The organism is Bartonella krasnovii, from assembly GCF_003606345.3.
Taxonomy (GTDB): domain Bacteria; phylum Pseudomonadota; class Alphaproteobacteria; order Rhizobiales; family Rhizobiaceae; genus Bartonella; species Bartonella krasnovii.
Genome location: NZ_CP031844.2, coordinates 920,093 through 977,763 on the forward strand (window position 1 = coordinate 920,093; position 57,671 = coordinate 977,763).

The 57,671-nt window shown below is 38.0% G+C and carries 49 protein-coding genes and 3 tRNA genes (2 of these 52 running past the window's edge); 46 read left to right on the plus strand and 6 right to left on the minus strand.

The annotated features are described in order from the left end of the window. The 15 genes from D1092_RS03870 to D1092_RS03945 form a co-directional block, all read left to right on the plus strand. On the plus strand, positions 1-709 hold the 3' portion of the coding sequence (locus D1092_RS03870) for a hypothetical protein (RefSeq protein WP_120122266.1). Its footprint begins 749 nt before the window's first position; only the last 709 of its 1,458 coding nucleotides appear in the window; the start codon falls outside the window, past its left edge; the stop codon is at positions 707-709. 41 nt (positions 710-750) lie between these two features. Beyond that, on the plus strand, positions 751-1,134 hold the full coding sequence (locus tag D1092_RS03875) for a hypothetical protein (protein ID WP_120122782.1): 384 nt from the start codon (positions 751-753) through the stop codon (positions 1,132-1,134). Between the two features lies 1 nt (position 1,135). Beyond that, positions 1,136-2,191 (plus strand): tail fiber domain-containing protein, encoded by a 1,056-nt coding sequence (locus D1092_RS03880; protein ID WP_120122267.1) that lies wholly within the window; start codon positions 1,136-1,138, stop codon positions 2,189-2,191. Next, complete coding sequence (locus D1092_RS09800) at positions 2,191-4,086, plus strand: hypothetical protein (protein WP_241440072.1); 1,896 nt, start codon at positions 2,191-2,193, stop codon at positions 4,084-4,086. The genes D1092_RS03880 and D1092_RS09800 overlap by 1 nt, the downstream gene beginning before the upstream one ends. Next, on the plus strand, positions 4,064-6,397 hold the full coding sequence (locus D1092_RS03890) for a hypothetical protein (RefSeq protein ID WP_241440232.1): 2,334 nt from the start codon (positions 4,064-4,066) through the stop codon (positions 6,395-6,397). Before D1092_RS09800 ends, D1092_RS03890 begins: the two co-directional genes overlap by 23 nt. Continuing rightward, positions 6,397-7,320, plus strand: a complete 924-nt coding sequence (locus D1092_RS03895) for a transglycosylase SLT domain-containing protein (RefSeq protein WP_120122268.1) — start codon at positions 6,397-6,399, stop codon at positions 7,318-7,320. The genes D1092_RS03890 and D1092_RS03895 overlap by 1 nt, the downstream gene beginning before the upstream one ends. Continuing rightward, the gene (locus D1092_RS03900; RefSeq protein WP_120122269.1) at positions 7,313-8,290 is read left to right on the plus strand and encodes a tail fiber protein; all 978 of its coding nucleotides are present in this window, start codon (positions 7,313-7,315) and stop codon (positions 8,288-8,290) included. Before D1092_RS03895 ends, D1092_RS03900 begins: the two co-directional genes overlap by 8 nt. 9 nt (positions 8,291-8,299) lie before the next feature. Beyond that, positions 8,300-8,551 (plus strand): hypothetical protein, encoded by a 252-nt coding sequence (locus D1092_RS03905; RefSeq protein WP_120122270.1) that lies wholly within the window; start codon positions 8,300-8,302, stop codon positions 8,549-8,551. Positions 8,552-8,568: 17 nt separating this feature from the next. Further along, complete coding sequence (locus D1092_RS03910; RefSeq protein WP_120122271.1) at positions 8,569-10,173, plus strand: glycine-rich domain-containing protein; 1,605 nt, start codon at positions 8,569-8,571, stop codon at positions 10,171-10,173. Positions 10,174-10,186: 13 nt separating this feature from the next. Then, entirely contained in the window at positions 10,187-10,852 is a 666-nt protein-coding gene (locus tag D1092_RS03915; protein WP_120122272.1) for a lysozyme, read from the plus strand. Next, positions 10,849-11,076: a hypothetical protein gene (locus D1092_RS03920; protein WP_120122273.1), complete on the plus strand. Its 228-nt coding sequence runs from the start codon at positions 10,849-10,851 to the stop codon at positions 11,074-11,076. The genes D1092_RS03915 and D1092_RS03920 overlap by 4 nt, the downstream gene beginning before the upstream one ends. Positions 11,077-11,207: 131 nt before the next feature. Further along, a complete protein-coding gene (locus tag D1092_RS03930; RefSeq protein ID WP_174767358.1) occupies positions 11,208-11,426 on the plus strand; it encodes a hypothetical protein in 219 nt (72 codons plus the stop codon). Between the two features lie 9 nt (positions 11,427-11,435). After that, the gene (locus D1092_RS03935; protein ID WP_120122276.1) at positions 11,436-11,858 is read left to right on the plus strand and encodes a hypothetical protein; all 423 of its coding nucleotides are present in this window, start codon (positions 11,436-11,438) and stop codon (positions 11,856-11,858) included. 16 nt (positions 11,859-11,874) lie between these two features. Then, positions 11,875-12,660, plus strand: a complete 786-nt coding sequence (locus tag D1092_RS03940; protein ID WP_120122277.1) for a DNA adenine methylase — start codon at positions 11,875-11,877, stop codon at positions 12,658-12,660. 65 nt (positions 12,661-12,725) lie between these two features. Then, entirely contained in the window at positions 12,726-13,094 is a 369-nt protein-coding gene (locus tag D1092_RS03945; protein ID WP_120122278.1) for a helix-turn-helix domain-containing protein, read from the plus strand. A 101-nt stretch (positions 13,095-13,195) separates the two neighbouring features. Here D1092_RS03945 and D1092_RS03950 read toward each other — a convergent pair. After that, positions 13,196-13,285: transfer RNA gene (locus D1092_RS03950), tRNA-Ser, on the minus strand. 811 nt (positions 13,286-14,096) lie between these two features. After that, positions 14,097-14,172, minus strand: a tRNA-Val gene (locus D1092_RS03955). Positions 14,173-14,346: 174 nt separating this feature from the next. Between D1092_RS03955 and D1092_RS03960 the strand changes: the two genes are divergently transcribed. From D1092_RS03960 to D1092_RS04070, 23 genes are all read left to right on the plus strand, one after another. Then, positions 14,347-14,423, plus strand: a tRNA-Asp gene (locus D1092_RS03960). Positions 14,424-14,720: 297 nt separating this feature from the next. Beyond that, on the plus strand, positions 14,721-15,086 hold the full coding sequence (locus D1092_RS03965; protein ID WP_120122279.1) for an NADH-quinone oxidoreductase subunit A: 366 nt from the start codon (positions 14,721-14,723) through the stop codon (positions 15,084-15,086). Then, positions 15,077-15,658, plus strand: a complete 582-nt coding sequence (locus tag D1092_RS03970; RefSeq protein WP_120122280.1) for a NuoB/complex I 20 kDa subunit family protein — start codon at positions 15,077-15,079, stop codon at positions 15,656-15,658. Before D1092_RS03965 ends, D1092_RS03970 begins: the two co-directional genes overlap by 10 nt. A gap of 16 nt (positions 15,659-15,674) precedes the next feature. Continuing rightward, positions 15,675-16,283 carry an NADH-quinone oxidoreductase subunit C gene (locus D1092_RS03975; RefSeq protein ID WP_120122783.1) on the plus strand — a complete coding sequence of 203 codons (609 nt, stop codon included), beginning with the start codon at positions 15,675-15,677 and terminating at the stop codon, positions 16,281-16,283. Between the two features lie 118 nt (positions 16,284-16,401). After that, positions 16,402-17,592, plus strand: coding sequence for an NADH-quinone oxidoreductase subunit D (locus D1092_RS03980; RefSeq protein ID WP_120122281.1), 1,191 nt, complete (start codon positions 16,402-16,404; stop codon positions 17,590-17,592). Next, on the plus strand, positions 17,592-18,266 hold the full coding sequence (gene nuoE, locus D1092_RS03985; protein ID WP_120122282.1) for an NADH-quinone oxidoreductase subunit NuoE: 675 nt from the start codon (positions 17,592-17,594) through the stop codon (positions 18,264-18,266). The genes D1092_RS03980 and nuoE overlap by 1 nt, the downstream gene beginning before the upstream one ends. A 144-nt stretch (positions 18,267-18,410) precedes the next feature. Next, positions 18,411-19,718, plus strand: coding sequence for an NADH-quinone oxidoreductase subunit NuoF (gene nuoF / locus D1092_RS03990; protein WP_120122283.1), 1,308 nt, complete (start codon positions 18,411-18,413; stop codon positions 19,716-19,718). Between the two features lie 64 nt (positions 19,719-19,782). Further along, positions 19,783-21,852: an NADH-quinone oxidoreductase subunit NuoG gene (gene nuoG, locus D1092_RS03995; RefSeq protein ID WP_120122284.1), complete on the plus strand. Its 2,070-nt coding sequence runs from the start codon at positions 19,783-19,785 to the stop codon at positions 21,850-21,852. A 22-nt stretch (positions 21,853-21,874) separates the two neighbouring features. After that, on the plus strand, positions 21,875-22,921 hold the full coding sequence (gene nuoH / locus D1092_RS04000; protein WP_120122285.1) for an NADH-quinone oxidoreductase subunit NuoH: 1,047 nt from the start codon (positions 21,875-21,877) through the stop codon (positions 22,919-22,921). Positions 22,922-22,934: 13 nt separating this feature from the next. Next, positions 22,935-23,426: an NADH-quinone oxidoreductase subunit NuoI gene (gene nuoI, locus D1092_RS04005; protein WP_120122286.1), complete on the plus strand. Its 492-nt coding sequence runs from the start codon at positions 22,935-22,937 to the stop codon at positions 23,424-23,426. 92 nt (positions 23,427-23,518) lie between these two features. After that, complete coding sequence (locus tag D1092_RS04010) at positions 23,519-24,139, plus strand: NADH-quinone oxidoreductase subunit J (RefSeq protein WP_120122287.1); 621 nt, start codon at positions 23,519-23,521, stop codon at positions 24,137-24,139. A 15-nt stretch (positions 24,140-24,154) separates the two neighbouring features. After that, positions 24,155-24,463 (plus strand): NADH-quinone oxidoreductase subunit NuoK, encoded by a 309-nt coding sequence (gene nuoK / locus D1092_RS04015; protein ID WP_120102367.1) that lies wholly within the window; start codon positions 24,155-24,157, stop codon positions 24,461-24,463. 6 nt (positions 24,464-24,469) lie between these two features. Further along, complete coding sequence (gene nuoL, locus D1092_RS04020) at positions 24,470-26,434, plus strand: NADH-quinone oxidoreductase subunit L (RefSeq protein ID WP_120122288.1); 1,965 nt, start codon at positions 24,470-24,472, stop codon at positions 26,432-26,434. Then, complete coding sequence (locus tag D1092_RS04025; protein WP_120122289.1) at positions 26,434-27,903, plus strand: NADH-quinone oxidoreductase subunit M; 1,470 nt, start codon at positions 26,434-26,436, stop codon at positions 27,901-27,903. Before nuoL ends, D1092_RS04025 begins: the two co-directional genes overlap by 1 nt. Positions 27,904-27,920: 17 nt before the next feature. After that, positions 27,921-29,375 (plus strand): NADH-quinone oxidoreductase subunit NuoN, encoded by a 1,455-nt coding sequence (gene nuoN / locus D1092_RS04030; protein WP_120122290.1) that lies wholly within the window; start codon positions 27,921-27,923, stop codon positions 29,373-29,375. Next, positions 29,375-30,184: a biotin--[acetyl-CoA-carboxylase] ligase gene (locus tag D1092_RS04035; protein ID WP_174767359.1), complete on the plus strand. Its 810-nt coding sequence runs from the start codon at positions 29,375-29,377 to the stop codon at positions 30,182-30,184. The genes nuoN and D1092_RS04035 overlap by 1 nt, the downstream gene beginning before the upstream one ends. A 53-nt stretch (positions 30,185-30,237) precedes the next feature. Beyond that, positions 30,238-31,914 (plus strand): ribonuclease J, encoded by a 1,677-nt coding sequence (locus D1092_RS04040; protein WP_120122291.1) that lies wholly within the window; start codon positions 30,238-30,240, stop codon positions 31,912-31,914. A 202-nt stretch (positions 31,915-32,116) separates the two neighbouring features. Next, the gene (gene proS, locus D1092_RS04045; RefSeq protein WP_120122292.1) at positions 32,117-33,442 is read left to right on the plus strand and encodes a proline--tRNA ligase; all 1,326 of its coding nucleotides are present in this window, start codon (positions 32,117-32,119) and stop codon (positions 33,440-33,442) included. An 11-nt stretch (positions 33,443-33,453) separates the two neighbouring features. Continuing rightward, positions 33,454-34,722: a lipoprotein-releasing ABC transporter permease subunit gene (locus tag D1092_RS04050; protein WP_120122293.1), complete on the plus strand. Its 1,269-nt coding sequence runs from the start codon at positions 33,454-33,456 to the stop codon at positions 34,720-34,722. Next, positions 34,722-35,402: an ABC transporter ATP-binding protein gene (locus tag D1092_RS04055; protein ID WP_120122294.1), complete on the plus strand. Its 681-nt coding sequence runs from the start codon at positions 34,722-34,724 to the stop codon at positions 35,400-35,402. The genes D1092_RS04050 and D1092_RS04055 overlap by 1 nt, the downstream gene beginning before the upstream one ends. A gap of 66 nt (positions 35,403-35,468) precedes the next feature. Then, on the plus strand, positions 35,469-35,756 hold the full coding sequence (locus tag D1092_RS04060) for an FAD assembly factor SdhE (protein WP_120122295.1): 288 nt from the start codon (positions 35,469-35,471) through the stop codon (positions 35,754-35,756). Positions 35,757-35,761: 5 nt separating this feature from the next. Continuing rightward, on the plus strand, positions 35,762-39,262 hold the full coding sequence (gene mfd, locus D1092_RS04065) for a transcription-repair coupling factor (protein WP_120122296.1): 3,501 nt from the start codon (positions 35,762-35,764) through the stop codon (positions 39,260-39,262). Positions 39,263-40,043: 781 nt separating this feature from the next. Further along, entirely contained in the window at positions 40,044-40,655 is a 612-nt protein-coding gene (locus D1092_RS04070; RefSeq protein WP_120122297.1) for an invasion associated locus B family protein, read from the plus strand. 88 nt (positions 40,656-40,743) lie between these two features. Here the strand turns inward: D1092_RS04070 and D1092_RS04075 are convergent, their stop codons facing one another. Continuing rightward, complete coding sequence (locus D1092_RS04075; protein ID WP_120122298.1) at positions 40,744-43,377, minus strand: Rne/Rng family ribonuclease; 2,634 nt, start codon at positions 43,375-43,377, stop codon at positions 40,744-40,746. Positions 43,378-43,957: 580 nt separating this feature from the next. On the opposite strand from D1092_RS04075, the gene D1092_RS04085 reads away from it, so the two are divergent. The 3 genes from D1092_RS04085 to prfB all read left to right on the plus strand — a co-directional run bounded on the left by D1092_RS04085 (position 43,958) and on the right by prfB (position 49,123). Continuing rightward, positions 43,958-45,187, plus strand: coding sequence for an N-acetylmuramoyl-L-alanine amidase (locus tag D1092_RS04085; RefSeq protein ID WP_120122299.1), 1,230 nt, complete (start codon positions 43,958-43,960; stop codon positions 45,185-45,187). 172 nt (positions 45,188-45,359) lie between these two features. Continuing rightward, the gene (locus D1092_RS04090; protein ID WP_120122300.1) at positions 45,360-47,828 is read left to right on the plus strand and encodes a penicillin-binding protein 1A; all 2,469 of its coding nucleotides are present in this window, start codon (positions 45,360-45,362) and stop codon (positions 47,826-47,828) included. Positions 47,829-47,994: 166 nt separating this feature from the next. Beyond that, positions 47,995-49,123, plus strand: a protein-coding gene (gene prfB, locus D1092_RS04095) for a peptide chain release factor 2 (RefSeq protein ID WP_120122301.1) whose coding sequence is annotated in 2 segments (ribosomal slippage) — positions 47,995-48,063 and positions 48,065-49,123 — 1,128 coding nt in all. Because the reading frame shifts where the segments join, the coding sequence is not laid out codon by codon here. Between the two features lie 369 nt (positions 49,124-49,492). Here the strand turns inward: prfB and D1092_RS04105 are convergent. From D1092_RS04105 to D1092_RS04115, 3 genes are all read right to left on the minus strand, one after another. After that, the gene (locus tag D1092_RS04105; RefSeq protein WP_120122302.1) at positions 49,493-49,969 is read right to left on the minus strand and encodes a peroxiredoxin; all 477 of its coding nucleotides are present in this window, start codon (positions 49,967-49,969) and stop codon (positions 49,493-49,495) included. Positions 49,970-50,185: 216 nt separating this feature from the next. Then, positions 50,186-51,439: a tyrosine--tRNA ligase gene (tyrS, locus tag D1092_RS04110; RefSeq protein ID WP_120122303.1), complete on the minus strand. Its 1,254-nt coding sequence runs from the start codon at positions 51,437-51,439 to the stop codon at positions 50,186-50,188. A 326-nt stretch (positions 51,440-51,765) separates the two neighbouring features. Continuing rightward, positions 51,766-52,446, minus strand: coding sequence for an alpha/beta hydrolase (locus D1092_RS04115; protein ID WP_120122304.1), 681 nt, complete (start codon positions 52,444-52,446; stop codon positions 51,766-51,768). Positions 52,447-52,607: 161 nt separating this feature from the next. On the opposite strand from D1092_RS04115, the gene D1092_RS04120 reads away from it, so the two are divergent. The 5 genes from D1092_RS04120 to D1092_RS04140 form a co-directional block, all read left to right on the plus strand. Continuing rightward, the gene (locus tag D1092_RS04120) at positions 52,608-53,753 is read left to right on the plus strand and encodes a cysteine desulfurase family protein (protein ID WP_120122305.1); all 1,146 of its coding nucleotides are present in this window, start codon (positions 52,608-52,610) and stop codon (positions 53,751-53,753) included. Between the two features lie 146 nt (positions 53,754-53,899). Continuing rightward, complete coding sequence (gene sufB / locus D1092_RS04125; protein ID WP_120122306.1) at positions 53,900-55,411, plus strand: Fe-S cluster assembly protein SufB; 1,512 nt, start codon at positions 53,900-53,902, stop codon at positions 55,409-55,411. 149 nt (positions 55,412-55,560) lie between these two features. Continuing rightward, entirely contained in the window at positions 55,561-56,316 is a 756-nt protein-coding gene (gene sufC / locus D1092_RS04130; protein WP_120122307.1) for a Fe-S cluster assembly ATPase SufC, read from the plus strand. Between the two features lie 7 nt (positions 56,317-56,323). Then, positions 56,324-57,586 (plus strand): Fe-S cluster assembly protein SufD, encoded by a 1,263-nt coding sequence (gene sufD, locus D1092_RS04135; protein WP_120122308.1) that lies wholly within the window; start codon positions 56,324-56,326, stop codon positions 57,584-57,586. A 10-nt stretch (positions 57,587-57,596) separates the two neighbouring features. Continuing rightward, on the plus strand, positions 57,597-57,671 hold the beginning of the coding sequence (locus tag D1092_RS04140) for a cysteine desulfurase (protein WP_120122309.1). 1,170 nt of this gene lie beyond the right edge of the window; 75 of the gene's 1,245 nt are visible here — the first part of the coding sequence; it begins with the start codon at positions 57,597-57,599; its stop codon lies beyond the right edge, outside the window.

Genomic DNA, 57,671 nt, shown 5'->3' on the forward strand with positions numbered 1-57,671 from the left:
TGATGGGTTTTATCAAATCAATAATGCAGGTGAGATGTTACCTATTGGTTTTGGCAAAGTCGATAAAACTATCTTTACGCTTTACAGTAACTTTGCCATTGATGAGATGAAAGCTTGTATTGATCCGGTCTATTCGCGTGTTTATTTTTCTATAAATGACGATATTATGGGGATGAATATCTATGTTTATGATTGGCTTTTGCAAATATGGAGTGTCATTAAAGGAGAGACACTTCTCTTATTTCCCCTCTTTGCGGCAGGTTATACCTTAGAAGGCTTAGACGAAGTACAAGCATGCTTGAAAGATTTACACGCTTCGCTTGATAGTAAAATGTGGCAAAATGGCGCGCCAATGTTGGGAGCATTTACACCAAACAATAGATTTGGTTTTTTTGCTGGTCCTCCTATGGAAGCGGTCATTGCTTCACAAACTGTAGGCGATACAGGAAGACAGATTAATCTGATGAGTGAGGCTTTTGTTCAAGCAGATACGACAAATGGTCTTTTAAGCGTTGGAGCTGCTTTTATCATTGATGATAGAAATCAATTAAATTGGGCAAAAGAACGTTACGCGGGCTATAGCAGTGGGATGTACAATATTCGCTCACGCGCACGTTATCATGCTTTGCGCCTGAGAATACCAGAAGGTACACCATGGTCTCATATAACAGGCTTTGATGTGACACTAAAACCTGCAGGTATAAGATGAGTTTTAGAATTTATAACACGCAAAAATGGACTGCTGAACAAATGGCGCCCTATTTGGATAAGGTTATAAAATCAATATCTTATTTTCATAAAAAATTCCCTGATGATTATACGCCACAGACTATTTTAAATGATATTTTGAAGGGAGATAAGCTTCTCTGGATTATTGTAGATGAACAGGAAAACTTTATGGCGCACGTCACAACAGAATTACAAGAACTCATTACTGGAGTCTTGCGGGCGGTTATTGTCACGCTTGGGGGAAAAGGAGGAGCGCACCTCACAAAGCTTATTCCCCAAATTGAAGCCTATTACAAAGGAAAAGGGGCGAAAGAACTTATCATTATCGGTCGGCGTGGGTGGGAAAAATCCCTTAAATCGCATGGCTATTTCGTGAATCTTTTAGAATATAGAAAGCAGCTTTAACATGGGAAAAAGTTCAAAACCAATTCAGACGACGCAAAATACTACGCAAACAAATGCACCACCTGAATGGGCAAAAGGCATCTTTGAACGTGCTGCTAAAGATGCCATGAGTTTTTATAATCAAGGCAGCGGAAAAGCCGTTTATGAAGGGCAGCGTGTAGCAGCTTTAAGTGATCAAACAAAGAATGCGATTAATGGGCTTAGCAATAATACGCATAACTATGATAACAATTACTTAAATGGATTAGCCACAGGGCAAAATTCAACCAGCCAAAATTTAAAAAACATGGCTTCAGGGCAGCAAATAGGCAACAACCCTTACTTTGATGAAGCACTTCAAAACACGTTAAATAAAGCTTCAGACACAATTAACAGTTCATTGGCAGGCGCGGGGCGTTATGGTTCTGGTGCACATACGGGTGTTTTAGCAGATGAGTTGGGCGGTATAGCAACCCAAGCTCTCTCACAGCAATATAACCAAGACGTCAACAATATGATGCAAGCCAATGGAATGATTGATCAAGCCAATCAAAATCAGTTGGCGGGCGCTAATAACTTTTTTCAAGGTAAAAGTCAGGCTAATATCAACGCATTAGCGGGAGGTGGTTTGCTTGATGCCAATCATCAACAACAATTAGATGCAGAACGGCAAAAATGGGAACAGCAGAATAATCTTGATTGGGAGCAGTTAAGTAAGTTGCTTGCAGCTGGTACGGCTTCTGCTGGAAATTACGGCATGCAAACGGGACAAGGGACACAGTTTACACCGCGAGCAAAACCAAATCCATGGGAAATTGTTGGGAATGTTGGAACTATACTTGGTACGTTTGCTGGGCTTAGCGATATCAGAGCAAAAGAAAACATCAGAGAAGTTGGGCAAAGAAATGGCTATACACTCTATGAATACAACTACAAGGGTTATCCAGAGCGCTATCGCGGGGTGATGGCACAAGATGTTTTGAAGTTAAAGCCCGAAGCCGTTTTTTTACATAATACCACAGGCTTTTTGCATGTGGATTATGGCAAGCTTGGATTTGAAATGGAAAGGGTGCAGTGATGTTTGGGCAAGAAGAATTAAATGCACTAGAGCGTGAAGAAGCTTATAGAAAACGCAAAGCATTGGAACGTGCTGCTTTTAGTACAAATCCTTTTGTGGGAGTTGAAGGGGGAAATAATCCACAAAAACTGAATCTTACAGAGCTTATTCGCGGCTCTTATGGGGGAATAGGAGAAGCTGGGGAAAAAACGCCAGCAGAATTAATTATGTCTATGGATGATTTAAAACGCCAAATACCCCCTATGCCGGATGTTTCAAAGGATACTGTTAAAATACAAGAGGCACCAGAGCAGGGAAAATATGACCTCTCAGAACAGAGAGGTATTGCCTCAATGATTCCGCAATCTCCACTTGTTGCAAATACTGATAAACCGAATGAAGATGAAGCAGGGCGACAGCAAAAAGAGGCGATGGATTATATTGCTCAATTTAATGAGAAGTCTATGGCAGAAAAACCTTTAAAAAACGATTCAGAAAATGATGAAGAAAGGTTTTTTAAGACACCGATACGAGAAGAAAAACATTTGAATGCACACTTGCCAGAAGAGGAACATTTAAATGCAAGGGATAATCTTGAACAGAAAACAGATTATGTAAAGTCACTTGATAAGTTTGTGCAGACCGGTACAAATCCAAAGAGCTTATGGGATCGTTTTAGACATTCAGAATTTTCCGAGCACTTAATGGATTTTTTTGCGGGTCTTGCGTTAGGAAAGACACCACAAGAAAGTTTTTCAAATGCATCTATCCTTATGCGGCAGGGCAACAAAGAACGAGCACAACATAAACAAACTTTGCAATTTTTACAGTCTAAAGGATATAGTGATGAAGATGCGCAAGCTATCATGCAATATCCAGATCTTGCCATGAAAATGATTGGCAGTACGTTAACTCCTCAGACAAACGATAATCAGAAAACTTTAGAGTTTTTGCGTTCAAAAGGATATAGCGATGAAGATGCACAAGCCGTTGCACAGTATCCTGATCTTGCTCAGAAAGTCATAGGCAGCACTTTAAGTCCTCAAGAAGGTTATAGAACGCTCACAGCAGAAGAAAAAGCAGAACAGGGATTGCCAGAGGATATGGCTTTTCAAGTTTCGACACGTACAGGAAAAATTATACCAGTACAAGGGGGACAGCGTTCCACTGCTTCTGGATTAGGAGTTGATTCTGGCAGCACAGTGTCAAAACCTGAAGCAGGTTATATGTATGTTAAGGATAAAAATGTTCATGGTGGTATACGTGCGATGCCAATTGCAGGCAGTGCTGCAGAACATAAATTAATCCAAGAACAGCAGAATGAGGAAATAAAAAACCGAAAAACACAAATGCAAATTCTGGAAACAGGAGAGAGGTCCAATCGTATACTCTCAGCAGCTAAAGAATTGCTAGGGATTGTTAAAGAGCATCCGCATGTCGTTGGTTTTACTGGTTCTGTAGGGTCATACATTCCTAATTCTAAGGCAAAAGATTTTGGTCATATGCTTGATTCATTAAAGGCAAGTATTGGGCTTGATGCTTTGAGAAAAGCAAAAGCATTTTCACCAAATGGCGCCTCTGGTTTTGGGAATTTGTCTAATATGGAATTAGAAGCATTACAAAACTCTGTAGCGGCACTCTATCAAGACCTTACTGCAGAACAGATGGAGAAATCTTTAAAAACCGTTATTGATACCTTCAATAAATCCAATGCGGCAACGCGGGCAATTCTTTTTGGTGGAGCAGAGGCAACAAACGAACTTGTTCGCGCTGCTTATGGGGAAGATGCTTATAAGAACAATAACGCACAGCAAGAGCAAAATATGCCAGAATTCGCCACACGAGCAGCGCAAGTAAAAGCGATGAAAGAAGGTCAAATTTTTATTGATCATAATGGCTACATTAGAAGGAAATGAACAAATGGCTGAATTGAGGCGCCCCATTCCTGATAAAAATGGTGAAATTATTGGACATATTTCAGATTTCAAAAATGGTAAGAATCCCCTTATTAACTCTGTTGATAAGGAGTTAATTGATACAAATTATTACAACTCTCCTATTATTGGTCATATTACCGATAAAGATATATGGGAAAAAATTGAGGCAGCTCAAAAGAATGATACATTAAAACAGCATCAAAGTGTTTTACCTAATAAAACGATGACAGAAGAAGATGGTCCACATCCAAGCGCTGCGGGTGCTTTTGGCTGGGGAGCACTTCATGGGTTAACCATGGGGTATGATGATGAACTAGCGGGAATATTAGCGGCGGGACCTATTGATTATTGGATGGGAGATAAAGATGCGGTCAAAAAGTATAATGAAGTGACAAAGCGATGGCGGGATTATCAAAGAGCGGCAAACCGAGATCATTTTTATGCATCTATTGCGGGGAATTTAGCGGGTGCTGCGGCACCCGTAGTTGTTTCTGCGCTCTTTCCTCCTGCGGGAGGGGCTGCTGCGGCGGCGGCTGCTCGTGCGGCAATTGGGGCTGATGTTGTGCTAGGAGGAAGAGCGGGTGTTGCAGGAGCACAAATAACCAGTAAAGCTTTAGCAGCAGGAGAAAGAGCGGTGCAATCTGCTCTAGCAGGGGGAGCAGAACGAACAGCGGCAAGGGCGGCAGGTGAAGCGGCGATGAAAGCCGCTGCAAGTAAAGAGGCGGCAAAATTTAGCTTGGGGCGTGCGGTAAAAACTGGAGCTACTTATGGAGGGATAGCAGGCAGTGGTGAGGGTGAGGGGCTTGGAGATACTTTAGTGTCTGCTGGATTTGGTGCAGGGTTAGGTGTTGCAACGCCATTTGTTGCCAGTGGTTTATCCAAAGTAACACCTTTTATGACAAGATCACTTAAAGCAGCATTGAGAGGACCTATAAGTCCAGCTGAAATGGCGGCAAAAGCAGCGCAAATACCAAAAAAAGAGGCATTTCAAATAAGCAATAGAGCGCTTAGAGATGTAAGCCGTGCTTTGGGGGATGAAGGTGTTAATAAGCTTGAGAGGGCATTAAGACAACGTGGTCCTGATTCAATGATTATTGATCTTCATGAAGGGCTTGCTGCAAGAGCTTTTAGGGCGGCAAAAAAAGATCACGATACCTATTCACTCATAAGTAATCGTTTGAATGAAAGACAATATGCCAGTGATAAGCGAGTAAGTGATGCCTTGACAGAGGTGTTGGGTCCAAAGGTCGATACGCTCAATTTAAAAGAAGAAATTATTAAGCAAGCACAGAAAAAGGCTGAACCATTTTATGAGAGGGCAAAAGCTTCACCCATTTCCAATGCTGATCGTGAAGATTTATCGCGCTTGCAAGAAACCCCCGCATTCCAAAAAGCATACAAAAAAGCAATTGCACAAATGCCCAATGAAGTGGATGCAACCGTTATAGGAAGCAACGGATATCCAAAGCTGAATATGCGGATTTTACATAAAATGAAAGAGGTTTTGGATGATCAAATTAACGCTGCTCGCATCAAAGGAAAACGAGGGTATGCTCGAGATTTGACTGATTTTAAACAACGCATTCTGGACATTTTGGATACGTCATCTCCAGATTATGCGAAGGCACGAAAAATTTATTATGACGAGCGTACTATCGGTGATGCCTTAGAGCAAGGAGAGAAAGCACTGAAGAAGAGCGTTAATCTTGATACAATCAACAGCCAACTTTCAGATTTGGGGTTAATGGAAAAAGAGGCTTTTCAAAAGGGTGTGCGATCACAAGTAGAACATGCAGCAGGTAATGCACAGAATTTTGACCACAGTCTTTTGAGTTTGTTTGACACAAAAAATGGTCAAGAAAAATTACAGCAGATTTTTGGTGCGGATAAAGCAAAACAGCTTATGAAAGTGTTGCGACCAGAAGTGGACAGAACAAAGCTTTTTGCACGATTGCCAAACCATATGGGTGAAGTAGAAGAAAAGGCAGCAGAACAAGCTGTGAGTGTAGGAAAGATAGGTCTCATCAAGGCAACCATAACAACTTTCGCAAGAGAATTGGGGCGCAAGCTCTTAGGCGTTCATAGAGGTACTGAAAGGGATATTGCGGCTCTCATAACAGCACGAGAAAAAGGAGATTTTGGGTTGGCAAGAGAAAAAGCCGTTGAATTAATTAAGGCGTTTCACGAAGCAGAAAAGAAACGCTTAATCACCAAAGAAGATCACACCAAATTTATCAATTTTCTTGGCATTCTTTTGAATGGCGCTATTGATAGAACGGTTATAAATTAATGATCAATTTTCATCCCAATGTGAAGCGTGCTATCTCACAGGCAGCACAAAAATACGGTTTGCCAGAAAGCTTTCTTGAACGGGTTGCTATGATAGAAAGTAAGGGTAATCCAAATGCAAGAAATAGCAAAAGTAGTGCAGGAGGGCTGTATCAATTTCTCGATTCAACAGCAAAACAGTATCAACTGAATAATAAGTTTGATCCCTTTCAAGCAACTGATGCTATGGCACGATTAACGAAGAACAACATGCGTTATTTAGCCACAGCATTAGGCAGAGAGCCTTCACAAGCAGAACTCTATCTGGCACACCAACAAGGACCAGCAGGGGCTGTAAAAATTATCAAAAATCCCAATGTGACAGCAAGCCAGCTTTTAGGGCGTCAAGCAGTTGTCCTTAACGGAGGAAATGCGGAGGCAACCGCAGGGGATTTTATGAATCATATTTATGGGCTTTACAATAAAACGGGAGATGCTTCGAAGGGTATGACACAATCCCCCCAAGGCAATTGGCTAAATGCACAAAACGAAGTGGTTCCTTTGCGCGGCGTTGAGAGATTTCAAAAGGCGATTCAAGGTGATCAAGCAAGAGAACCGTTGATAGCATATGATATGCCATTGCAAAAAAATACATCATTGCAAGCGCAAGGGATTGATGCTGGGGCGCTTAAAAAGGGGGTGATGAATCTGGTTGATTTGATGAGACGGAATAAAGATGCGCAAAATCAACAAATAGAGATGGCACATCAACAAATGATGCAACAACCAATAATGACGGGGTTTTCACAATCAAATGCTCACCCGATAGATTTAACACCTCTGATTGATCTCTCAAGGAGAAATCCTGTTCGCTCATATGGGCAGCAAAAAGAGCAACAATTACGGGAAGAATTATTAAGAAGAACGGGGGCTTATAATGTCTGATATTTATGATTGGTCGTTAACAGCTGATAAAAATGCGCATTCAGATAACATGATTAATTGGGCAGAGGGACAGTCACCTAGTTCTGTCAATGATAGTGCACGGGTCATGATGCAGCGTATACGTGAATATCTTGCCGATAATGGTGGTTCTCTTGATACAAAATTTATGCTGAATGGGAAAGATAAAACAACATCCATAACGTTGACAACGGTTTCACCTCTAGAAAAATATAAAAATGATATCATTCTACGCTTTAAAGCTCGTGGTATAAATGTGGGACCTACAACAATAAATGTGAATAATATAGGAGCAAAGCCACTCTATAAAGCAACCAATACGGGGATAGTGCCTTTGATAGGCGGTGAGTTACAAACGGGGGGTATTTATGAAATAGTCTATAATGATGGCATATCAACAAAAGATCTTGATGGTTGGTATCTTTTAAATCCTACCCCCATTCCACCACCAAAGGTCGAAACCTTTCCTTGCGGATTTATTGCAACCTTTGCTATGCAAGAAGTACCAAATGGTTGGCTCTTGTGTGATGGTGCAAGCTATAAACGAAAAGATTATCCGCAATTATTCAAGGCAATAGGGGATAAATGGGGAAAAGATAGCGATACAACCTTTAAAGTTCCAGACTTTAGAGGAATGTTTTTACGGGGCTTTGATGATGGGCGTGGTTTAGATCAAAATAGAAACTTCGCAGAGGTGCAAAAAGATAGTATTAAATCTCATACACATGCTTGTACCATTGAAGAGGCAGGTCAACATACGCATAAGTATGATTATTCTATAATTACAAGAGTTGGTCAAATAGGTGGCAGAAACCCTGCTTTTGGTAATTCATATTATACAAAAGATACACAACCTGCTGGAATGCATACGCATAGGGTAATGATTTCTTCAACGGGCGAGGCAGAAACACGCCCTGTTAATGTACCGGTTGTTTATGCCATAAAATCGTGAGTTTTTTAGATGATCAATAATCCGTCTGCTATTGATGATATTGCGGATGCGGAGCAAGTCCGCGTCCTTTTTTATGCAAGCAATCGAATGGTCCATGCACCCTTAAATAAGGTGCTTGATCTTGTCAAAAGCGACATACAGCATGATCTTTTAAGCGCTTTGGCAGAATATAAAGAAGCGACAGATAAACGCATAGAGACCATGCAAAAACTTATTGATGAATTGCAGTCCTCTCTCTCTCACAACAAGATAACGAACTGATTAAGGAATGAAACGCGATGCCATTACCCTATCACACACATATATTTAAGCTTGAACCAGCAACAAAAGAAGAAGTTAAAGAAGGTGTTTTAGATAGTAAGGCTCTTGCCCCCGTTTCAGTGGGTAGTGCTGCGGCTTATGAGGTAGAATATTTTGCAACTGCTGCTCAAGGGAAAAAGGCTGATGATGCTGTTGCAAAGAGAGATATTGGAGCTCTTGCTTACAAAGATAAGGTCACAATCCACGATATTGAAGCAAGTGGTGAAGCGCATGAGAATGCGATTTTATCAGGCGCTGGCTGGGTAAAAATATCGACTTTAGGGATTGGCGATATGAAGGTTGCGACATATGACCCCGACAATGTGGGGAAAAATGCATTTTCTATGGAAAATATGTGTGAGGGTCCTACCAAAAAGATTTTGACAACAGAGGAAAGATCAAAGCTACGATGGTTAAGTCCTAGCCAACCCACAATAGAAAAGTGGCATAAGGGAATTGAAGGCGTTTATTATCCCATATCTCCGGCAGATCTCAAAAATACCATTAGCTATTTCGTAGCATCAAAGTCTTTTGGTATGTCAAAATCAATTTATGATCCAGATACAATAGAAAAAGATGCCTTTGATATGGATAATATGAAAGAGGGGAAAAAGCATCTTATCTTAACGCCTCAAGAACGTACACAGATTGCAAAAATTGATAAAGTTGAAAACGCTGCACAACAAGGGCTTCATGTTGCAAGTGAAGCAAAAACGATTGCGACCTCTGCACAAACAGCAGCCAATACAGCGCAAGATACAGCACGCAGTGTACAGAAAAAAGTTGATCTCATTCAACCTCTTGCACAACAAGATTGGATTGATGGCACAAAAACAAGGGACGCCCTTATCTCACCAGCCAAACTGATGGCTTCAATCAAAGCAAATAGTAGTAATAGCAGCAGCGGTGGCAGCGGCAACAATGGTGGTGGGGGGAGCAAACCTGTTGAAATTCTCATGACGGAAAGTGGAGATATTCCATTGCCTGATGGTATTACTGATGAGACCGATATCGAAGTATGGGCTTGGGGTGGCGGCGGTGGAGGCGTTAAAGGTGGTGGCGGTGGCGGTGGTCAATGCGTGCATGTTAACATGAAAGGATCTGATTTAGGTAAATTAAAAACAGCTTACATTGGTCGTGGTGGTAAAGGCAACAACAGTAACATTTTATGCAATGGTGGTAGGACTATTATTGAGGGAATTCTTACAGCGGAAGGAGGATATTCCGTCTCTATGACGCTTGTTAATCTTGGAGGAAAAGGCGGTGATGGAGGGGGAGGGAGAGAAGGCATCAGCGGTGAGAGCTTTATTTTTTCTGGTGGAAACGGTGGTGGTGGTGGAATTGACAATAAGAGAGCTGGTAGCGGTGGCAGTTCATTTCTTGGCGGCGGCGGAGGTGGTGGTGGTCAATGCAAGGGGTCTATCATGGGACAAGGTGGTGAAAGTTATAAAGGCGGTAACGGGGGAAGAGGTGGTAAAGAATGTGGTGGCGGTGGCGGTGGATATTTCGATGGAAAGCCAGGTGATGACAAAATTGGCGGCGATGGTGGCGATGGCGCAGTACTCATAAAGGTATATTTATAAGGTGAATTGAACAATGGCACGGAAAATAAGTAAAGACTGTTTATACTGTTTAAAAAAGTGGGAAGGCTTGCGCTTGCAGGCTTATCAAGATGTCTCTGGTGTTTGGACGATTGGCTATGGACATACAGGGAAGGCAGGCAAACCAACAGTTGTTGAGGGTATGGTGATTACAGAAAAAAAAGCTGAAACCATGCTTCTCGCAGATTTGCGTCAATATGAACAAGCGGTAGAAAAAGCGGTTTGTGTGAATTTAAGTGACGAGCAGTTTGGTGCTCTTGTTTCCTTTTGTTATAATGTAGGCATTCCAGCTTTCCAAAATTCTACGTTACTGAAAAAACTAAACAAAGGCGATTATGAAACGATACCTGCCGAATTACAAAAATGGACCAAAGCAGGTGGTAAACGCTTGCAAGGTCTTGTCCACCGGCGTGCGGCAGAAGCAGGGTTGTGGGCAAAAGGCGCTTATGTTTCCTCAAACTATCAAACGGTAGAAAAAAAGGATTCAACAGGTCTTTTCAAAGCAGAAGCGCTCGCACCCATTATTGGGTCTTTCTCAGGTCTTGGTGGTTTTTTAGCGGGCAATGGTCCTATCCAATGGGCATTAGCCGCTATTATGGTTTTAGCAGCAGCAGCTGGTATTTTCTTTGTTTCTAAACGCTTTCAGGAGCAGAGTTTATGATGTTCTGGATGAAAAAAAATCTCATGCTCACAGGTGCGGCACTAGCCGCTTTTTTTATGGCTTTAGCCAAAGCTTTCACTCTTGGCAAAAAGAGTGAACAGCAAAAGCAGATAGAAAAAACTTTAAAGGCAGCAACAACACGGCTTGAGGTGGAAAATGAAGTTAACAAAAAAACTGATGCTGATGTGCGTGCTGCTCTCTCTGACTGGTTGCGTGACCCATAAATATGTTTCTTTTTGTGTTGGTTGGTTACCTATTTATTTAGATAAGAGAGATGTTGACGTCATCAGTTTAAACTTAGCAAAAGAGATTTTAAAGCATAATAAGCAGGGTGAACGCTTGTGTGGATGGGAACATGGTAAGAAAAAAGGGTGAAAAACACACAGAGCTTACAGAAGCGGAAAAAGAAATGCTTCAAGAAATGATCATTACCTACCAAAGTGTGAAAGTGATGTCGCGTCTCATGAAGTGGATAGCATTTTTTCTATTTTTGCTTATCCTTGATTTTGCCCGTCTTATGGATGCGATAGATAATGTCATTGCACATTTAAAACAGTGGTTCAGCAAAAGTTAGAGAAAACCTATGTTTGATATACCGCATAGAATTAGATTTTTAAAAACTTATAATGGAGATGCAAGCTTAAAACAAGATTGCCTCTTAACATCAGAAACGAATCTTCGTTGGCAAAAAATTTTAAATGATTTTCTTCTAAGCAGTTATCATTATCGTAAAAAAAATAAAGTAAAGAATCCAGATATTAGTTTTCAGAAGGATGTGATTGATTTTTCAGATAATGATGCAGTAGCACAGCGTATTGCGTTGATTAATTATTATTTGTCTGATTACTTCTTCAAGGAAGATTTTGATCATTGCTATATTACAAAATGCTATAGTTCCGATAATTTTGACGATTTTTATTTCGTGGCAAAAGTAAACGGTTTTAGTTTTCCACTTCATTTAGGAAACAAGAAATACCGTAAGATTTTTTATTCTAAAATTATCTAAACTTCTCCTTAAAAATATGACAAAACAAGAATTTACACAGACACTGTTTGCGTGGATGGGTGGAAAACATTATCTACGTAAGAAAATTATACCGATTTTAAATAGTATTGATCATGAAACCTATATTGAACCGTTTTTAGGTTCAGGGGTTATTTTTCTAAACAAACGACCAGCGAAATATTCCGTCATTAATGATTTGAATGGAGAGATCACGAATCTGTTTCAATGTGTTCAAAATGACTTTGATGATTTAGCCAAAAGATTAGAGTGGTTTGTTTGTTCAAGACAGTTGTTTTTTGAACTTGCTGCTATTGAACCAGAGAGCTTATCGAAAATTGAAAGAGCAGCACGCTTTTTGTTTCTTCAACGTTGTGTGATGTATGGGAAAGAAGATTACTACTCTTTTAGCTTTGTAGGAAAAAAAACGGTAAGCTTTAATCCGGACAAACTTTTAGCAAGAATGAAACGTGTTAGACAGAAGCTTCTTGATACGACGATCTTAAACTTATCGTGGGAGCGGGTTGTTGAACTTTTTGATGCGCCCGACAGTTTATTTTATCTAGACCCGCCTTATTTTATAAAGAAGAAATGCTATAGTTCAGGTAATTTTGTTGAAGATGATTTTGTTAATATGGCAAAAGTTCTCAAAGGCATTCAAGGCAAGTTTGTCTTGAGTCTGAATGATTGTGATGCTGTTAGAGAGATCTTTAAAGATTTTGACTTTTTAGAATTAGAGACCCTTTGGACAGCAGGTATGGCAAAAAAAACACCTCGAAAAGAAGTGCTGATTCGCAATAATTGAAGAAAATTTTGAAAATATTTGTTAGAATCAGAAGGATATTACTTCATTCTAACAGGGCTTTTTAGATGGTTACATCTTTTGGTAAAACTTTACGTAAACTTCGTATTGATCACTCAGAACGGCTTTTAGATATGGCTGAAAAATTAGATATATCTGTAGCATTTTTATCTTCAGTCGAAATTGGCAAGAAATCTGTACCGGTTGGTATGGAAGACAAGATCATAAAGCTTTACGCCTTAGATCAAGAAACAGCATCTATTTTAAGAAAAGAGGCTGATTCTTGCCGTAAGAGATTCACAATAAAGCCTTCGGATTCATTTAGCCGTGAAATTATCGGCATGCTTGTTAGAAACTTAGAGAATTTTTCACAACAGGACTTAGCAAAATTGAAAAAATTGTTGGAAAGAGTCGGTAAAAAAGAAAGTGCTTTTTAGGCATAGTTTTGAAAACCCTATTCCCGAACCTTTATTTATTTACCCCGCACCTTAAAAAAACAGCTATAAAATCAACAAGTTATAGCACGATAAAAGTGCTGTGGCGGAGGGGGTGGGATTCGAACCCACGGTACAGTCTCCTGCACGCCGGTTTTCAAGACCGGTGCCTTAAACCGCTCGGCCACCCCTCCAAACTAAGAATGTCTTTTTACAAAGTTCTTGCAAAAGGTCAATCATTTTAATACGCATTTTAAAGCGTTTTTGTAAAATTATTTAAGTTTCAAGCAAAATAACTTCTCATAAGTCAATTCTTTGAGTGGGTTACCTTAATCATAAAGCAATATTTTTAAAATCTCTAACAATCATTTTTATAATGATAAGATATGTTCAGTTGGAGATATTTATAAATTATGTTAAATTATTTTCGGACTCATATTTTTGAATTATTTTATTTTTTAATAAAAATATGTAGATATCTAATACAGTTAAAGATTAACTTTAAGAAAATAGCTGATTTACTTTCATAGAGAAAAACTAAAAAATTTAAACAAGAATCATAGTATTTTTTTCATTTTTACACTAATTGAATAAGATTTTATGCAAAATTTCTTCCAAGTATGACTAAAAATTAGATACATTTATAACACTTTTTCTGTAAAATTAGTAATACGGTAATTTGAATAGAAAAAAAGCTTATTGAGAGATATACCTGAATCAATAAGGAAAAATTTTTGTATGAAAGAATCGAAGATTCTACAATAATATTTTAAATTCTTTGAATGATATATAGAGATAAAAGAGGTGAAAAGCGATCTTAAAAATGCTAGAATGTTTGTTAAGTTGCCTAGTCTTTCGAGAATAGAACTTAAAAATGTTAATTAAAATAGGCAAAAAGCATAAATCTTAACATACAAATCTTCAAAGCCCGCACCCTTGCTTTTATTCAGGCATTCTTCACAAAAAACATGTGTAAAAGCGATAAGTTATTTTTATAAAACAAAATGGTGGGCGATGAGAGACTCGAACTCCCGACATCCTCGGTGTAAACGAGGCGCTCTACCAGCTGAGCTAATCGCCCAATGTAATGATCAGCAACTGAATGGGTTCTCTTTAAGGAAAAATTTTTCTAAACGCAAGAATAAAGATGGTATTTGATAATTTTTTTAAAAAATGCATAATCCTTCTTGACATAAACGTGTGAACCCCTTACACGACCGCTTGTACCAAGAATAAATTGGTGCAAAAAAAATGCGCGGGTGTAGCTCAGTTGGTTAGAGTGCTGGCCTGTCACGCCGGAGGTCGCGGGTTCGAGCCCCGTCACTCGCGCCATTTCTTATTTCCTTATAGTATTTCTTTTTAAGATATTCATGTGCTTTGAATTGGATAATGAAGTGTCTTCTTTGGGGGGGGATATATTTTTTCTTCCTTTTTACATAGTTTATAAGAATAGGGCTTGCGTCTTTCGTTGCTCTGCGTTACCTATGCCGATAAGAAAAGTATCGCTCTGTATACCTTTTAAGCATTATGAATAGATGGATAGAGCGATTATTTGAATTTGTCTGGTTGATCTCGCAATATCAAGTCATTGTGTTAAGCTCAGGCATTTTGTTACGATGGAAGAGGGTTATGGCTTATTTATTGAGCTCTTATTTGCCAGTCTTGATTTTTATTATTGTCTCAGCTGTTATTGCCGGGGTTTTATTGATTACACCTTACATTGTAGCATACCGTTCTCCCGATCCTGAAAAGTTATCAGCTTATGAATGTGGGTTTAATTCATTTAGTGATGCACGTATGAAGTTTGATATTCGTTTCTATTTGGTTTCAATTCTGTTTATTATTTTTGATCTTGAGGTTGCTTTTCTTTTTCCTTGGGCTGTTTCATTTAAATCGATAGGTATATTTGGCTTTTGGTCTATGATTGTGTTTTTAGCGATTTTGACTATTGGATTTATATATGAATGGAAAAAAGGAGCTCTTGAATGGAATTAAAGTCTAATAATTCAACGATTACAGCTCCAAAACCTAAAGGAATCATTAATCCCAATACGGGTGAACTGATAGGATCAGATGATAAGTTTTTTCGTGATATTAATGCGGAATTATCAGATAAGGGTTTTTTAGTTACCTCAACAGATGCTTTGATTACTTGGGCGCGCACTGGTTCTCTCATGTGGATGAGTTTTGGTTTAGCTTGTTGTGCTGTTGAAATGATGCAGTGTTCCATGCCTCACTATGATAATGAGCGTTTTGGATATGCGCCACGCGCTTCACCCCGCCAATCGGATGTGATGGTAGTTGCAGGCACTCTAACAAATAAGATGGCACCGGCTTTAAGAAAAGTCTACGATCAAATGCCGGAGCCGCGTTATGTGATCTCTATGGGATCGTGTGCAAACGGTGGTGGATATTACCATTATTCTTATTCAGTTGTACGTGGGTGTGATCGTATTGTGCCTGTAGATATTTATGTTCCAGGGTGTCCTCCCACAGCGGAAGCATTACTGTATGGTATATTATTGCTGCAGAAAAAAATCCGTCGTACGGGTTCCATAGAGCGATAGGGGTTTCATTATTATGATGAATGAAACATTGGTTGAACTTTCTACCTATTTGAAAGACAAATTAGGCGATAAGCTTGAAGAAACCATTCTTTCGTTTGGTGAATTAACGATTATATCGCGTCTTGATGCAATTACGGATGTGTTAATGTTTGTTCGTGATGATTCTCGCTGCCAGTTTATTAATATTACAGATATTAGTGGGGTTGATTATCCCTCTCGTGATAAGCGTTTTGATGTCTCTTATCAATTATTGTCTCCTCGTGAGAATTTGCGTTTACGTGTTAAGGTTCGTACAGATGAAAATACTCCTGTTGCTTCTGCGTGTTCTATTTATCCTGGGGCAGAGTGGTATGAGCGTGAGACGTACGATATGTACGGGATTTTATTTTCGGGGCATCCAGATTTAAGGCGGATTTTAACTGATTATGGGTTTGAAGGGCATCCCTTACGTAAAGATTTTCCCGTAACTGGGTTTGTTGAATGTCGTTATGATAATGAAGCAAAGAGAGTGATTTATGAGCCAGTTGTTTTACGACAAGAGATGCGCAGTTTCGACTTTCTTTCTCCTTGGGAAGGAGCACAATATGTTTTACCATGTGATGAAAAAGGAGATGTCAAGAAATGATATGGGAGCTGATAAGTTTTTAGGTTAGAGTGTAGATCTTTAAAATACCAGTTTTGGGTATAGTGAGAGTTTTTGTTAACGTTTGATATGAAGTTTTTTTTAAAGCAAGGGGTTGATTGTGGCTGAGGTCAATGTTCGAAACTTTAATATCAATTTTGGTCCGCAGCATCCTGCAGCGCATGGTGTTTTGCGCATGGTTTTGGAATTGGACGGTGAAGTTGTTGAGCGTGTAGATCCACATATTGGATTATTGCATCGTGGCACTGAAAAGTTAATGGAAACAAAGACGTATCTTCAAGCTGGTCCTTATCTGGATCGTTTAGATTATGTTGCTCCTATGAATCAAGAGCATGCTTTTGTACTTGCTATTGAGAAATTATTAGGGGTTGAAGTTCCAAAGCGGGGGCAATTAATACGTGTTTTGTTTTCTGAAATTGGACGTATTCTTAATCATTTGCTTAATGTAACGACACAGGCGATGGATGTTGGTGCTTTGACTCCACCACTTTGGGGATTTGAGCAACGTGAAAGATTGATGATTTTTTATGAACGTGCGTGTGGAGCACGTCTTCATGCCAATTATTTTCGCCCCGGTGGTGTGCATCAAGACTTACCAGAATCTTTAATTGAGGATATTGGTAATTTTATTGATCCGTTTCTTGTTGCTCTGAGTAAACTGGATGCACTTATAACACCAAATCGGATTTTCAAACAGCGTAATGTAGATATTGGTGTGGTGAGTATTGATGAAGCTTGGGCGCGTGGTTTTTCTGGGGTCATGATTCGTGGAGCCGGTGTTGCGTGGGATTTGCGTAAGAGCCAACCTTATGAGTGTTATGATGAAATGGAATTTGACATTCCTATAGGTAAGAATAGCGATTGTTATGATCGTTATTTGATTCGTATGGAAGAGATGCGTCAATCGGCCAAAATTATGCGCCAATGTGTGGATCGTTTGCTTGGTACTGAAAAAAATGGACCAGTTTCGAGTTTAGATCGCAAAATTGTTCCTCCAAAGCGGAGCGAAATGAAAAGTTCGATGGAAGCGCTTATTCATCATTTTAAACTTTATACGGAAGGCTTTCATACACCTCCTGGCGAGGTATATGTTGCTGTGGAAGCTCCAAAGGGTGAGTTTGGTGTTTATCTTGTTTCTGATGGAAGCAATAAGCCTTATCGTGTTAAGTTGCGTGCGCCTGGGTTTGCTCATCTCCAAGCTATGGATTTTTTAACCCGAGGCCATATGTTGGCGGATGCTACAGCTATTTTGGGTTCAATTGATATTGTTTTTGGGGAGGTTGATCGCTAATGTCCGTACGCCGTCTTGCAGATGATATCTACCAGCCTGCAGAGTTTTCTTTTACAAAGGAAAATCAGATATGGGTGAAAAATACCATAGAAAAATACCCAGTAGGGCGTGAACAATCGGCTGTTATCCCGTTATTAATGCGTGCTCAAGAACAAGATGGTTGGGTGACACGTGCTGCAATTGAGCATATTGCTCAAATTCTTTCTATGGCGTATATCCGAGTCCTAGAGGTTGCCACTTTTTATACTCAGTTTCAGCTTAAGCCTGTAGGGACGAAAGCACATATTCAAGTGTGCGGTACGACTCCTTGTATGTTACGTGGTTCTGATGAATTGATTAAAGTTTGTCAAAAAAAAATTCATCATGATCCTTTTACGACTAATCAGGATGGAACATTATCATGGGAGGAGGTGGAGTGTCTTGGTGCTTGTGTTAATGCTCCTATGGTCATGATTTTTAAAGATACTTATGAAGATCTTACAGCAGAACGTCTTGAAGAGATTATTGATGCATTTGGAGCAGGGAAAGGTTCTGAAATAACGGTTGGCCCACAAAACAGTCGTCAATCATCGGAACCGATTAGTGGTTTAACCTCTCTTCTTGAGGATGAAGGTAAAAAGAAATCTCTCAAACCTTCAAAGAAAAAGGATCATAAGGGAATGGGGTCTGAGTGAGATATTTTTTTGAAAAGATATTTCATTATTTTATCCATATTATAATAGCGTTTAATTGAAAGTAGAAAGTTTTAAAAAGTTTTTTAAAAATTGCATTTGAGGAAAAGCTAAAAATGCTACGGGTAATAGAGAAAAAGGTGGGGTATGCTCGCTGATAAAGATCGTATCTTCACCAATATTTATGGTTTGAAAGACAAATCGTTAAAGGCTGCGATGTTGCGTGGGCATTGGGATGGTACCAAGACAATTATTGAAAAAGGTCGCGATTGGATCATTGATGAAGTGAAGGCATCGGGTTTGCGTGGGCGTGGTGGTGCAGGTTTTCCTACTGGAATGAAATGGTCATTTATGCCTAAACAAAGTGATGGTCGTCCTCATTATTTGGTTGTAAACGCTGATGAATCAGAACCTGGAACATGTAAAGACCGTGATATTTTGCGCCATGACCCCCATACTCTCATTGAAGGATGTGTAATTGCTACTTTTGCCATGGGAGCAAATGTTGCTTTTATTTATATTCGCGGTGAATATATTCGCGAGCGTGAAGCGCTTCAAGCTGCTGTTGATGAATGTTATAGTGCAGGTTTGCTTGGCAAAAAAACGAAATATGGGCATGCATGTGATATTATTATTCACCATGGTGCGGGCGCTTATATTTGTGGTGAAGAGACTGCTCTTCTTGAGAGCCTTGAGGGAAAAAAGGGACAACCTCGTCTTAAACCACCATTCCCTGCAAATATGGGAATTTATGGATGTCCCACAACCGTCAATAATGTAGAATCTATTGCTGTTGTTCCAACGATTTTACGTCGAGGTGCCTCGTGGTTTTCATCAATTGGACGTGCAAATAATGTTGGAACGAAATTGTTTATGGTTTCTGGGCATGTAAATGCACCTTGTACATTTGAAGAAGCTCTTGGTGTTTCTTTTCGTGAGTTAATTGAAAAACATACCGGTGGTATTCGTGGAGGATGGAATAATCTTTTGGCTGTTATTCCAGGTGGAGCTTCTTGTCCAGTTGTTCGTGGAGAGGATATGCTCGATGCGGTCATGGATTTTGATGGGATGCGTGATGTCGGATCTTCTTTTGGCACTGGCGGTGTCATTGTTATGGATAAATCAACCGATATTATTAAAGCAATTTGGCGTATAGCGGCTTTTTTCAAACATGAAAGTTGTGGTCAGTGTACGCCGTGTCGTGAAGGTACTGGCTGGATGATGCGTCTTTTAGGGCGTATGGTTGAAGGAAGAGCACAAAAACGTGAAATTGATCTTTTGTTTGAAGTGTCTAAACAGGTTGAAGGGCATACTATTTGCGCCCTTGGTGATGCAGCAGCATGGCCTATACAGGGATTAATACGTAATTTTCGCCCAGAAATTGAGCGTAGAATTGATGATTATACGCGAAATGTCGTGCAAAGAAAAAATATTGCTTTGGAAGCGGTTGGATAGAGTTTTTTGTTTTAAGAGCAATGAAATGCAAATTTAGGTGGATTATCCGCAGGCTGGATGAGTGATGATAAATATCAAAGTTGATGGTAAAGAGATTGAAGTTCCTGATTACTACACGTTGCTTCAAGCTGCTGAAGCTGCAGGTGCTGAAGTGCCGCGTTTTTGTTTTCATGAAACTTTATCAATTGCTGGCAATTGTCGTATGTGCTTGGTTGAGGTGAAGGGAGGACCTCCAAAACCGCAAGCGTCTTGTGCTATGGGAGTTCGCGATTTGCGAGCAGGGCCTAATGGTGAGGCGCCAGAAATTTTTACCAATACAGAGATGGTAAAAAAAGCACGTGAAGGAGTGATGGAGTTTCTTCTCATCAATCATCCTTTGGATTGTCCTGTTTGTGATCAGGGCGGAGAGTGTGATCTTCAAGATCAAGCAATGCTCTATGGGCGTGATTGTTCTCGATATACAGAAAATAAGCGTGCTGTAGAAGATAAATATATTGGCCCTCTTGTCAAAACGGTTATGACACGCTGCATTCATTGTACACGTTGTGTCCGTTTTACAACAGAAGTAGCAGGTATTTCTGAACTTGGATTGATCGGTCGTGGTGAAGATGCTGAAATTACGACATATCTTGAAAAAGCCATGACATCTGAGTTGCAGGGCAATGTTATTGATCTTTGTCCAGTAGGCGCTTTAACTTCAAAGCCTTATGCATTTCATGCACGTCCTTGGGAGTTGATTAAAACAGAGTCGATTGATGTTATGGATGCGCTTGGCAGTGCAATCCGTATTGATAGCCGTGGTCGTGAAGTCATGCGGATCATGCCGCGTACGAATGAAGATGTGAATGAGGAATGGATCTCTGATAAGACGCGTTTTATTTGGGATGGGTTACGAACTCAGCGTCTTGATAGACCATATGTACGCAAAGATGGAAGGCTGCAGCCTGTAGGCTGGACAGAGGCTTTTGAAAAGATTAAAATGGTGGTTTCTAAAACCTTGCCGGAAAAAATAGGGGCAATTGCAGGGGATCTTGCTTCTGTTGAAGAAATGTATGCCCTTAAAGCATTACTGATCTCGTTGGGTTCTAAGCTCTTTGATTGTCGTCAAAAAGGAGTTGCTTTGTCGCCAGAGTTTGGACGTTCGAGTTATATTTTTAATCCTACAATTGCAGGAATTGAACAAGCTGACGCATTGCTCATTGTGGGCTCTAATCCACGCCATGAAGCTGCTGTTTTAAATGCGCGTATTTTAAAACGCCAACGGATGGGAAATTTTCCTATCGCGCTCATTGGAGAGGAAGTCGACTTACGTTATCCTTATTCTTATCTTGGATCTGGGGGTGATGCTTTAAATACACTTATTGGTGGAGAGGATGCTTTTTTAAATATTTTAAAAGAAGCAAAGAGGCCTCTTATTCTTATCGGAGAGGGGGCGATTTGCGGAAGTGAAGGGTTATCTGTTTTAAAAAACCTTGCTAAATTAGCGGATAATATTGGTGCTCTTAGTGAAGAATGGAATGGGTTTGGGATTCTTCATAATGCAGCATCGACCGTTGGAGGATTAGATATAGGCTTTACGTCTCAGCTTGGGGTTGCAAATATTTTAAAAACTTGTGAAGTTTTATTTTTGCTTGGTGCTGATGAAGTGGAATTGACCAATATAAAAGCGTTTAAAATTTATATTGGTAGCCATGGTGATAATGGTGCACATGCTGCTGATGTTATTTTACCTGCATCAGCTTATACTGAGAAATCAGGGCTTTATGTGAATACAGAAGGGCGTGTTCAAATGACAAATCGGGCTGGTTTTGCTCCAGGTGAAGCAAAAGAAGATTGGGCTATTTTGCGTGCCTTATCGGATATTTTAGGACAAAGGCTCCCCTTTGATTCTCTTTCTCAATTAAGACAATGCTTGTTTAATGATTACCCACATCTTTGTGCTATTGATGATATAATGCCTTCTGATATAAGTGGTCTTAAGGCACTTGGTTCAAAAATGGTTTCCCTACAAAGTCAAGCATTTACTTCTATGGTTAAAGACTTTTATTTGACAAATCCGATAGCACGTGCTTCTGCCGTTATGGCTGAATGTTCATCTCTTGCAAAAAGCCGTGCTATGCAAGCTGTAGAGTAAGGGCAAAGGAAAAGGAATAATGATGTATGACTTCTTTATGACTTGGCTGTTGCCATTACTTATTGTTGTTGGAAAAACACTTCTTCTTTTGGTCGTTCTGTTGATTTTAGTTGCTTATCTCCTCTATGCAGATAGAAAGATTTGGGCGGCTGTGCAATTGCGGCGTGGTCCAAACGTTGTTGGTCCGTGGGGATTATTGCAGTCTTTTGCAGATTTAATTAAATTTGTTGTGAAAGAGCCTATTATCCCTGCTGGTGCGAATAAGGGCGTTTTTCTTTTAGCACCGTTTGTTTCTGCAACACTTGCTTTATCAACGTGGGCTGTTATTCCAGTTAATGAGGGTTGGGAAGTTGCAAAAATTAATGTTGGATTGCTTTATATCTTAGCCATTTCATCTCTTGAAGTGTATGGCGTTATTATGGGAGGTTGGGCTTCCAACTCAAAATATCCCTTCTTAGGAGCGCTTCGTTCAGCAGCGCAGATGGTTTCTTATGAAGTTTCCATTGGTTTTGTACTTGTAACAGTCATTTTAATAAGTGGTTCGTTGGATCTTACAACAATTGTTCTTAAACAAGCAAATGGCCTTGGTACAACTCTAGGTCTTCCTTTTAACAGTTTTCTCGATTGGAATTGGCTCATTCTTTTTCCGATGTTTATTATCTTTTTTATTTCTGCACTCGCAGAAACAAACCGTCCTCCATTCGATTTAGTGGAAGCAGAATCTGAGCTTGTTGCTGGTCATATGGTAGAATATTCTTCAACGCCATATATGCTCTTCTTTCTTGGTGAATATGTTGCTATTGTTTTAATGTGCGCATTAACAACCATTTTATTTTTAGGCGGTTGGCTCCCTCCTTTAGATGTTTGGTGGCTTAATTGGGTTCCCGGTATTATTTGGTTTGTTTTAAAAGTCTGTTTTGTATTTTTTTGGTTTGCTATGGTCAAAGCTTTTGTTCCACGTTATCGTTATGATCAACTCATGCGGCTTGGTTGGAAGGTTTTTCTTCCTCTCTCACTAGCAATGGTTGTCATAACTGCTGCTTTTTTACAGTATAGTGGTTTTTCTTAAGAGGAGTTTTACGATGTCAATTTTTTTTCAGGCAGCAAAGTCACTTCTTCTCTTAGAGTTTATGAGTGCTTTTTTCTTAGCCATGCGTCAATTTTTTGCACCAAAGCCTACGATTAATTATCCTTATGAAAAGGGTTTTGTTTCTGAGCGTTTCCGTGGAGAACATGCGCTTCGTCGTTACCCAAATGGTGAAGAGCGCTGTATTGCTTGTAAATTATGTGAAGCAATTTGTCCTGCACAAGCAATTACCATTGAAGCAGGACCGAGGCGTAATGATGGTACACGCAGGACTGTCCGTTATGATATAGATATGGTTAAGTGTATTTACTGTGGTTTTTGTCAAGAGGCTTGTCCAGTTGAAGCTATTGTAGAAGGGCCAAATTTTGAATTTGCCACAGAAACGCGAGAAGAACTGTATTATGATAAAGAAAAGCTTTTAAGTAATGGAGATCGCTGGGAGCGAGAAATTGCTCGCAATATATTGATAGATGCACCTTATCGTTAAGTGTATCATTTGAGGTATCGGATAATTTTTCCGGTAAATTGTAATCTGGTATGAAGTTTGTACCAATTGTTTGAATAATTAAGGAGAAGCCTATGCTAACAGATCTAGCGGCGGCATTTTTCTATTTGTTTGCTTTTATTATGCTAACAAGTGCAGTGATTGTTATTACAGCACGCAACCCTGTACATTCTGTTTTATTTTTAATATTGGCATTTTTTAATGCTGCAGCTTTGTTTTTGCTTGCAGGGGCAGAGTTTTTGGGATTGATTCTGCTTGTTGTTTATGTTGGAGCTGTCGCTGTTTTATTTTTATTTGTCGTTATGATGCTGGATGTTGATTTTGCTGAGTTAAAGAGTGGCGCTCTTCGATATGCGCCTATTGGAGCTCTTATTGGCGTTATTATCGCTGTAGAATTGATTGTTGTTTTTGTGAGTAGCCATTTTTCTCCAGTTCTTAAAACGCATGTTACACAGCCAATGCCAGACTTAGGGCAGCGAACAAATACACAAGCATTAGGAGATGTTCTCTATACGGATTATGTTTTCTATTTTCAAATTGCTGGAGTAATTTTATTAGTTGCAATGATTGGTGCTATCGTTTTAACACTTCGCCATAAATCGGGAGTTAAACGACAATCCATTGCAGAGCAAGTTTCTAGAACGGTAGAAAGTGCTATTGAAATCAAGCAAGTTGAATCAGGTAAAGGTATTTAAGGGGGGGCTATGGTTATGTATATTGATATTGCGCATTATCTCACTGTTTCTGCTTTGATGTTTACAATTGGTATTGCTGGAATTTTTCTCAACAGAAAAAATGTGATTATTATTTTGATGTCTATTGAGCTTATATTACTCTCCGTTAATATAAATTTTGTTGCATTTTCAGCATTCCTTCATGATCTCGTTGGTCAGATATTTGCTTTATTTGTCTTAACCGTCGCAGCTGCAGAAGCTGCCATTGGTTTAGCAATTCTTGTCGTTTTTTTCCGTAATCGTGGTTCCATTGCGGTTGAAGATGTTAACGTAATGAAAGGCTAACCCGTGATGTATTATACGATTGTCTTTCTTCCGCTTTTGGGTTTTTTAATTGCAGCATTAGGTGGAAAAACCATAGGGGATCGTGCAAGCGAGTTGATAACATGTAGCTTTATGGTGATTGTTGCCATATTATCGTGGATAGCATTTTTCAATCTTGCACTTGGTCATACTCCAGTGGTTGATGTCTTGGTATTGCATTGGCTTGACATTGGTGGTTTAAATTTTGATTGGGCTCTCCATATTGATACATTAACGGCTGTTATGCTTATAGTTGTGAACAGTGTTTCGGCATTAGTGCATATTTATTCCATTGGTTATATGCATCATGACCCTTCAAGGTCTCGTTTTTTTTCTTATCTTTCTCTCTTTACATTTATGATGCTGATGTTGGTGACATCTAATAACTTACTGCAGATGTTTTTTGGCTGGGAAGGTGTGGGGCTTGCTTCTTATTTGCTCATTGGTTTTTGGTTTCAGAGAGATTCTGCGAATAAAGCTGCAATGAAAGCTTTTGTGGTTAATCGTGTTGGAGACTTTGGTTTTCTCTTAGGAATATTTAGTATTTTTGTTTTATTTCAGTCGGTTGATTTTAATTCTATTTTTGCAAAGGCTGCAGACAATAGCTTTGTACAAAATATGACGTTTTTAGGTTGGCAGTTTGATGGACAAACGGCGATTACTATTACATGTCTTTTGTTATTTATTGGTGCAATGGGAAAATCAGCACAATTTCTTTTACATACATGGCTCCCCGATGCCATGGAGGGGCCAACGCCTGTCTCAGCGCTTATTCATGCCGCGACAATGGTAACGGCTGGTGTTTTTATGGTTGCACGTATGTCGCCAATTTTTGAACTGTCTTCTATTGCTTTGACAGTGATTATTATTATTGGAGCCACAACTGCGTTTTTTGCAGCAACGGTGGGGTTGGTGCAGAATGATATTAAACGTGTTATTGCTTATTCTACATGTTCTCAACTCGGGTATATGTTTGTTGCATTAGGTGTAGGAGCTTATGGAGCAGCTGTTTTTCATCTTTTTACACATGCTTTTTTTAAAGCCTTATTATTTCTTGGTGCGGGTTCTGTCATTCATGCTGTATCTGATGAACAAGATATGCGAAAAATGGGTGGCTTACGCAAGCATATAAAGGTCACTTATTGGATGATGATGGTTGGAACCATTGCATTAACCGGTGTTGGAATTCCAGGAACACTTTTGGGGACAGCTGGCTTTTTTTCAAAAGATGCGATTATAGAGTCTGCTTTTGCATCGCATAATATTGCTTCAGGATACGCTTTCTATCTTCTTGTTTTTGCAGCGTTTTTAACAAGTTTTTATTCATGGCGGCTTATCTTTATGACATTTCACGGTAAACCACGAGCTACAGTTGATGTTATGCATCATGTTCATGAATCTCCTTCAGTGATGTTGATTCCACTGTTTATTTTATCTATTGGAGCAATATTTGCTGGTGTTGTTTTTCAACCTTATTTCTTTGGTGACTTATATGATGCTTTTTGGAAGGGAGCATTGTTTACAAGCAGCCACAATCATATTCTTCATGATGCCCATCATGTTTTTAATTGGGTAAAATGGTCGCCATTTATAGCAATGGTTCTTGGATTTATATTCGCCTATTTGTTCTATATTTCTTTTCCATCTCTTCCTAAGAAAATGGCTCGTATTATGCCAGGAGTATATCAATTTCTTTACCAAAAATGGTATTTCGATCAATTATATAACTTTTTGTTTGTTCGTCCGATCTTTAAGATTGGTTCTTTTCTTTGGAAAGTGGGAGATGGTAAAATTATTGATGGTCTAGGTCCTAATGGTATCGCAGCGCGTGTTGTTGATATTACAAATAGAGTTGTTCGGATGCAAACAGGCTATCTTTACCACTATGCATTTGCGATGCTTATAGGTGTTGCATTGCTGATTACATGGATGATGATCGGGGGCGTAAACTAATGACCGATTGGCCTATTCTTTCTACGGTTACATTTTTGCCACTTGTGGGTGTACTGCTTATTTTGTTTATCAAAGATGATAGTGAATCTGCGCGCCATAATATACGCAATGTCGCATTTTTTACGACGATATTTGTTTTTATTATTTCTTTAATTATTTGGATAGGATTTGATTCTAGCAACCCGAATTTTCAAATGGTTGAAAAATTCAGTTGGCTAGGGAATGGCATTAGCTATCATATGGGAGTTGATGGTATTTCTATTCTTTTTGTTGTTCTTTCAGCTTTTCTTTTGCCTTTTTGTATTTTAGCAAGTTGGGAGAATGTTAAAGAGAGATTAAAAGCTTATATGATTGCTTTTCTCCTTCTTGAAGTTGCCATTATTGGAGTCTTTTGTGCTCTTGACGCAATATTATTTTATGTTTTTTTTGAAGGCAGTCTCATTCCAATGTTTATCATTATAGGGGTGTGGGGTGGCGCACGTCGTGTTTATGCAAGTATCAAGTTTTTCTTATATACTTTACTTGGTTCAGTACTTATGCTGGTTGCGCTTATGGCTATGTATTGGCAGGCAGGAACACTTGATATACCAACTTTACTCAATTATCAGTTTCCTGCCCATATGCAAATATGGTTATGGCTTGCATTTTTTGCTTCTTTTGCCGTTAAAATGCCGATGTGGCCAGTTCACACTTGGCTCCCTGATGCTCACGTGGAAGCACCAACAGCAGGTTCTGTTATTTTAGCTGGTGTCTTACTCAAATTAGGTGGGTATGGTTTTCTTCGTTTTTCTTTACCTATGTTTCCTATTGCTTCAGCAGATTTTGCACCTTTTGTTTTCACATTATCGCTTATTGCAATTATTTATACCTCATTGGTTGCACTTGTTCAAAGTGACATCAAAAAACTTATTGCATATTCCTCAATAGCGCATATGGGATATGTAACAATGGGTATTTTTGCTGCGAATGAACAGGCAATACAAGGAGCTATTTATCAGATGCTATCGCACGGAATTGTTTCCGCAGCTTTATTCCTTTGTGTTGGGGTGATCTATGATCGCTTGCATACGCGTGAAATTTCAGCATTTGGTGGTTTAGTGAATAATATGCCCAAATATGCTGTTGTTTTCTTAATCTTCACGATGGCAAATGTCGGACTCCCAGGAACTTCAGGATTTTTAGGTGAGTTTTTAACCTTAATAGGTGTTTTTCAAGTGAATAAATTGGTTGTTATTTTAGCGACAACAGGCGTTATCTTATCAGCAGCTTATGCCCTTTATCTTTATCGGCGCGTGGTTTTTGGCTCCTTGGATAAAGAGAATTTAAAAGTACTGATAGATCTTTCTTCAAGGGAAAAATTTATTCTTTATCCAATGGTTATTCTTACAATATTTTTTGGTATCTATCCAACGCCACTTCTTAAAGTAATGGCGTTTTCCGTAGAAGCCCTCATCAATAAATTACACTAGATAAGGGAAGAATTCTCATGCAAAGTGAAATATTAACACAATTAGTATTAATTCTTCCAGAGATTTTAATTGCATTAGGGGGAGTAGTGTTGCTTTTGGTTGGTGTTTATTCCAATGCACGTGCTTCTTTAACGGTGACAGGTTTAGCGATGGCTCTTCTTGTGGCAACCATTATTATTCTTATCGTTTTTCCAAAAACTGGCTTATTTCAAACCAATGCGCTTATTATTGACTCTTTTGGTCGTTATATGAAAATTTTAACGCTTATTGGTGCACTTTTTGCTCTTATTATGTCTGTTGGTTTTGCTAATGCGCAAAAGTTCAATATATTTGAATTTCCAGTGCTTGTTCTTTTCGCAACCCTTGGCATGATGCTGATGATTTCAGCGGGGAATATGCTGTCACTTTATATGGGATTAGAACTACAGTCCTTAGCTTTATATGTTTTAGCAGCGATTAATCGTAATAATGTAAAATCTTCTGAAGCCGGTATAAAATATTTTGTTTTAGGAGCATTATCTTCAGGAATGCTGCTTTATGGCATTTCTTTGCTTTATGGTTTTTCTGGTCAAATTGGTTTTCACGAAATTGCTCTTGCTTTAAAAGGTGAAAATTTACAATTGGGCGTTATTTTTGGAATTGTATTTATTTTAGCTGGTTTGGCTTTCAAAATTTCTGCTGTTCCATTTCATATGTGGACACCTGATGTTTACGAAGGTGCTCCAACACCGATTACAGCATTTTTTGCTGGGGCGCCTAAAGTTGCTGCGATGGCTTTAATCATCCGTATTATTGTGATGACCTTTATTCCTCTAGGGCATGTTGATAGCGCGATGCCTGCATGGCAACAAATTTTGGTTTTCATGGCACTTGCATCAATGATCCTTGGTGCTTTTGCTGCAATTGGTCAAAATAATATTAAGCGCTTAATGGCTTATTCATCGATCAGCCATATGGGCTATGCACTTGTTGGTTTATCGGCTGGAGATATGCTTGGGGTAAAAAGTGTTATTCTTTATATGACCATTTATCTTGGTGTTACTCTTGGCTCATTTGCTTTTATTCTTGGAATGCGATCTCAGAGTGGTAATGTTGAAAATATTTATGATCTTTCAGGATTAGCAAAGACAAATCCGTTTATGGCGATTGTCATGACAATACAGCTTTTTTCTCTAGCCAGTATACCTCCTATGGCTGGTTTTTTTGGGAAGTGGTATACATTTTCTGCTGCTGTTCATGCTGGTCTAACACCACTTGCTATTATCGGTATGATAGCTTCCGTTGTTGGCGCTTTTTACTATTTACGGGTTATTAAAATTATGTGGTTTGATGACGTAAAAGCGCATTTCACTATTTTATCAAAAGAACTTCAGTTTTGTCTTGGCCTTTCCGCATTATTTATTTTATTTTACACCTTTTTTGGAATTTGGTTTGCCGAATTAGCAGAAAAAGCAGCAGCTGCATTATTTTAATGAATATGGTTTATATTTTATCAGATTTTGCAAAGAAACAAGGATACACTGTTGAATCGTACGAAAGTGTTGATTCCACAAATCTCATTGCACAACGAAAAGCGCAAGCAGGTCATCAAGGTTATCTTTGGATTGTTGCGCAAGAACAATTACAGGGAAGGGCAAGGAGAGGGAGGGCATGGAATAGTCCAAAAGGGAACCTTTATTCTAGTCTTTTGTTAATGGATGATATTGTTCATCAAACTGCTGCTCAGCTTGGTTTTGTTGCTGGAGTCAGTGTGGCAGAGGCAATAAAACAATTTATAAAAGATGAAAAGAAAACAAACAATATTGTAAGCTTAAAATGGCCAAACGATATTTTGCTCAGAGGTGCTAAAAGCTCTGGAATTTTGCTCGAAATTTTAAAATTACCATCACAACAAGATGTATTGGTTATTGGTATTGGAATAAATGTGAAACATCATTATGAAGATGCTCCCTACCTCACTTCAAGCTTAAAGAATATTGGTTTACATATTGAACCAGCACAATTATTTACAGTTTTGACGGAGTATTTTGCTAAAAATTATCTGCTTTGGAAGCAGCTTGGAGGATGTGATATAATCCGCGAAAAATGGCTTTTATATTCTGCTCACCTTGGGCAATACATCAAAATAACGAATGATGAAAAAACTATTGAGGGTATTTTTGAGGGGCTTGATCGTGATTTTAATTGCATCATAAAACAAAAAAATGGTGAGACAAGCATTATAACGGCTGGAGATGTTCATTTTGGTTCGGCAGCTTCTGTTCATGAAAATCGTTATTAATTTATAAAATTTTATTTTACCATCAGATTATCTTAATGATTTAGGAGATGTTTATGGTTGCAACCAATAAGAATGAATTTGTTTTTTTACCTCTGGGAGGTGTAGGTGAAATAGGGATGAATTTGGCTGCTTATGGATTTGGTTCCCAAAACCTTCGTGAATGGTTACTTGTTGATATGGGCGTTAGTTTTGCTGGTTCTGAATTACCGGGAGTCGATCTTATTCTCCCTGATATTCGTTTTCTAGAAAGTGAAAAACATAATATACGTGGTCTTATTTTAACACATGCCCATGAAGATCATTATGGGGCTGTTCTTGATTTATGGCCAAAGTTACAAGTTCCAGTTTATTGTACAGCTTTCACAGCAGGATTATTGGAGAGTAAAAAGCAATCAGATTTTGAATCTCATAAAATGTCACTTAATATTTTTCAAGCAGGGGATTGTTTTCATGTTGGTCCCTTTGCCATAGAATCTGTAGCTGTTAACCATTCAATACCAGAGTCTGTATCTTTAGCCATTACAACGTCTTTGGGAACTGTAATCCATACGGGTGACTGGAAAATTGATCATACCCCTTCACTTGGAGCTGTAACGGATGAAAAAAGATTTCGAAATTTAGGCAATAAAGGTGTTTTAGCATTGCTTTGTGATTCTACAAACGCATGTCGGGATGGTATATCTCCATCAGAGCAGCAGGTCCAAACCAGTCTTTCTGAGATTATTTCGAAAGCTGAAGGACGTGTTGCAATAGCAACTTTTGCTTCTAATATTGGTCGGATACGTTCTATCTCTCTAGCTGCTCAAGCTGTTGGACGTAAGGTTCTTGTTATTGGGCGTTCCCTTAAGCGAAGTATTATGGTTGCACAAGAGCTTGGTTATATGGATGGGTTAGCTCCATTTGTAACGGAAGATGATTATGGTTACATCCCACGAAAAGAACTTGTTTTAATTGTCACAGGGAGCCAAGGTGAACCATGTGCAGCTTTGGCTAAGCTGTCACGTGAGGGAATGAGGAATATTGCGCTTTCCACTGGAGATACTGTTATTTATTCATCACGAAGTATTCCAGGAAACGAAAAAGCAATTCTTGATATACAAAATCGCTTCATCGATTTGGGGATTAAAGTTATTACAAATGAAGATGCACTTGTTCATGTTTCAGGTCATCCCCGTCGTTCAGAACTTTTACAGATGTATGATTGGATAAAACCACAAATCCTTGTGCCTGTGCATGGTGAGGCAATGCATCTTACTGCTCAAGCCGCTTTAGCGCGTCAAGCGGGGATTAAAATTGTTAGGGATATTAGAAATGGTCATATGCTGCGTCTTGCACCAACACCTGTAGAAGTTATTGATCAAGTGCCTGTTGGTCGTATTTATAAGGATGGCTGTCTTCTTGGAGATGAGTATGAGCTAGGAATTCGTGAGCGTAGAAAATTAAGTTACGCTGGTCATGTTGCTGTTTCTCTCCATATGAATAGCAAGCATGAATTGTTGAGTGATGTCGATTTAAGTATATTTGGACTCCCTGAGAGTAATGGAGAGGGAGAAAAATTAAAAGATATTCTTTTAGAGGTTGTGGAAAATACAATTTATAACATTCCACGCATGAAGCGAAAAAATAATGAAGTTATTCGAGAGGCAACACGACGTGCAATGAGAGCGGCTGTTTATGAAATTTGGCAAAAAAAACCTCTCTGTACAGTTTTTTTACATCGGTCAAAATAAAGTATTTCCATATTACGTTATTAGAAAAGAAGAGCATTCTTATTTTATTGCTCAATAAGAAAAATAGAGAATAAAGCACAATAAATTTTTAAACAATAAGATCGTTATATTTGCAAGTATTCAGAATGCGGCTATAGATGAATAGAGAGGGTATGTTAAATTGTTCCAATATGATAGATTTGAGTAGGAGTTAATTATTTCAATGCGTCTTTCTCAATATTTCCTTCCACTTTTAAAAGAGAATCCTAAAGAAGCAGAAATTGTTTCTCATCGTTTTATGTTGCGTGCTGGGATGATTCGACAACAAACATCCGGGATTTATTCTTGGCTTCCTTTGGGGAAAAAAGTGCTTGATAAAGTTTGTAAAATTATTCGTGAAGAGCAAGAACGAGCTGGTGCAATAGAAATATTGATGCCTACCATTCAATCTGCTGATCTTTGGCGTGAAAGTGGCCGTTATGATGATTATGGTCTGGAAATGCTGCGCATTAAAGATCGTCAAAAGCGCGATTTACTCTATGGTCCAACAAACGAAGAGATGGTAACAGACATTTTTCGTTCCTATGTTCGTTCTTATAAAGATCTTCCGCTTAATTTGTACCATATTCAATGGAAATTTCGTGATGAAATTCGTCCACGTTTTGGCGTGATGCGGGCACGAGAATTTTTAATGAAAGATGCTTATTCTTTTGATCTTGATTATGAAGGCTCTAAAACATCTTACAACCGTATGTTTGTAGCTTATTTACGTACTTTTTCTCGTCTTGGCTTAAAAGCAATTCCCATGCGCGCAGATACAGGCCCAATAGGGGGAGAACTTAGTCATGAATTTATCATTTTGGCTGAAACGGGAGAGAGCGCTATCTTCTGTGATAAACAATTTCTTGAACTGAACGTTCCCCACAGTTCAATCGACTTTAATGATAAAGCTGTTTTAGATGATACCGTTAAAGAGTGGACATCTTTTTATGCAGCGACAGAAGAAATGCATAATGAAGAAGAGTGGACTAAAGTTTCTAAGGAAAATCGTCTTTCAGCGCGCGGTATTGAAGTTGGGCATATTTTCCACTTTGGGACGAAATATTCTGTTCCAATGGGAGCAAAAGTTATGGGACAAGATGGAAAAGAGCATGTGGTCTCTATGGGATCTTATGGGATTGGACCTTCACGTCTTGTTGCGGCCGCTATTGAAGCTTCTCACGATGAGAAGGGAATTATTTGGCCAAAGTCGATGGCACCGTTTGATTTTGGAATTATCAATATGAAACCCGATGATGAAAAATGTACAAAAGCGTGTGAGTTTCTCTATCAGGGATTAAAGGATGTTGGTTTTGATCCATTATTAGATGATAGAAATGAACGTCCTGGATCAAAATTTGCAACAATGGATTTGATTGGCTTGCCAACGCAAATCATTGTTGGCCCTAACAGCATTGCACAAAATGAAGTTGAAATTAAAGATCGAAAAACAGGTATAAAAAAATCTCTAACGGTTGAAAATGTGCTCAGCCAGCTTTCTATAATTTAATAGGAAATGTTATGAAGAGGCTGAAAAATAAATGGTTTTCATCTTATGAGTGGATGATTGCTTTTCGTTATATGATTCCCAATAAAAAACATGTCGTCGCATCGGTTATTTCAATTATTTCTCTTATTGGGATTATGTTGGGAGTCTTTGCTCTGGTTGTTGTTATGGCGGTGATGAATGGCTTTCGTACAGAACTTCTTAACCGTATTCTTGGTATGAATGGGCATCTTATTGTTCAAACAATTGATGCTGGTTTTTCTGATTATAAGACTCTTATTTCTTCTTTAGAATCTAAAAACGGTGTGAAATTTGCCTTGCCTGTTATTGAAGGTCAAGCACTTGTTCAAGGTGAAGCTCAAGGTGGCTCTGGTGCTTTAGTTCGTGGTATGCGCAAACAAGATCTAGAAAAACTTAAAACAGTCTCTCAAAACATTAAATTAGGTTCGATTTCTCGGTTTGATCAAGAAGAAGGTGTTGCAATTGGCAGTGGCTTAGCAGAAAAATTGGGGCTTACAGTTGGGAGGGATCTTCGTATTATTACCCCTGATGGTGATGAAACTCCTTTTGGCGTTACACCACGTGTAAAAGCTTATAAAGTCGTTGCTATTTTTGAAGTTGGTATGTCTGAATATGATTCAATATTCGTTTTTATGCCTCTTCATGAAGCACAAATGTTTTTTAATTTAGGCGATAAAGTTCAGTCTTTAGAATTATTTCTAGACGATCCTGATTCCGTTGATCAAATAAAACCAATGATAGAAAAAGTAGTTGATCAACAGGTCTATTTAATTGATTGGCGTGCTCGTAATCAGGCTTTTTTTTCAGCTTTACAGATTGAACGGAATGTCATGTTTTTCATTCTTTCTCTGATTGTTCTTGTTGCTGCTTTAAATATTATTTCAGGCCTTATTATGCTTGTAAAAGATAAAAGTCATGATATCGCAATTCTACGCACAATGGGTGCTCAACAGAGTGCGATTTTGCGTATATTTATTATCACAGGAATGATGATTGGTTTTATTGGAACGATATTAGGCTTAATTTTAGGTGTTATCGCGACTGCGAATATTAATCATATTCAAGATTTTATCTCTTGGTTATTTAATGTCGATGTTTTTAATCCTCAACTTTATTTTTTAACAAAACTGCCTGCACAAATTGAGTGGAAACAAACTGTTTTGGTTGCTATTATGGCATTATTCTTATCATTTCTTGCTGCGCTTATTCCGGCATGGCGTGCAGCTAAGCTGGATCCCGTACAAGCCTTGAGGTACGAATAATGACAGCAATTTTAGAGCTTGTAGAGATTGAAAGACGCTTTTTTGAGAGTCATAAGCCGCTCATTGTTTTAGATAAAGCAAATTTTATTCTTAATCGTGGAGAGCTTGTTGCACTTGTCGCACCATCTGGTGCTGGGAAATCAACACTTCTTCATATTGCAGGGTTATTAGAAAAACCAACAGCCGGTGATGTGATGTTACGGGGGGTTTCTTGTGCAAAACGCTCTGATCGTGAGCGAACAGCTATCAGGCGGAATGATATTGGTTTTGTCTATCAATTTCATCATTTACTTCCAGAATTTACGGCTTTAGAAAATGTTATGATACCGCAAATGATAGCAGGATTAAACAAGTCCATTGCAGAAGATCGTGCGCGTAAACTATTAACGTATTTGCGTGTTTCTCATCGAGCAAATCATCGTCCCTCAGAGTTATCGGGAGGAGAACAACAACGTGTTGCTATTGCACGTGCCGTAGCAAATGCCCCTTCGGTTCTTTTGGCGGATGAACCTACTGGAAATCTTGATCCTGTAACTTCAGCTTATGTTTTTCAAGCTTTATCTGTTCTTGTTCGTCAGTCTGGTCTTTCTGCTCTTATTGCAACACATAATTACGCTTTGGCAAAGCAAATGCATCGTCGAATTACACTTAAAGAACAGAAGATTATTGAACTTCCTTAAAGGCAAGGTATAAATTTTATACGACTAATTGAATGGTTTATATTACTTTATTCAAGGAGACTTTTTATGACAGCTTTTGTCGTTGACAAAAATCAATTGGATATGCGTCGTCGTCGATTGATTTTTCGTGCATGGCATCGCGGTATTCGTGAAATGGATCTCATTTTTGGACATTATGTTAATGCTCATATCACTGGAATGAATGATAAAACGCTCTCTGAATTTGAGTATATTATGTCTTTTGATGATCGCGACTTACTCACGTGGGTTACAGGAGAAACTTCCCCACCCCCTGAAATTGATAGTCCTCTTTTTCGTGATATTATCAATTATCGTACTAACTTAACTTATTGATTTAAATGACTATATTTAAGAAAATTATCATTCCTTCCAATAGTCCTGCTCATATAATTTTTGATGGCATTACTGATGGATTTGAAGCCTTTGCCCTTGCCAAATTAAGATTAGAAATTGCACAAGATAAACCACTCATCTATGTGGTCCGAGACGGAACAAAAATTGCGCATTTAGAACAAGTTTTAAATTTTATTGAGCCCAATTTACCTGTCCTTCAATTTCCTGCATGGGATTGTTTGCCTTATGATCGCGTGTCACCAGGAATTGCTATTATGGCACGTCGACTATCAGCATTAGCACGCATGGCCAATTTACGTCAAAATCCACATCCTGCCATTATATTAACAACAGCAAATGCCATTATGCAAAAGTTGCCTCCTCGTGAAATGATAGAAGCTCAGCTTATTCACGCACATGTTGGCCAACACCATAACATGGAGCATTTCATTCAATTCCTAGAAACTAATGGTTTTGAACGCGTTACGGTTGTCCGTGATGTTGGTGAATTTGCTGTGAGAGGAGGAATACTAGATATCTTTTCTCCTATGGATACCCAGCCTTTACGTCTTGATTTCTTTGGAGATACCCTAGAAAGCATTCGTGTATTTGATCCAGAAAGTCAAAGAACAACACGCCAAAAAACTGAATTTTTATTACAGGCAATGAGCGAGGTTGTTTTGAAAGATGAATGCATCAGCCGTTTTAAAAGCAATTATACCCGTACATTTGGTGTATCACAAAAAAATAATATGCTTTATGAAGCAATTGCTCAAGGTCGACGTTTTGCTGGTATGGAACATTGGCTTCCATTTTTTTATGAAAATCTTGATACTTTTTTTGATCATTGTGGTAATTTACCGCTTGTTTTCGAACATCTTATAGAAGAAGTTTTTGTTGAGCGCTATCGCCTTATTGAAGACTATTATAACGCACGTAAAGAACGCGAAAATGATAAAGAAAATATGACGTCTTATCATCCGATAGATCCTAGTCTTCTCCATTTAACGCCAGAGCGTGTTTTTGAATGTGTGCAACAATTTTCACAGCGTATTGATTTTTCGCCTTTTAATATTCCACAAAGTTTGGGAAAAACAGTTATTCACGCACAAGTTAAACAGGGATATGATTTTGTAAAAGAGCGTAATGCACAGGAAAAAAATGTTTTTTCAAGTGTTATTGATTATATCGCTTTTTTACGCGCTGCTGGTAAAAAAGTGCTTTTAGCATGTTGGAGTGAAGGATCTCTCAATCGTTTGATACAAGTTCTTGATGAGCATGGATTGAAAAAAATAGAAGTTGTAAAATCCTTGCAAACAGTCAAAGCAACCCCACGAGATCGCATATTAGCAGCTGTTATCATGATAGAACATGGTTTTGAGGCTGAAGATTTAGCTATTATAGCAGAGCAAGATATCTTAGGTGATCGCTTCATCAGATCGCCAAAGCGGCGTAAAAATAATACAAATTTTATTTCTGAACTTTCTGCTTTAAATTCTGGTGATCTTGTTGTGCATATCGATCATGGTATTGGCCAATTTGTTGGTCTTAAAACCATTACAACCACTGGAATTTTACGAGATTGCCTTGAAATTAAATATGCTGGAGGTGATTTACTCTTTTTACCTGTTGAAAATATTGAACTTCTTTCACGTTATGGCTCAGAAGGAACAGAGGTAACTTTAGATAAATTAGGGGGTGTTGCTTGGCAAGCACGTAAAGCTCGGCTTAAAAAACATTTATTGGAAATGGCTGGGCAATTAATTAGTATAGCTGCGGAGCGTGCGACACGTGCCGCACCTGCTTTACTTCCACCAGTTGGACCATTTGATGAGTTTGTTGCTGGTTTTCCCTATGAAGAGACAGAAGATCAAATGAACGCCATTGATGCCGTTTTAGATGATTTAGCCTCAGGAAAGCCGATGGATCGCTTGATATGCGGTGATGTTGGCTTTGGAAAAACAGAAGTGGCTATTCGAAGTGCTTTTGTTGCAGCATTAAATGGATATCAGGTCGCTGTTGTTGTACCGACAACTTTGCTTTCACGTCAACATTACAAGACATTTATTTCGCGTTTTCAAGGATTACCTGTTAAAATTGGTCATGTATCAAGGCTTGTGAGAGGGAAAGAACTCACACAAGCCAAAAAAGGGATTTCAGATGGTACGATTGATATTGCTATTGGAACCCATGCATTATTAAGTGGTGCAGTCGATTTTTTACGGTTAGGTCTTCTTATCATTGATGAGGAGCAACATTTTGGGGTAAAACACAAAGAGCGTTTAAAACAGCTTAAAAGTGATATTCATGTTCTTACACTTTCAGCAACCCCCATACCACGAACTTTAGGATTGGCATTATCGGGGGTCCGTGAACTTTCATTAATCACCACTCCACCCATTGATAGAATGGCAGTTCGTACTTTTATTACTCCATTTGATGCCCTTGTTATACGGGAAACATTACTTCGAGAATACTACCGTGGTGGACAAAGTTTTTATGTCTGTCCTCGTATTTCTGATCTGGCTTTTGTAGAAGAATATCTTAAAATGCATGTTCCAGAGCTCAAGTTCGTTATAGCACATGGACAAATGCCGGCTGGACAACTTGATGATATTATGAATGCATTTTACGATGGACAATATGATGTTTTGCTATCGACAACCATTATTGAATCCGGTCTTGATATTCCAACAGCCAATACATTAATTGTGCATCGTGCTGAAATGTTTGGTCTTTCTGCACTTTATCAGTTACGAGGGAGGGTAGGGCGCTCAAAACAACGTGCTTATGCACTTTTTACATTTCCTTCTGGTAAAATTTTAACATCTGCAGCTGATCGTCGTCTTAAAGTGTTACAATCTCTTGATACATTAGGGGCTGGCTTTCAATTGGCAAGTCACGATATGGATATTCGTGGTTCAGGCAACTTTTTAGGTGAAGAACAATCAGGACATATCAAAGAAGTTGGATTTGAACTCTATCAAAAAATGCTTGAAGAAGCTGTTGCTGAATTAAAAGATGGAGAGCTAAGTGAGGATAAGCAATGGTCACCTCAAATCTCACTCGCTACGACCATAATGATACCAGAAAGCTTTGTGCCTGATTTATCATTACGTATGGGGCTTTACCGACGCTTGACAGAACTCGAAAATTTAGAACAGATTGATGAGTTTGCAACGGAGTTAATCGATCGTTTTGGTCCTTTGCCCCTTGAAGTTCAACATATCCTTAAAGTTTTTCATATCAAAATATTGTGTCGAAAAGCCCATGTAGAAAAATTGGATGCTGGACCAAAGGGTATTGTCATACAGTTTCGCAATAACTATTTTGCCAATAGTATTGCTCTTGTTCAATGGGTGGAAAAACAAGGTTCAATGGCAAAAATTCGTCCAGATCAAACTATTGCTCTTATTCGGAATTGGTCTACCGTTGATGAAAGACTTATTGGGGCTGCTACGATTATGACACAGCTTGTAGAAATGGCAGAACAACATTCTGTTTAAAGCAGTTGCTCTACTTTTCAAAACTATTCCTTATGCTTGTAAAATTATTCTATAAATAATAACCACTTATTGATTTTATATAAGAATAAAATTTAAGTTTATAATAAAGATAACCTCTTATATATTTTAGTCATTTGATTTTGCTTTTTTAGCGAGAAGACTAAATAGAGCTTTATGACAAAGATATATTCGATTATTTTGTCAAAAAAGACAAAAAAACAGTCCATTAGAAGAAAGCTTTCTTTCTGTTATTCGGGAATTTCAGATAATTAGCACCTTTAGTCCATCAAATGTTTCAATAATACCATAATAAATAACTTTGTTTTCGTGGATCACAAAACAGATAATAAAAACAGTAAAATTTATTCAATATTTTGAAGCTTCGTGCATTGTAATATTTGTTGCTAAGACTCTATAATATAGCTCAAGAGTTGTTTATTTAAGTGTAAATTTGTAAAATTTTTAGAAGTCTATAGGAGTTTATTTTTATTGATATTGCAATATTGATTCGTTTGTGTAATCTTAGCGCGAATGCACAGAGGTGTTTTATGGATAAATTGCATCATCCCCCTGTGTGATAAAGAGGGAAAAGCTATATGGCTGTATAAAAGTTTACATAGATCGTCGTAGTTTTTTCTCTAAAATTGACTTTTTTTTTTATATTGAAGTAAAAATAATAAAATTAAGTTTTATTTCATTATAATTTAATAAGTTTAAATTGGAATTATACTTAATATTTTTTTTAATTACTTAAAAGCGCGTTGAAAGGATTAACTTAATCATGTCGCATAAAAATTTTTATTCTGCTGTCTCAATATTAGTTGGAGCAGCTGCCCTTTTTCTTATAGCTGGTATTTCTGCAAATGCGCAGACTTTATCGCAAGGTTGGTACAAAGTTTGCAGTAAACAGAATGATGTTGATATTTGTAATACAATGAATACTGTATTATCAAATACAGGACAACCTTTAACGGCTTTTAATCTTGTTGAAATAAAAGGGAAGCAAAATGAAAAACGTATAGGTATTCAAGTGCCTACAGGTCGTTTTTTGCCAGAAGGTGTTCACATTCAAATAGGTGATGGTTTCTCTAAAAAAATTCCTTATATCATTTGTAATGGACCAAGTTGTATTGCCAATGATGTCTTAGATGATAAGCTTATTGCAGCTATGAAAAGTGGTACAAAAATGGTTGTAACCACTGTTAATTTCCGTGGTTCAGCTAATCCTATTGAATTTTCTCTTAATGGATTTACAGCAGCATATACCGGTCCTGGTATGGAAGAAAAAGATTTCCAACAAGAGCAAATAAAGCTGCAACAAGCTATTCAATCAAATCAAAAAGAAATTGAAGAGCGTATGCGGGCTGAGCAAGAGAAAGCAAAGCAAAAATAATACACACACGCCATAGAATTGGTTAAAACTTTTTCTATGATTATTTATTTAGACCGCCACAATTTTTTGTGGCGGTTTCTTTTTATTGTTAATTTTTTGAAAGGGTTCTGCGCTTCCACCAACCAATACGCGCAGTTTTAGGGGAATCATTAGATGTTGATGAAATAACAACAGGGTGGTTAATTGTTTCCTCAATTTTAGAAGGAGAAAGTTCGACAGCTTTCTCCATTTTCATATCAGTTTCTTTCTCTAATGTTTTTTGTATTTCTGTTGTCTCTTTAGAGGATGTTTTTTTACGTGTTCTACGTGTTGACTTCTTAGTATTTTCAGGAGCTTTATCCTCATTCTCATGAAGAGATTTATCTGTTTTTTTTGTTCTAATTTTATGTGCCGAACTGCTTTTAGTTTTTTCTTCAAGAGATTTTTGTTCTACAATATTTTGATCACTCTCTAGAGAAAGATTATTTTCTACTGCCCTTGAAGAAAGTGTTTTACGTTTTTTAGGTTTAACCCTTGTATCATCAACTTTTGTTGCCTCATCTTGCTGTTGTAGCTCGAGGGCTTGTGTATCATTTTTTATTTCTTCAGGTTTAGAAGATTTAGCCGATGGACCACTACGTTTGCGATGCGCTGCTTTAATTTCTGCTAAAGCCTTCTTAGAAAAATCTCCTACTGGTTCCGCGTAAGGAATGCGAACCTGATGAAAACTATTATCTTGATTTCGTCGACCACCACGGCGTCCTCGACGGCGTCCTCGACGGTAAGAATCATCACTCAATGTATCTTCTTTCTTATGAGAGTCGGAGAGAGAATGATCAGCAATTTCATCGTGGTGATTTTTGCGTTGACGTTTTTGATTTGTTTCAATGGAAGGAGGATTTTCAATAGATTCACTTTTTATGAAAACAGAATTTTCAATTTCTTGCTTATTGTCATCTTCCAATGAAGATTGAGAAATGCTTTCTGCTATTGTGCCTTTAGAAATAACAAGATGTTGTGTTCCAATACTATCATCTGCTTCAATACTAATATTGAGTTTAAAGCGTGTTTCTAAATTAACAAGAATGTTGCGTTTGTGATTTAGCACATAAAGTGCTGTTGCTACGGGTGTGCGCACAATAATATTATATTGAGAATTATGAAGGAGATATTCTTCAATTGAGCGCATGACATGTAAAGCAATTGATGATTCAGAGCGTATACTTCCTGTTCCTGCGCAATGGGGGCAGGGCTGTGTTGTACTTTCTAAAACTGATATGCGAATACGTTGACGGCTCATTTCTAAAAGGCCGAAGTGTGAGATATGGCCAACTTGAATACGAGCACGATCATTTTTTAAACAGTCTTTTAATTTTTTTTCGACCAGTCGCACATTGCGTTCTTCAAGCATGTCAATAAAATCAATCACGATTAAACCAGCAAGATCACGTAAGCGTAATTGACGTGCTACTTCTTCTGCAGCTTCAAGGTTTGTTTGTAAAGCTGTCTTTTCAACAGAGAATTCTTTCGTAGAGCGTCCAGAATTAACGTCAATAGCAACAAGTGCTTCTGTTTGATTAATAACAAGATACCCCCCAGATTTTAAAGAAACCTGTGGTTGCAACATTTTATCAAGCTGAATTTCAATATTATTTCTTGCAAAAATAGGCGTAGGATCGCGATAAGGTTGCACGACTTTTGCATGACTTGGCATAAGCATACGCATAAAGTCTTTCGCTTCACGATATCCTTGGTCTCCAGAGACAAGAATTTCACTAATGTTCTTATTGTAAAGATCTCGTATAGAACGCTTTATAAGATTACTTTCTTCATGAACAAGGCATGGTGCCGTTGACTCGAGTGTCAAAGTACGAATCGTATCCCATAACCGCATAAGATATTCATAATCGCGTTTGATTTCAGCTTTTGTTCTATTAGCACCAGCCGTTCGTAAGATAACGCCCATACCTTTTGGAACAGCTAATTCTTTTACGATTTCTTTAAGACGCTTACGGTCTTGCACATTCGTAATTTTTCGTGAAATACCACCACCGCGTGCTGTGTTGGGCATGAGAACAGAATAACGACCAGCTAGAGAGAGATATGTTGTAAGAGCAGCGCCTTTATTTCCACGTTCTTCCTTGATAACTTGCACCAGTAAAATTTGACGTCGTTTAATCACTTCTTGAATTTTATACTGGCGCCCTTGTTTTCTTTGATATGTCGGGAGCTCTTCACGGATGTCCTCAGCCCCAACCATTTCGATTTCATCATAAGAAACATCGGCATTTAATATCTCTTCTGTATGATTAATTGTTACAGTTTCGGATGCAATATCATTTTCAACATCGGCTGCTATGACATTATTTTTCGCATTTTTTTTTGTTCTTCTAGAGCGTTTTTTATTTTTAGTTGTTTCTTCCTCAAAAATATCTGCTGGACTTTCCCCTACAGCTGCTGCTTCCTCTTCTTCAAGAAGAGCAAGGCGATCAGCAATAGGAATTTGATAATAGTCAGGATGAATTTCAGAAAATGTTAAAAAACCATGTCGGTTTCCACCATATTCAACAAAAGCTGCTTGGAGAGATGGTTCTACACGTGTAATACGTGCAAGATAAATATTCCCCTTAAGCTGTTTTTTATGTTCTGATTCAAAATCAAGTTCTTCAATTTTGTTGCCGTGAACAACAACAACACGTGTTTCCTCCGGATGAGAGGCATCTATAAGCATTTTGTTTGACATAAGTTAATATCCTGAAGGCGACATGCACAATTCTATTCAAACGAACGGTGTAATTATTCGTAGATGTAAAGGGCTGTCTGCCATAAAAGGGAAGTACCAGAAAAACAGGACGGAACACCACGTGTAGATGCATGACTGCATTTACACCATTTCTCATCATTATCTCCATCTGTTTTTTATGACTCATATTTTTAAAAAGTCTCTGGTAAAATAATCTCTAAAACAGTTCGGATATCCGAACCAACGAATCTTAAATAATGCAATCCTAATTTTATAACATAGAAATTTTTCATCCATAACAAAGTCTCAGCGCATAATATGCAATAACCCCTTTAAAGATAACTTACTATGAGTTACAGATAATTAGATCGATTATGAGCTAGGAAGCACCAATATTCTTTTATGTTGATATCATACGTTTGGCAAGTAACAATGTAAATCATGTATCATGATAATATTTTTATTACCTTAATTTCGTTTTTGTTTTTTATAATGGGGAGAGTTTAGCATTTATTGAAAAATAAACAATAAATTATTACAAATGTCGTTGTAGAATACTTTGCTTATGATAAGAGGGCTTATGATAAGATTTTCTTTGACCCAAAAGCTGAAAACAGCCTATTGGGATATTATTGTGCAATTCATATACTTTTTATTATTTTTTTTGTTATGTCAAGCCAATGTTCATGCTGCTGACCCTTTGAGACTTATCAATTTTCGAGCCATTGGTGATAGTGCTCATACACGTATAATTGCGCTTTTCAATTCAAAACCAAATATTCGTTTGCAGATTTTGGATAGGCCTGCACGTTTGGTTATCAATTTACCTACAATTGACTTTTCAATGCAAAATATGTCTTTTAAAAAACAGAATGCATTATCCGTTATGCTCTCAGATGTGCGTTATGCTTTCTCAGACATACAAACTTCACGCATTATTTTGACAAGTAAAACAGTTTTTGTGGTTGAAAAAAGTATCGTAAAAAAATTAGACAATGGCTTATGGCAGTTGCTGGTTGATATTCGTAAAAGTACGCAAGAGAAATTTGATAAGATATTAAAGAACCAACAAAGGAGCAATTTTGATACAAAACTACCTTTGATTCCAGTGCAAAATTTTCGTGTTGTCCTTGATCCTGGTCATGGTGGTATTGATGGTGGGGCACGGGGGGTTACTGGAGTTTTAGAAAAAGATGTAACTTTAGATTTTGCGCGTGCATTGCAAGAAGAGTTACAAAAAGATCCGCATATTAGCGTTATTTTAACACGTGATTCTAATGTTTTTTTAAGATTAAGCGAAAGAGTAAAAAAAGCGCAAGAGTTTGGTGCTGATCTTTTTATATCCATTCATGCAGATACAATTGATGTTCATTCCCTTCGTGGAGCCACAGTGTATACCATATCAGATAAAGCCTCTGACGCCATTGCTAAATCTTTAGCTGAAAGTGAAAATAAAGTTGATTTGCTTGATGGTTTGCCTGCAGATGAAACGCTTGAAGTTACAGATATCTTGATGGATCTTACACGACGGGAAACGCATACGTTTTCGGTTAATTTTGCAAATAGTGTTATTTCGAGTTTATCAAAAAGTCATATCAACTTGATCAATAACCCTCATCGCTATGCTAATTTTCAAGTTTTAAGAGCTTCAGATATTCCCTCTGTCTTGATAGAGATTGGTTATCTCTCCAACAAAGAGGATGAAAAGTTATTAAACGATCCTCATTGGAGAAAACAAATGGCCCTCTCGATTGCTCATTCTATTCGTCAATTCGCTGAATATAGACAGAAAATGGTACAGCCTCTTTAAATTTGTGAGAAAATAGAGTAATTAATATGGGATTTTAGTGTATCCTAGTATAAATATAAAGATAGAAAACAAATTTTCTTTTTCTCAATCTTGCGTGATGATATCCACGTGGTGTGATTGAAGTCACATATTTTTTCTTTGATCAATTCTTAAGAAAGCGATAGCCGTTTTTATGATGATTTTTTTTAAATATCTTCCTCGTTTTTTTGTTACTACTGGACTTTGTAGCGCAATAACATGGGGTATTGTGACCAGTGGTCAAGCAAATGCACTTCCTGATTATGAAGTTCTTTCACTTTATGAGCCACCGGTAATGACTCGTGTCCATGCTTCTGATGGTCGTCTTATGGCAGAGTTTGCAACAAAACATCGCCTCTATTTACCGATTCAATCAATCCCAAAGCTTGTTAAAGATGCTTTTATTTCGGCTGAAGATAAAAATTTTTATCATCATTTTGGTTTAGATCCCGAAGGACTTTCTCGCGCTTTGATCAATAATATTCGTAATATTGGTTCTGGAAGACGTCCAGAAGGCGCATCAACCATAACGCAACAAGTCGCTAAAAACTTCCTTTTAAGTTCAGAAACAACGTTAGAGCGTAAATTTAAGGAAGCTATTTTAGCAATGCGTATTGAGAAAACTTACTCAAAAGATCATATCCTCGAACTTTATCTCAATGAAATTTATTTGGGGCGTGGTACTTATGGTATAGCCGCTGCCTCTTTGACCTATTTCAATAAATCCGTCAATGATCTGACGTTAGAACAATGTGCTTATTTGGCTGCTCTTCCAAAAGGACCAGCAAATTATGATCCATTTAAGAATACGCAGCGTGCTATTGATCGGCGCAATTGGGTTATAGATCGGATGGTTGCAAATGGGTATGTAACCCGTGAACAAGGTGAAAAAGCAAAAGCTAAACCTCTGGGAGCGAAAATACGTGGAAGTGATAGCTATGTTTTTGCGGCTGATTATTTTACTGAAGAAGTGCGTCGCCGTTTAATGCATCGCTATGGAGCTAAAACACTTTATGAAGGTGGACTGTCCATCCGTACAACGCTTGATCCGCATCTACAAATAATTGCTCGGCGGGCTTTACAAAATGGATTAATTAAATTTGATCATGCACACGGATGGCGTGGAGCTTATGCGCATATTGATAAAAAAGATGATGATTGGGGGGAGGAGCTTGCAAATATCACAGGGTTAAGTGATGTTCCTGAATGGCGTTTAGCGGTTGTTCTTTCTGCAAATCCCAATAAAATAGAGATTGGTTTACAGCCGCAGCGTGAAGCTTCTGGTATACTCTCAAAAAAACGAGAAATTGCTGTTTTATCTGAAGCCGCTTCAAAATGGGCACTTCATGTTGTGAAAGAAAATGGTTATAGAAGAACTGTTCATAGCTTGTCTCATGTTCTACAAGTTGGGGATGTTATTTTTGTTGAAAAGCTAGCCAATACAAATAACACTTATCGTTTACAACAAATTCCTAAGGTTGAAGGTGCAATTGTTGCTATGGAGCCGCACACAGGGCGCGTTCTTGCAATGGTGGGAGGTTTTTCTTTTGCAGTATCTGAGTTTAATCGTGCAACACAAGCTTATCGTCAGGCTGGTTCTGCATTTAAGCCCATAGTGTATTCAGCAGCACTTGATAATGGGTATACACCAGCATCGGTTATTTTAGATGGTCCCATCGAAGTTCGCCAATATAATGGTGAGGTTTGGCAACCTAAAAATTATGGTGGTACTTTTGCAGGACCTTCAACGCTGCGTTATGGTATTGAGCATTCTCGTAATCTTATGACAGTAAGGCTTGCCAATGATATGGGAATGCCTCTTGTCGCTGAATATGCAGAGCGTTTTGGCGTGGTCGATAAATTGCAACCTTATCTCCCCATGGCCCTAGGAGCCGCTGAAACAACAGTTTTACGAATGGTTACAGCTTATTCTGTCATAGCTAATGGAGGACGCTCTATTAAACCTTCTCTGATAGACCGAATTCAAGATCGTTATGGGAAGACAATTTATCGTCATGATGATCGTATTTGCGAAAATTGTAATGCGAATTCATGGAATAATCAAAAGGAACCCACTTTAATTGATGAGAGAGATCAAGTTCTTGATCCCATGACAGCTTATCAGATTACATCGATGATGGAAGGAGTTGTTCAGCGTGGTACTGCAGCGCGTTTACGTTATCTCAATAGACATATTGCTGCTAAAACAGGAACAACCAATGATTCTAAAGATGTCTGGTTTATGGGATTTACCCCTGATCTCGTCGTTGGAGTTTTTGTTGGTTATGATCAACCAGCATCGTTGGGATACAACGGGACGGGGAGTTCATTGGCTGCACCTATTTTTGGTGAATTTATGGAAGGTGCTCTTAAAGGAAAACCGGATGTTCCCTTTAAGATGCCGAAGGGTATGATTTTAATGCCAATTAATCGAAAAACAGGAATGCTTGCGGAAAGAGGAGATCAAGATGTCATTATAGAAGCATTTAAACCAGGAACTGGTCCTGCTGATATATATCAAGTCATTGGAGGGACGGATTCTTTTCAAGAAGGTGTTCCAGCAATAACCACTTCTCCACAAGTTAATAAAGCCCTTGAAAGTGGAACAGGGGGGCTGTATTAACCAACAAAATCTCCTTTTCTATGAGTCTTGGTTTTTATCTGTTTTTTAATAATGTTAGTCCGGTAAATAGAATGATGGCTCCTTTCCATTTTTGATAAAAGCTATTAAATTTGTATAAAATGCTAAGAACATACCAGAAAGAGTGTAAAAAATACGGTGTTAAATTATGCGAGCAGAAATAGAAACATTAGTTGATGAAATCCGACAAGCAATTCAGTTGCTAAGGGGGCATCTTTGACTGGGATCAATCACTAAAGCGTCTCGAATATCTTAATCAAAAAGCAGAAGATCCTACACTTTGGGATGATGCACAACAAGCGCAAGATATGATGCGTGAGCGTCAGCGTCTTGATGATTCAATCAGTGCTCTTTTATCATTTACAAAAACACTTGAAGAATGCATTGAGCTCATTGCGATGGGTGAGGAAGAAAGTGATGTTGAAATTATCGCTGAGGCGGAAAATTCAATACGTAACCTTAAAAGTGAGATCGATAAAAGGCAAATAGATGTGCTTCTTTCAGGAGAGGCCGATCCTAATGATACCTATTTAGAAGTCCATGCAGGGGCAGGGGGAACAGAAAGCCAAGATTGGGCTTCTATGTTGTTGCGTATGTATATGCGCTGGGCTGAACAGCATGAAATGAAGGTTGAAGTTTTAGAAATTCATGATGGAGAAGAAGCAGGAATAAAATCAGCGACGATTCTGGTAAAAGGGCATAATGCTTATGGATTGTTAAAAACAGAATCAGGCGTTCATCGCTTGGTACGAATTTCTCCATTTGATTCGAATGCAAAGCGACATACCTCTTTTGCAAGCATTTGGGTTTATCCGGTTATTGATGACGATATTGAAGTTGATGTTTCAGAAGCAGATGTGCGTATTGATACCTATCGTGCATCGGGAGCAGGAGGACAACATGTTAATACGACAGATTCTGCTGTTCGTATCACACATATGAAAACGGGTATTGTAGTTCAATGTCAAACGGAGCGTTCTCAGCATAAAAATCGCGCTACAGCTTGGTCAATGCTTCGTGCTCGCCTTTATGAAGAGGAACTCAAAAAAAGAGAAGAAGAAACCAATGCTGTTGAATCTTCTAAAACAGAAATCGGATGGGGACATCAAATTAGATCTTATGTTCTTCAACCTTATCAACTTGTAAAAGACTTGCGTACAGGGATTGAAAGTACTGATCCACAATCTGTCCTTAATGGGAACTTAGATTCATTTATAGAGGCTGCACTTTCTCAACGTATTTATGGAAAAGACAAAGAAATTGAGGATATTCGTTAATGATATATTCCTCCTTTAAACCGTGTAAGTTTATTTCTTACATTGCTTGTTTTATTAATGCTGTGATGTAGGGATAGCTCTTGATAGGTGAAGGGTTCAAAGAGGTGTTTTTTGTTCCTTTTTTCAAAGTCTTTTCTCACAAGTCAACTTTGCTTATGACAGGAACAAGTGAACTTTTTGACTCATTTAAGATAAGAAAAATCTGAAAGGAGAGAATTTATGATATCAGGAGGATTAATTTAAAGAATAAATAACTAGCTAATCTTATAAATTAACATATTGTAAAAATTGAACTCCTTGGAAAAATAAAATCAATTGAGGAGGAAGGCTATTGCTCTTAAATATCGTATACTCCTAGTTCATATGTCATCATGACGATAGTAAAAGCGTTGCAGCTGCTAAAACATTTTCAGCGTGTCCAGATACGCTCACTTTGCGCCATTCTTCTATGATTTTTCCATTTGCATTAATTAAAAAAGTGCTTCGTTCGACACCCATATATTTGCGTCCATACATACTTTTCTCTACCCAAACACCATAAGATTCAAGGGTTGTTTTTTCTTCATCAGAAGCCAAAATGACATCAAGTCCATGTTTTACTTTAAATTTATCGTGTTTTTTTACATTATCAGGAGAGATGCCAATAACAGCAACACCGATTTTATCAAAATTCGTCTTTAATTTTGTAAAATCAAGAGCCTCGCTTGTGCATCCACTCGTGTCATCTTTGGGATAAAAGTATAAGACAACAGGTTTGCCCCTAAAGTCAGAAAGACAGACCATCTCTCCTCCATCACGTGGCAAATTAAAATCAGGAGCAAGAGTTCCTTTCATTGATTTTGTCATGTTCTATCTTTCTTCTTGAGTTAAAAGATCAATGAGCAGCATGACAGAGAAGGAATAAAGTTTCAACTCTTTAGAATAAAATTATTTCAAAGATTTTTTGCTATCATATAAAAAAATATTCTTTCATAAAAACTAAATAAAAAATGAATAAAGAAGGCGCAAAAAACATCACTCTCATGAAATAAAAATTTATAAAATGAATGAGATATCAATAGATTATAGAGGTTTGATCAATACATGCTTTTTCTTACCAAAAGAAAGTTTAATAATTCCTTCTGCTGTGACATCTTTTTCAATAATAAGGTATGTCTCATCCTTTATGATTTGATCATTAACACGTATCCCTCCACCTTGAATATGACGGCGCGCTTCACTGTTTGATTTTGCAAGTCCTGCTTTTACTAAAAGAGAGAGTAATCCAGCACCCGTTTTTAATTCTATTGCGTTCATTTTAACTGTTGGAAGATTTTCTCCAATTGTTTTTTCTTCAAATGTTTTGCGGGCAGTTTCTGCGGCTGATTCGGCAAGAGCCCGACCATGCAACATTGCGGTAATTTCTGTTGCAAGAATTTTTTTTGCTTCATTAATTTCAGTCCCTTGTAAGAGAGAAAGTTTGAGAATCTCATCCATGGGTAATGTGGTATAGAGCTTTAAAAATCGTGTTACATCAGCGTCTTCTGTATTGCGCCAATATTGCCAAAATTGATAAGGTGAAAGCATATCAGCATTAAGCCACACAGCACCATTCAATGATTTACCCATTTTGGCACCGGAAGAGGTCGTCAGCAATGGTGATGTTAATGCATATAATTGTGGTGTTCCTAAACGATGCCCTAATTCGATTCCGTTAATAATGTTGCCCCATTGATCAGAGCCCCCCATTTGCATACGCAGGCCGTAACGTTTATAAAGTTCAACAAAGTCATAAGCTTGCAGAATCATATAATTAAACTCTAAGAAGGATAAAGAGTGTTCACGCTCAAGTCTGAGTTTAACAGAATCAAATGACAACATACGGTTGACAGAAAAATGTTTTCCTACATCACGCAAAAATTCTAAGTAGTTTAAATTGCACAACCATTCAGCATTATTTACAATGCAAGCATCTGTTTCTCGATCACCGAATGTCAAATAGTTAGAAAATACCTTTTTAATACCATCAATATTCGTTGCAATATCATCTTGTGTTAGAAGCCGTCGTGCTTCATCTTTAAAGGAAGGATCACCGATCAATCCTGTCCCTCCACCCATTAAAGCAATGGGGCGATGTCCCGTTTTTTGTAACCAATAAAGCATCATAATCTGAAGAAGACTTCCAGCATGTAAGCTTGATGCTGTTGGATCAAATCCAGTATAAGCGCTTACAGTTTCTTTTGAAAAAAGATCATCTAAGCCTTTTTCATCCGAAATTTGGTGGATAAAACCACGTTCACTCATAATATGTAAAAAGTCAGATTTAAAGGCAAACACAGAGTCAATTTCCTAATATAAGAGGGCAATCATTTTATATAATTGATGATTATATAATGGATCATTCATGCTTTATCTACCATAAATGACATATATCACAAGAGAACCAGACATATTGGTAATGAAGATAATAATATAAGTATTATTCCTTTTTTACGCTAAAAAAGGTAATTTAACGAAAATCAGTAAATAAAAAAAGACACTTTTTTACCTTTGTTTCTATCCTAAAATAAAATTTAGAAAAATCATAAATACAGTCTAAAAAAATTACATTACTATAATCAGGGATGGCTTTTGCTGACTTTTTATAAATCTATTGTATTTTCCTAAGTAAGTGAAAGTATTTCAGGAGGAGGAGCGAGAAATTCATTGGTGATATGATTATCCAAATAGTGAGCGCATCGTTCAATAAGTTCTTCATGGCATCCACTAAAAAAGTGATTAGCTCCTTCTAGTATTTCTTGTGTGATGATAATACCTTTTTGTGTTTTCAATTTATCAACAAGCATTTGAACGTCTTTTGGAGGGGAAACTTTATCGATACCACCATGAATGATAAGCCCAGAAGAGGGACAAGGTGCAAGAAATGAAAAATCATAAACATTAGGCTGAGGGGCAACAGAGATAAAACCCTCAATTTCCGGTCGGCGCATTAAAAGCTGCATGCCAATCCATGCTCCAAATGAATATCCTGCTACCCAGCAATTTTTAGAGTCTGGATGTTGTGCTTGCACCCAATCGAGAGCCGCAGCCGCATCTGAAAGCTCTCCTATTCCATAATCAAACTCCCCTTGACTGCGACCAATACCACGAAAGTTAAAACGGAGAGTTGTAAAGCCACGTTGTTGGAACATATAAAAGAGATCATAGACAATTTTATGATTCATCGTTCCACCAAATTGAGGGTGAGGATGCAAAATGATCGCAATGGGCGCATTTTTTTGTTGGGAAGGTTGATAACGCCCTTCGAGCCGACCCGCGGGGCCGTTAAAAATAATTTCTGGCATAAAATGCTCCTTAAATGCTATAAAAGGCTCTCATTGACCCTGGTCGACTTTTACCATAGAATCTCTTAAATAATCATTAGATATTCTTTTTTAAGTGCACTTTTCAAGAAAATTGCGCTATTTTTTTAATCAATTCATAAGATTAATGATTGCGATGTAAAATGGTTATAAAACGCCGATATTTTGATCATAACGCAACAACACCGCTCAAAAAAATAGCGCGGATAGCATTACTGGAATCTTTAGATACATTTGGTAATCCCTCATCCGTTCATAGGGAGGGGCGTGCTGCTAAAACTTTATTGCAAAAGGCGCGTCGACAAATCGCTGAAAATCTTAAAACAGATCCAGATAACGTTGTTTTTACCTCTGGTGCGAGTGAAGCAGCAATGACTTTGTTAACACCCTTTTACACGATGGGGAATGCAAAGGTTCAATTTTCTCATCTGTACCTTGGAGCGACTGAACACCCCTCTGTTGCAGAGGGAGGACGTTTTTCTAAAGAATTGATAAGTGTCATTACTGTTGATCAAGATGGGCTTATTCAACAAGATAAATTAGCATCCCTCTTAAGGACTCACGATAAAACAAAAGGTTTACCTCTTGTTGCTATTCAAGCAGCAAATAGTGAAACGGGTGTTATTCAACCGTTAAAAGAAATAGCGGCTATTGTTCGTGATTTAGGCGGTACTCTTATTGTTGATTTATCGCAATATATCGATAAAAATTTTGTTGATATTAATCAGCTAGGAGGAGACTTTTTTATACTCTCTGCACATAAAGCTGGTGGTCCTAAAGGCGTTGGTGCTTTTGTTTCATGTGGCAATCTCCTCATGCCACACCCTCTTATTACCGGAGGGGGACAAGAAAAAGGCTTACGTGGAGGAACAGAAGCATTATCTCTTATTGCTGCTTTTGGAGCCGCGATGGCTGATTGTCTCACACAGGAAGAAATAAAACAGTTACTATATTTACGTAATAAATTAGAAGATGGACTTCAAAAAATAAGCCAAAATATTGAAATTTTTGGCAAAAGAGTTCAACGTTTGCCAAATACGACTTACTTTACCGTAAAAAATATAAAAGCTGAAACCATGCAAATTGCTTTTGACTTAGAAGGTTTTTCAGTATCATCTGGTTCTGCTTGTTCTTCAGGAAAAGTAAAACAAAGCAAAGTTTTAGAAGCAATGGGGTATCATGTTCCAAATGGTGCCATTCGCATTTCGCTGGGACGTGATACAACCTCTGAAGATATTGATGATTTTCTATTATTTTTTTCTCAAATGATAAGCAAGAAAAAAGGATAAAATTAGAATTATTTTAAATAATAAAATAACTTTGATTGAAATTTTAGTACTTTGCCTATAGCCTAGGAAATAACTTATTTAATTTTAATCTTGTAAAACAAGACTTTTAGTTACCGGTTTTTGATGCCAAAAGATGGAGAAGCTTTATGCCGGCAGTAGAAGAAACAATACGCCAAGTCCGTGAAATAGATGTTGACCAATATAAATATGGCTTTGAAACGAAAATAAAAACGGATAAAGCACCGAAAGGTTTGAATGAAGATATTATCAAATTTATTTCGGCTAAAAAAAATGAGCCTGAATGGATGCTAACATGGCGCTTACAAGCTTACCGCCGTTGGTTGACAATGCAAGAGCCTCATTGGGCACGTCTTGAATATCCTAAAATTGATTTTCAGGAGCTTTATTATTATGCTGCTCCTAAAAATCATACAGGACCAAAATCTTTAGACGAAGTAGATCCTGAGTTATTAGCAACATACGAAAAACTTGGCATTCCTCTTAAAGAACAAGAGATTTTAGCAGGGGTAAGAAAACAGTCTGATCCCTCTACATTTGATGACAGTGTGTCTGTATCGGGGCAGGTAGCTGTTGATGCGGTCTTTGATTCTGTTTCGGTTGTGACAACATTTAAAAAAGAACTGGCGCGTGCTGGTGTAATTTTTTGTTCTATTTCAGAGGCGATTATTGAACATCCTGAGCTTATTAAAGAATATTTGGGAACAGTTGTACCAGTGGGAGATAATTATTATGCGGCCTTAAATGCTGCTGTCTTTACAGATGGTTCATTTGTTTATATTCCCAAGGGAGTTCGTTGTCCTATGGAGCTTTCAACTTACTTTAGAATTAATGAACGCAATACAGGGCAATTTGAGCGAACATTGATTATTGCTGCTGAAGATTCCTATGTTTCTTATCTTGAAGGGTGTACAGCTCCCCAACGTGATGAAAACCAACTTCATGCTGCTGTCGTTGAGCTTATTGCCCTTGAAAATGCAGAGATTAAATATTCTACAGTACAAAACTGGTACCCTGGCGATAAAGATGGAAAGGGTGGTATTTATAATTTTGTGACGAAGCGTGGAGATTGTCGAGGACATAACTCTAAAATTTCATGGACACAAGTTGAGACTGGTTCTGCGATTACTTGGAAATATCCATCCTGTTTACTGCGTGGAGATAACGCGCGTGGAGAATTTTATTCTATTGCCGTTGCAAACGGTCACCAGCAAATTGATTCCGGTACAAAAATGATTCATTTGGGAAAAAATACCTCCAGTCGTATTATTTCCAAAGGAATTTCTGCTGGCTTTTCAAATAACACTTATCGAGGGCAAGTCACAGCCCACCGAAAAGCACAAAATGCACGTAACTTTACACAGTGTGATAGTTTGTTAATCGGAAATGATTGTGGGGCCCATACAGTACCTTATATTGAAGCAAAAAACGCAACAGCTCAATTTGAACATGAAGCCACCACATCAAAAATTTCTGATGACCAACTTTTTTATGTTATGCAGAGAGGAATTCCCGAAGAAGAGGCAATTGCATTAATTGTCAATGGTTTTGTAAAAGAAGTTATTCAAAAACTTCCCATGGAGTTTGCTGTCGAGGCTCAAAAGCTTATTGGTATTAGCCTTGAGGGAAGTGTTGGATAATTCTATTTAATGAAATAAATCGAAGATAAGGCTGTAATAGTAGAAAAAAATGTAAAAAAACTTCTATGGTGATTACAAAAGGAAATGGGTGCTAAGGAAAAATAGTACGCATTAGTATCTGAGAAAAACAGCCAGAACAGGATTAAATGATGTTAGAGATAAAAAATTTACGTGCCCGTATTGCTGGGACCGATACAGAAGTTATTCGTGGTTTAAACTTGACGGTTCAAGATGGAGAAGTTGCCGCGATCATGGGACAAAATGGTGCCGGAAAATCAACTTTATCTTATTTACTTGCTGGTCGTGATGATTATGAAGTAATAGAAGGCGATATTCTCTATAATGGACAATCAATTTTAGAAATGGATCCAGCAGAACGTGCTGCATATGGTATTTTTCTTGCATTTCAATATCCAATGGAAATACCAGGGGTAGCAACGATGGAATTTTTAAAAGTCGCGATGAATTCTCAACGCAAAGCGCGAGGTAATGAAGAGCTTAAAATTCCTGAATTTATAAAATATGTTAAAGAGGTTTCAGCTAAGCTTGAAATAGATATGGACATGCTAAAACGTCCATTAAATGTAGGTTTTTCAGGGGGAGAAAAAAAACGTGCTGAAATTTTACAAATGGCACTTCTTGAACCTAAACTTTGCATTTTAGATGAAACGGATTCTGGTTTAGATATTGATGCATTAAAAATTGTTGCAGATGGTGTTAATAAACTTCGGGATTCAAAACGTTCATTTTTAGTGATTACCCATTATCAACGACTGCTTAATTATATTATTCCAGATACAGTACATGTTCTCTATAAAGGACGAATTATTAAAAGCGGAGATAAATCCCTAGCGCTTTATTTAGAGCAAAATGGGTATGCTGATCTTATCAGGGAGGCAGTTTGAAGGTATTATGAAGGTACAACAAAACTTGTTAGCGGTTGAAGAAAATATACTTAGTAATTTTAATCAGTATATCAATGACCTACCGGGTAGTAAAGTCGTGTGGGCAATCCGCAAGAAAGCTATTGAGCAATTTCAAACGACACGTCTTCCTTCTCGTAAAATCGAAAATTGGCATTATACCAATCTGCGCACATTACTGAAGTCTGTGAGCAACTTTTCAAAAGACCAAGACAATCAATCGGTTGATACATTGCTTTCAGAAAGCGCTGTTTTTTCCATGAACAATGGAAAAGTAGCAACGCGCTCAAAAATAGACAAAATTACAGTAAAACGCCTTTCAGATGCATTAGAAGATAATTCTGTATTGATAGATCAAAACATTTCTGATGAGGACTTTATTGGGCAATTAAATACAGCTTTCGTTACAGATGGTTGGCTTTTTTACATTCCTGAAAATACAAAGTTAAATAGACCCATTGAATTACAAAATATACAAATGGGAGGACAATCTCATACTTTTTCAGACATAAAAGTTGATAAAAATAGTCAAGTTATATTTGTTGAACATCAGATTGGCAATGATCAAGATGCCTTTGTCAGTTCAATATTTTCATTAAATATTGCCGCTCATAGTGATGTTACATGGTTTCTTATTCGCAATCGTGGTTTTAATTCTACACAGTTTGGTCGACTGCGTGCTGTTCTTGCTCAAGGAGCGAAGTTATCACTTTATGTCATTAATATAGGGAGTCAACTTAATCGTCAGGAAGTTGATATTGAGTTACAGGGGAAAAAATCTGATTTTCAATTACGCGTTATAAATTTACTATCAGGACAAACACATAGTGATCTTACAATGACTGTTCGTCACGTGGAAGAAAATTCAACATCAACTGAAATTATACGCAATGTGGTTACAGATAAAGCTGTGGGTGTTTTTCAAGGGATGATACGTGTTGCTCAAAAAGCGCAAAAAACCGATGCACGTATGGCTTGCAATAGCCTTATCCTTTCAGATGATGCAGAATTTAATGCAAAGCCTGAATTGGAGATTTTTGCTGATGATGTTGCCTGCGGCCATGGCGCAACAGTTGCAAATATTAATCATGATTATCTTTTCTATCTTATGGCGCGCGGTATCCCCTTTAAAACGGCTCGTGCTCTTTTGATTAAAGGATTTGTTGCCGAGCTTATTGATGACATCAAGCAAGGTGATATCCAGACTGTTTTGGAAAATATCATTGGTCAATGGCTTGAAAAAAATGTTTAAGAGAGAAAAAATGGAAAATGACGTACAAACGCTGAATTATAATGTCGACAAAATTCGACGTGATTTTCCTCTTTTGCATCATCAA

Coding starts and splice junctions, on each gene's coding strand:
- nuoE (WP_120122282.1), top strand. CDS start 17,592: ATGTCCGTACGCCGTCTTGCAGATGATATCTACCAGCCTGCAGAGTTT.
- D1092_RS03890 (WP_241440232.1), top strand. CDS start 4,064: ATGGCTACATTAGAAGGAAATGAACAAATGGCTGAATTGAGGCGCCCC.
- D1092_RS04055 (WP_120122294.1), top strand. CDS start 34,722: ATGACAGCAATTTTAGAGCTTGTAGAGATTGAAAGACGCTTTTTTGAG.
- D1092_RS03945 (WP_120122278.1), top strand. CDS start 12,726: ATGGTTACATCTTTTGGTAAAACTTTACGTAAACTTCGTATTGATCAC.
- D1092_RS03935 (WP_120122276.1), top strand. CDS start 11,436: ATGTTTGATATACCGCATAGAATTAGATTTTTAAAAACTTATAATGGA.
- D1092_RS03910 (WP_120122271.1), top strand. CDS start 8,569: ATGCCATTACCCTATCACACACATATATTTAAGCTTGAACCAGCAACA.
- D1092_RS04085 (WP_120122299.1), top strand. CDS start 43,958: ATGATAAGATTTTCTTTGACCCAAAAGCTGAAAACAGCCTATTGGGAT.
- D1092_RS04050 (WP_120122293.1), top strand. CDS start 33,454: ATGAAGAGGCTGAAAAATAAATGGTTTTCATCTTATGAGTGGATGATT.
- D1092_RS04090 (WP_120122300.1), top strand. CDS start 45,360: ATGATGATTTTTTTTAAATATCTTCCTCGTTTTTTTGTTACTACTGGA.
- D1092_RS04105 (WP_120122302.1), bottom strand. CDS start 49,969: ATGACAAAATCAATGAAAGGAACTCTTGCTCCTGATTTTAATTTGCCA.
- D1092_RS04115 (WP_120122304.1), bottom strand. CDS start 52,446: ATGCCAGAAATTATTTTTAACGGCCCCGCGGGTCGGCTCGAAGGGCGT.
- nuoG (WP_120122284.1), top strand. CDS start 19,783: ATGATAAATATCAAAGTTGATGGTAAAGAGATTGAAGTTCCTGATTAC.
- nuoK (WP_120102367.1), top strand. CDS start 24,155: ATGTATATTGATATTGCGCATTATCTCACTGTTTCTGCTTTGATGTTT.
- D1092_RS04035 (WP_174767359.1), top strand. CDS start 29,375: ATGAATATGGTTTATATTTTATCAGATTTTGCAAAGAAACAAGGATAC.
- D1092_RS03900 (WP_120122269.1), top strand. CDS start 7,313: ATGTCTGATATTTATGATTGGTCGTTAACAGCTGATAAAAATGCGCAT.
- D1092_RS03920 (WP_120122273.1), top strand. CDS start 10,849: ATGATGTTCTGGATGAAAAAAAATCTCATGCTCACAGGTGCGGCACTA.
- sufC (WP_120122307.1), top strand. CDS start 55,561: ATGTTAGAGATAAAAAATTTACGTGCCCGTATTGCTGGGACCGATACA.
- D1092_RS03880 (WP_120122267.1), top strand. CDS start 1,136: ATGGGAAAAAGTTCAAAACCAATTCAGACGACGCAAAATACTACGCAA.
- nuoN (WP_120122290.1), top strand. CDS start 27,921: ATGCAAAGTGAAATATTAACACAATTAGTATTAATTCTTCCAGAGATT.
- D1092_RS03970 (WP_120122280.1), top strand. CDS start 15,077: ATGGAATTAAAGTCTAATAATTCAACGATTACAGCTCCAAAACCTAAA.
- D1092_RS03965 (WP_120122279.1), top strand. CDS start 14,721: ATGGCTTATTTATTGAGCTCTTATTTGCCAGTCTTGATTTTTATTATT.
- D1092_RS03915 (WP_120122272.1), top strand. CDS start 10,187: ATGGCACGGAAAATAAGTAAAGACTGTTTATACTGTTTAAAAAAGTGG.
- sufB (WP_120122306.1), top strand. CDS start 53,900: ATGCCGGCAGTAGAAGAAACAATACGCCAAGTCCGTGAAATAGATGTT.
- mfd (WP_120122296.1), top strand. CDS start 35,762: ATGACTATATTTAAGAAAATTATCATTCCTTCCAATAGTCCTGCTCAT.
- nuoF (WP_120122283.1), top strand. CDS start 18,411: ATGCTCGCTGATAAAGATCGTATCTTCACCAATATTTATGGTTTGAAA.
- D1092_RS03905 (WP_120122270.1), top strand. CDS start 8,300: ATGATCAATAATCCGTCTGCTATTGATGATATTGCGGATGCGGAGCAA.
- D1092_RS03895 (WP_120122268.1), top strand. CDS start 6,397: ATGATCAATTTTCATCCCAATGTGAAGCGTGCTATCTCACAGGCAGCA.
- D1092_RS04075 (WP_120122298.1), bottom strand. CDS start 43,377: ATGTCAAACAAAATGCTTATAGATGCCTCTCATCCGGAGGAAACACGT.
- D1092_RS09800 (WP_241440072.1), top strand. CDS start 2,191: ATGTTTGGGCAAGAAGAATTAAATGCACTAGAGCGTGAAGAAGCTTAT.
- D1092_RS03930 (WP_174767358.1), top strand. CDS start 11,208: ATGGTAAGAAAAAAGGGTGAAAAACACACAGAGCTTACAGAAGCGGAA.
- D1092_RS04060 (WP_120122295.1), top strand. CDS start 35,469: ATGACAGCTTTTGTCGTTGACAAAAATCAATTGGATATGCGTCGTCGT.
- D1092_RS04010 (WP_120122287.1), top strand. CDS start 23,519: ATGCTAACAGATCTAGCGGCGGCATTTTTCTATTTGTTTGCTTTTATT.
- sufD (WP_120122308.1), top strand. CDS start 56,324: ATGAAGGTACAACAAAACTTGTTAGCGGTTGAAGAAAATATACTTAGT.
- D1092_RS04025 (WP_120122289.1), top strand. CDS start 26,434: ATGACCGATTGGCCTATTCTTTCTACGGTTACATTTTTGCCACTTGTG.
- D1092_RS03975 (WP_120122783.1), top strand. CDS start 15,675: ATGAATGAAACATTGGTTGAACTTTCTACCTATTTGAAAGACAAATTA.
- D1092_RS04120 (WP_120122305.1), top strand. CDS start 52,608: ATGGTTATAAAACGCCGATATTTTGATCATAACGCAACAACACCGCTC.
- D1092_RS04040 (WP_120122291.1), top strand. CDS start 30,238: ATGGTTGCAACCAATAAGAATGAATTTGTTTTTTTACCTCTGGGAGGT.
- proS (WP_120122292.1), top strand. CDS start 32,117: ATGCGTCTTTCTCAATATTTCCTTCCACTTTTAAAAGAGAATCCTAAA.
- D1092_RS03875 (WP_120122782.1), top strand. CDS start 751: ATGGCGCCCTATTTGGATAAGGTTATAAAATCAATATCTTATTTTCAT.
- nuoL (WP_120122288.1), top strand. CDS start 24,470: ATGTATTATACGATTGTCTTTCTTCCGCTTTTGGGTTTTTTAATTGCA.
- nuoI (WP_120122286.1), top strand. CDS start 22,935: ATGTCAATTTTTTTTCAGGCAGCAAAGTCACTTCTTCTCTTAGAGTTT.
- D1092_RS04070 (WP_120122297.1), top strand. CDS start 40,044: ATGTCGCATAAAAATTTTTATTCTGCTGTCTCAATATTAGTTGGAGCA.
- nuoH (WP_120122285.1), top strand. CDS start 21,875: ATGTATGACTTCTTTATGACTTGGCTGTTGCCATTACTTATTGTTGTT.
- D1092_RS03940 (WP_120122277.1), top strand. CDS start 11,875: ATGACAAAACAAGAATTTACACAGACACTGTTTGCGTGGATGGGTGGA.